Below are 57,671 nucleotides of genomic sequence, written 5' to 3' on the forward strand. Positions count from 1 at the left end.
GTTGGCGCCGGTGACGTAGGCCTGGTGGTGCTTGGAGTGGTGCAGCTCCATGATCCGCCCGGAGATGTGCGGCTCGAGCGCACCGTAGTCGTAGGACAGCTCGGGCAGCGTGTAGACAGGCATCCGGTTCGTACCTCCTGATCGGGCCGCACGCCGTGCTGTGCACGGAGCGGCAGGTGGTGCAGCAAGGGAAGGCGCGTCCGGGTCACGCTCGGGACCGGCGCACCCCTCGAACGACGATGACCCGCGACCTTCCCTCGGACGTCCGAGGAAGATGGTCGCGGGTCACCGTTCTACTGTGCAGGAACCTCAGGGTCGACGCTCGTCGACGCCACCCTCCGGCTCGGCGAGCTCCCGGCGGCCACCGGCGGCGCCGGTCCCCGCCTCGACGGCGGCGTGCGAGCCACCCTCGAGCGCGTCGTGCTCGCCGTGCGAGTGCGCGGCCGCCAGCTCGGCGGGCGTCACCGGCTCGACGCGGTCCTCGTAGAAGAACCGGGAGAGACGCTGCATGCGCTTGTCGCTCTTGTAACCCTTGCGGCGCACGCCTCGGGAGTCCGTCGCCGGCTCGATCTCCAGGGGAGCGTGGGCCGGGTAGTTGACCCGTAGCCAGCGCTCCTGCTCGTCGAGCGGGCGGTGCACCTCGATGTACTCGCCGTGGGCGAAGCGCACGATGCGTCCGGTCTCGTGCCCGTGCAGCACGAGCTCGCGGTCCTTGCGCTGCAGCCCGAGGCAGATCCGCTTGGTGATCCAGAACGCGAACCACGGTCCGAGGAAGAACAGGACGCGGAACACCCAGGTGATCGTGTTGATCGACATCGAGAAGTGCGTCGCGATGAGGTCGTTCGAGCCGGCGAGCGCCAGGATGATGAACGCCGTCAGGAACGCGACACCGAGACCGGTCCGGACCGGGACGTTGCGGGGGCGGTCGAGGACGTGGTGCTCGCGCTTGTCCTTCGTCACCGCGGCCTCGAGGAACGGGTAGACGAAGAGGAACGTGAACAGCAGGCCGGGGATCACCACGGCCGGGATGAGGACGTTCAGGGACAGCGTGTACCCGCCGATGACGAACTCGGTCTGTCCTGGCATGAGTCGTAGCGACCCTTCCAGGAACAGCATGTACCAGTCGGGTTGAGCTCCGGCGGAGACCGGTGACGGGTCGTACGGCCCGTAGTTCCACACGTTGTTGATCGCCATCGTGGCGCCCATGAGGGCGAGGATGCCGAAGACCACGAAGAAGAAGCCGCCGGCCTTGGCCACGTACACGGGGAACAGCGGGAACCCGACGACGTTCGTGTCCGTGCGGCCGCCACCCGGGTACTGCGTGTGCTTGTGCAGCACGACGAAGAACAGGTGGAGCGCGACGAGCGCGAGGATCAGGCCCGGGACGAGCAGGATGTGCACCGTGAACAGGCGCGGGATGATGTGCTCGCCCGGGAACTCGCCACCGAAGATGAAGTACGACAGGTACGACCCGATGAGCGGGATCGCCTTGACGACGCCGTCGGTGATGCGCAGGCCGTTGCCCGACAGGACGTCGTCGGGGAGCGAGTAGCCCGAGAAGCCGGCGGCGAGGCCCATGATCATGAGCAGCATGCCGACGAGCCAGTTGATCTCGCGGGGCTTGCGGAACGCGCCGGTGAAGAACACGCGCATCATGTGCGTGACGATCGCGGCCATGAAGACCAGCGCCGCCCAGTGGTGGATCTGCCGCATGAGCAGACCGCCGCGCACCTCGAAGGACATGTGCAGGGTCGACGCGAAGGCGTCGGACATGAGCACGCCGTCCATCGACGCGGGCTCGCCGTGGTACGTCACCAGGGACATGCTCGGCACGAAGAACATCGTGAGGAAGATGCCCGTGATGATGAGCACGACGAACGAGTAGAGCGCGATCTCGCCGAGCAGGAAGGACCAGTGGTCCGGGAAGACCTTGCGGGCGAACTCCTTGACCGCCGAGCCGATGCTCGTGCGCTGGTCGAGGTAGTCGGCCGCCTTGCCCGCGGGGGTGGTGGGCTTGCCGCTGCCCGCGCGGGACTGGGGTGCGGCGGTGCCGGTGCTGGTGGTCACTTGAGACGCTCCCAGAAGCTCGGGCCGACGGGCTCGTGGAAGTCGCTCTGCGCCACCAGGTAGCCCTCGTCGTCAACGGAGATCGGCAGCTGCGGCAGAGGCCGCTTCGCGGGCCCGAAGACCACCTTGCAGCTGTCGGCCACGTCGAACGTCGACTGGTGGCACGGGCACAGCAGGTGGTGGGTCTGCTGCTCGTACAGCGCCACGGGGCAGCCGACGTGCGTGCAGATCTTCGAGTAGGCGACGATGCCGTCGTAGGACCAGGTCTCACCCTCGGGCGACTGGTCGGACTTGAGGTCGCGCGGGTCGAGGCGGACGAGGAGGACGACGGCCTTGGCCTTCTCCGTGATCCACTCGTGCGACTCGCGCTCCTCCGCGGGGACGTCGGGGATGACGTGCACCACGGAACCGATCGTCACGTCGGCGGCCTTGATCGGGCGGCCGTTCGGGTCGATCGCGAGGCGGGTGCCGCGCTTCCACAGCGTGTGCTTGAACTTGGACACGTTCCAGTCGCCGCCGACGCTGCCGACCAGGGGCACGGCGATCGTCAGCGGGAAGAGGGCGAGGGCCGAGATGACCGCGCCCTTGAGGACGCCGCGGCGGGCGATCCCGGAGTCCTTGACACCGGCGTCGAGCTCGGCGAGGGCCGCGACGCGGGTCTCCTCGTCGCTCGCGACGGGGTGGCGCTCGTCGACCTTCTCGTGGTCGGACATGAGGACCTTGGCCCAGTGGACGGCGCCGAGCCCGATGCCCAGGAGCGCGAACGCGATCGTCAGGCCGAGGGCGAGCGTCGACAGACGCACGCCGGCGGTGGTGCCGTCCGGCGGCAGTGCGAAGTACGCGACCATCGCGCCGATGGTGCCGATGACGGAGATGCCGAAGAGGGCGGCAACCTGACGCTCGGCGCGCTTGGCGGCCTTCGGGTCGCGGTCGGCCTGGCGGCTCTTGTGCTCCGGCAGGCCGGGGTCCGGGAAGGTCTCCAGGGTGCCGTGCTCCTCGCGGTGCCCGACCTCGCGGTGCGAGGACTCGGGCGAACGGGGGTTCTTGTAGTCGCTCACGAGGACTTCGCTCCGATCCACACTGCGGCCCCGATGAGGAGGCCCATGCCCACGATCCATGCCCACAGGCCCTCGCTGACGGGGCCGAGCGAGCCGAGCGAGATCCCGCCGGCGGAACCTTCGCGCTGGTCGACGAGGAACGTGATGATGTCGCGCTTCTCCTCAGGCGTCACGGTGGCGTCGTTGAACACCGGCATCGACTGCGGGCCGGTGAGCATGGCCTGGTAGATGTTGCGCTCCGAGGTCTCCCACAGCGGCGGGGCGAACTTGCCCTCGGAGAGCGCACCGCCCGCGCCGACGGCGTTGTGGCACATCGCGCAGTTGGTGCGGAAGAGCGCTGCGCCGTTCGCGGCGTCGCCGAGCTCGGCGTCGACCTGCTCGTCCGTCGGGATCGCGGGGCCGGCGCCGAGGGAGGCGACGTAGGCGGCGAGCTGGGCCGTCTGCTCCTCGTCGAACTGGCGCGGCTTCTGGATCGCCTGGGGGCCCTCCATCTGCATCGGCATGCGGCCGGTGGACACCTGGAAGTCGACCGACGCGGCGCCGACGCCGACGAGCGACGGAGCCGTGTCCGAGCCCTCGGCGTTCGGGCCGTGGCACGTGGCGCAGTTGGCCTGGAACAGCTTCTGGCCGGTCTCGATGTCCTCGGTGCTGGCCGTCTCGGCGTTCGCCGGTGTCGGGGCAAAGGCGGCGTAGACGCCGCCGGTGACCAGCAGCGCCAGCAGCAGCAGCACGACCGGCGCGAGGCGGTGGTGTCTGCGGGCGGCGAGTGCCTTCACGAAATGATCCTCGTCTCGCAGGTGGGGGAGCAGGGGGCGGTGGGCGTCCCGGGAGGACCCGGGGGTGTCAGCGCAAGATGTAGATCACGAAGAAGAGCGCGATCCACACGACGTCGACGAAGTGCCAGTAGTAGGACGTCACGATGGCCGTCGTGGCCTCGTGGTGCCCGAAGTTCTTGGCCGAGAAGGACCGGCCGAGAAGGAAGAGGAAGGCGATCAGGCCGCCGACCACGTGCAGGCCGTGGAAGCCCGTCGTGAGGTAGAAGACCGAGCCGTACGGCGTCGAGGAGATCGAGACGCCGTGCTCGACGAGCTCCGCGTACTCGAAGACCTGGCCGCCGATGAAGAACGCGCCCATGAGGAACGTGAGCGTCATCCACTCGTTCATGCCCCAGCGGTTCACCTGCCAGATCGAGCCTGTGCGCACGGGCTGGAAGCGCTCCGCGGCCCAGACGCCCATCTGGCACGTCACCGACGACAGCACCAGGACGGTCGTGTTGATCGCCGCGAAGGTGAGGTTGAGCTTGTCGGCCTCGGCGGCCCACTCCTCGGCGGGCATCACCGACCTGACGGTGAAGTACATGGCGAACAGGCCGGCGAAGAACATGAGCTCGCTGGCCAGCCACACGATCGTCCCGACCGAGACGGGGTTCGGTCGGTTGACGCTCACGTGCTGATGGGCGTGGGGGGCAGCCGTTGCGGTCGACACAGCAGCCATTATGGCCGACGCCGAGCCGGTTCGGGGCATCGGGGCCCGCACCTCGGGGCGGCGAATCTCACAATGTCTCCAGATCTTCCCACGCAGACCTGCACTTGGTGACGGATCGGTGGGAAGTGCCATGAAATCCGCGGGTCGAACGACCCGGCCCGGCGAGCCCTCCGGGGGTGTCCGGACGGCCGCGGACGTGCCAAGATGCCAGCGTGAGCCGCGCCCGCGACGGGCAGGCCACGGCCCGCGACGACGAAGGTGACGGTGACGACGATGACGACGACCGTGACGGCCCACGGGGACGCCGCCGAGACGCCGGTGCGTGCGCCGCGCATCCTGCTCTACAGCGACGACGTGACGGTGCGCGAGCAGGTGCTGCTCGCCGTCGGGCGCCGGGTGCGCGCGGGGGCGCCCGAGATCGAGTGGCACGAGGTCGCGACGCCCGACGCGGTGGTCGCGGCGGCCGACGCGGGCGGGTGGGACCTGCTCGTGCTCGACGGCGAGGCCGACAAGGCGGGCGGCATGGGGCTCTGCCGCCAGCTGAAGAACGAGATCTACCGCTGCCCGCCGGTCCTGGTCCTCACCGGCAGGCCGCAGGACGGTTGGCTAGCATCGTGGTCGCTCGCCGACGACGCGGTGCCGAGGCCGTTCGACGCGGTCGAGCTGCAGCGCTCCGTCGTCGGGCTCCTGGGTGCCGCCGGCGCCCCGTGACCGACCAGCCGAAGGGCAGGACCTCGTGACCGCCACCCCCCACGCCGTCAGCACGACCCCGGGTCCGACGGGCGGCGCGCGGACCTGGCCCGCCCTGCTCGCCGACCTCGTGGCGGGGCGCGACCTCGGCGTCGAGGACGCGACGTGGGCGATGGACCAGGTGATGTCCGGGGAGGTGTCCCCGCTGCGCCTGGCGAGCTTCCTCGTGGCCCTGCGCGCGAAGGGCGAGACGGTCGACGAGCTCACCGGCCTGGCCGACGCCATGCTCGCGCACGCGAGCCGGTTCACGGTGGACGGCCCGAGCGTCGACATCGTCGGGACGGGCGGCGACCAGGCGCACACGGTCAACGTCTCCACGATGGCCTCCCTCGTCGTCGCCGGTGCGGGGCTCCGTGTCGTCAAGCACGGGAACCGGGCCGCGACGTCCTCGTCCGGTGCCGCCGACGTGCTCGAGGCGCTCGGGCTCCGGCTCGACCACGGCCCGGAGCGGGTCGCGCGGATCGCGGACGAGGCGGGCATCACGTTCTGCTTCGCGATGGTGTTCCATCCCTCGATGCGTCACGCGGGCGTCGCGCGCAAGGAGCTCGGCATCCCGACCGCGTTCAACGTGCTCGGGCCCCTGACCAACCCGGCCCAGCCCCAGGCGGCCGCGATCGGCGTCGCCGACCGGCGCATGGCCCCGCTCATCGCGGGCGTCCTCGCGGCGCGCGGCACCTCCGCCCTGGTGTTCCGGGGCGACGACGGCCTCGACGAGCTCGCGGCCACGGGTACCGCCACGGTGTGGGAGGTGCGGGACGGCGTCGTCACGGAGCACCACCTCGACCCGGTCGCCGACCTGGGGCTCGCCCCGATCACGATCGCCGACCTGCGCGGCGGGGACGCCGCGCACAACGCGGAGGTCGCCCGGCGCTTCCTCGACGGGGAGCAGGGGCCCGTGCGGGAGACGGTGCTGCTCAACGCGGCGGCCGCGCTCGTCGCGGACGCGACGCTCCCGGGCACGGCCGACGGATCGCTGGTCGAGCGGCTGCGCACCGCGTACGCGCTCGCCGCGGCGAGCGTCGACAGCGGGTCCGCGCGCGACGTGCTGGCCCGGTGGGCGGAGGCGGCCGCGCGCGACTGAGGGCGCCCCGCCGCGCGCGACCGGCCGCGGTCAGTGGTCCTGCCTCGGTCAGTCGTCGAGGCCCAGGGCGAACGCCTGCTCGAGGTCGACGTTCGAGTAGGCACGGAACGCGATGAACGTCTCCGTGCGCACGACGCCCTCCACCTTGCTGATGCGGTCGGCGATCACGTCGGCGAGCTGGTCGTGCTCCTGCACCCGCACCATCGCGACGAGGTCCGCCTTCCCGGTCACCGAGTAGACCTCGCTGACGCCCCGCAGGTCGGCGACCGCGGACGCGACCTCCGGGATGCGGGCGGGGTCCGTGTCGATCAGGACGATGGCGGTGAGCATGGTTCCTCCGGGGACGGTGCGGCGTCGTGCGCCCACTCTAGGCCGACGTCGTCGCCGGTCGCCGTGCCGCGCAGCCCGTGCCGGGCCACCTGCGCCGCCGTCACCGACGGGTCGGCGTGCGAGCGGGCGGAGCGCACGGGGCTCGTCCAGGGGTCGGTGACGTCGACGAGGCGTACACCGGGCTGCTCCAGCCACGCGAGGACGAGGTCGGCCTCGTGCGGGTGGCACGCCGGGGCGGGGGCGACCGGGGCGGGCACGTGCTCGGCGGTCGCGACGAGCGACGTGACGAGCGGCCAGGGGTCCGCGCCCGGCGGGCTCACGCCGGTCGCCGCGAGGCGCGCGTGCCGGACGACGACCACCTCCCAGCCGCCGTCGTCGGTCTCGCGCGCGGCGACGAGCTCGGCGCAGCGGGCGAGCGGCGCGAGACGCTGCGCGCGGCTCGCGCCGGCGAGGAACGCCCGCAGCCGACGCGTCACGTCGCCCGCCTGCTCGTACCGCTCGTCGCGCGCGAGGGCTGCGATGTGCTCGCCGAGCGCGGAGACGACGGGGGACGGGTCGCCCTCGAACGCGGCGCGCACCGCGTCGGCGACCTCCGCGTACCCGGTGTCGGGAGCGGTGGCGGTGCAGGGCGCGGAGCACCGGCCCATCTCGGCGAGCACGCACGCGCCGGCGCCGTCGCGCGCGACGAGCGGCAGGCGGCGGGTGCACTGCCGCAGGCGGAACGCGTCGTGCAGCGCGTCGACGGCGGACTGGGCCTGGCGTGCCGAGCCGAACGGCCCGATGTGGGCGGCGGGTGAGCGGACGTCGCGGACCACCGACAGCCGGGGGTAGGGCTCGTGGGTCAGCCGGACCCAGGTCATGCGCTCGGGGTGGCGCGAGCGTCGGTTGTACCGGGGGGAGTGCTCGGCGATGAGCCGGAGCTCGCGCACCTGCGCCTCGAGCGGCGTGGCGCACACGACCGGCGTGACGGCGTGCGCGACGCGCACCATCTCCGTGATGCGGCCACGCTTCTCGGACCGGGTGAAGTAGGAGCGGACCCGGCGACGGATCGAGGTCGACGTGCCGACGTACAGGACCTCGTCCCCCGGCCCTCGGAAGAGGTAGACGCCGGGGGCGTCGGGCAGACCGTCGGCGAGGTGGCGCTTGCGGCGCACGTCGGAGGGCACGGGGTCGGTGGCGCTCGCCAGGTCCTCGAGGTGCGTGACGCCGAGCGGGCCGAGCCGTCCGAGGAGCGCGTGGAGCACGTCGACCGTGGCTCGCGCGTCGGCCAGCGCGCGGTGGTCCGGCGTGACGGACGCGCGGAACAGCGCAGCCAGGGTCGCGAGCTTGTGGTTGGGAGCCTCGTCCCGCGTGACGACGCGACGCGCGAGCGCCACGGTGTCGAGCACCTGGTTGCCCGGCCAGTCGTAGCCGTGCGCACGGCACGCGGCCTTGAGGAACGACACGTCGTAGGACGCGTTGTGCGCGACGAGCACGGCGTCGCGCAGGAACTCGAGGAAGCTCGGGAGCACGGCGTCGAGGCGCGGCGCTCCCGCGACCATGGCCGAGGTGATCCCGGTGAGCCGGGCCACGAACGCGGGGACCGGCACCCCGGCGTCGACCAGGGTCTGGAACTCGCCGAGGACCTCGCCGCCGCGCACCTTCACGGCGCCGATCTCGGTGATCCCGGCGTCGGCGGGGGAGCCGCCGGTGGTCTCGAGGTCGACGACGACGAACGTCACCTCGCGCAGCGGTGTCCCGAGGTCGTCGAAGGCGGGCTGCACCGGCGGGCCGCCGGGCGTCGTGCCGAGGGCCGTGCCGGGCGGGAGGCCCGTCCCGGGCAGTCGCGTGGGGCTCGGGACGGGCGTGCTCGGCATGCCGGGGACGCTATCCGCGGCCACCCACAGCGGGCCGCGACCACGCAGCGGTGGTCGCGGCCCGCCAGGTCAGCGCACCGGCGCGGGACCGTCCGCGTAGAGCGCGTCGACGTCGGACGAGTAGTCCTTGAGCACCTCGCCGCGCTTCACCTTCAGCGACGGCGTGAGGTAGCCGTTCTCGACCGTGAAGTCGGACGTGAGGACGGTGAACTTGCGGATGGACTCCGCGCGGGAGACGGCCTGGTTGGCGCGCGTCACCGCGGCGTCGAGCGCTGCGAGGACGTCGGGGTCCTTCGCGGCGTCCTCGACGCTCAGGGCCTCCTTGCCGTGCATGCTCGCCCAGCCCGGGATGCCCTCCGGGTCGAGCGTGATGAGCGCGCCGATGAACGGCTTCTGGTCGCCGACGACGACGCACTGGGAGACGAGCGCGTGCGCGCGGATCCGGTCCTCGAGGACGGCGGGCGCCACGTTCTTGCCGCCCGCGGTGACGATGATCTCCTTCTTGCGGCCGGTGATGCGCAGGAAGCCGTCGTCGTCGAGGGAGCCGAGGTCGCCCGTGCGGAACCACCCGTCGACGAACGCGTCCTGCGTCGCCTGCGCGTTGTCGTGGTAGCCGCGGAAGACGTGGTGGCCCTTGAGCAGGATCTCCCCGTCCTCGGCGATGCGGACCGCGCAGCCGGGCAGCTGGGTGCCGACCGAGCCGATGCGGGTGTTCGTCGGCCGGTTGACCGACGTCGGCGCGGTCGTCTCCGTGAGGCCGTAGCCCTCGAGGATGCGCACGCCGATGCCCCGGTAGAAGTGGCCGAGGCGCTCGCCGAGCGGTGCGCCGCCCGAGACGGCGTACTTCGCGCGGCCGCCGAGGGCGTGCCGCAGCTTCTTGAAGACGAGGACGTCGGCGACCTTGTGCTGGAGCGTGAGGCCGAGCCCGGGGCCCTTCGGCTCGTCGAGGGCGCGGGAGTACGCGATCGCGGTCGCGACCGCCCAGTGGAAGATCTTCAGCTTCCCGCCGGCCGCGGCCTTCTGCTCCGAGGAGTTGTAGACCTTCTCGAAGACGCGCGGCACCGAGAGCAGGTACGTCGGCTTGAAGGTGCCGAGGTCCTCGAGGAGCGTCTTCGTGTCCGGGGTGTGGCCCAGCACGGTCCCGCCCGCCACGACGAGCACGCCGATGAACCGCGCGAACACGTGGGCGAGCGGCATGAAGAGCAGCGTGCGGCCCCCGGGCTCGGCGAACACCTCGGGCACCGCGGCGACGGCGTTGACCGTCAGGGAGTAGAAGTTCTCGTGGGTGAGCTCCGCGCCCTTCGGGCGGCCCGTCGTGCCCGAGGTGTAGATGATCGTGGCGACGTCGGCCAGCTCGGCCAGGCCGCGGCGTCGGGCGATCTCCGCGTCCTCGACGTCCGCGCCGTCGGCGACGAGCGAGGCGACCCCGCCCTCGTCGAGGACGAGGACGTCGGTCAGCGCGGGAGCCTGGTCGCGCACCTGCGCGACGGTCTCGGCGTGCGCCGACGTCTCGACGACGAGGAGCCGCACGTCGGCGTCGGAGAGGATCCACTGCACCTGCTCCGCGCTCGACGTCTCGTAGAGCGGCACGGGGACGGCGCCCGCAGCCCACGTCGCCCAGTCGAGCAGCGTCCACTCGTAGCGCGTGCGGGACATGATGCCGACGTGGTCGCCGGGCTGGATGCCGCGCGCCACGAGCCCCTTGGCGACGGCGACGACCTCCGCGTCGAACGCGCGTGCGCTGAGCGCCTCCCAGGCGCCGTCCGCCCCCGTGCGGCGCTCGACCATCGGCGCCGACGGGTCGGCGGCGACGCGCTCGGCGAGGAGGTCGTTGAGGTTCTTCGACGGATCGACTTCGACGATCCGTGGGGCGCTGATCTCGTCCATGCTGGCTCCAGTGGCAGTAGTCGACGGTGGGAGAACACTACGACAGCGGACGGGCGTGCCGGGCACCCGCGGGAGTCGGTAGGCTGCGACTGCCGTGCGCTGCCTGCGCAACGTCTCGCGCGGGCGCGGAGTTCCGGTCCGTCGTCGTCCGTGGTGCGGTGCCCCGCCGCGCGCTCGGCGGCCGGGACCGGCCGCGGCACTCCGACGACGGACGAGCGAGTGAGGACGGGACATGCACGCGATCGGTGTGGACATCGGTGGGACGAAGATCGCGGCGGGCGTCGTCGACGAGGCGGGGACCATCCTCGCGCAGACGCGCCGCGACACCGAGCCCGACGACGTCGCGAGCATCGACCGCGCGATCGCGGACGTGTACGCCGAGCTGTCGGCGGAGCACGAGGTCGGCGCGATCGGCCTCGCCGCCGCGGGCTTCGTCAGCCCCGACCGGACGTCGGTCCTGTTCGCCCCGAACATCGCCTGGCGCGAGTACCCGCTGGCGCGCAACGTCCGCGAGCTCGTCGGGGACGACGACCTGACGATCGTCGTCGAGAACGACGCCAACGCCGCGGGGTGGGCGGAGTTCCAGTTCGGCGTCGCCCACGCCGCGACGGACATGCTCATGCTCACCGTGGGCACCGGCCTCGGCGGGGCGATCGTGGTCGACCGCGAGCTGGTGCGCGGGAAGTGGGGCGTCGCCGCCGAGGTGGGCCACATGCGCGTCGTGCCCGGCGGCCACTACTGCGGCTGCGGGCACGAGGGCTGCTGGGAGCAGTACGCGTCCGGCACCGCCCTGGTGCGCGACGGGCAGGCCGCGCTCGTCGCCCAGCCCGACCGGGCGGCACGCCTGCTCGAGCTCTGCGGCCAGAAGCCGGCCAAGCTCACCGGCCCGCAGATCACGCAGGCGGCGCAGGAGGGTGACGAGCTCGCCGTCGAGCTGCTCGCCACGCTGGGCCGGTGGATCGGGGAGGGCGCGGCGTCGGTCACGGCGCTGCTCGACCCCGAGCTCATCGTCATCGGCGGCGGCGTGGGCGCCGCGGGCGACCTGCTGCTGCAGCCGATCCGCAAGGCCTTCGCCGACCAGCTCTCCGCGCGGGGCCACCGCCCCGAGGCGCAGATCGAGCTGGCCCAGCACGGCAACGAGGCCGGCATCGTCGGCGCGGCCGATCTCGCGCGCCGCTGAGGCACGGGCGGCCGAGGCGGCCGCTCGTCCTCACACGACCGCGCCCGGGTCCTGGTCCTCCTCGTCCCGCCGGTGCGGCATGCGCCAGAGCAGCACGGCGAGCGCCGCGAGGAACGCCCCCGCGCCGACCTGCGCCGCGACGACCGGGAACGGGCGCGCGACCACGAGGAGCACGAGCAGCACGACGGGGACGCCCACCACGGCCGACCACGCCATGGTGAGGAGCGGGTCGCGCCCCAGCACGAGCGGCGGGTCCGGCGGGACGAAGTGGCTCTCCGCCTCCTCGATCGCCTCGACCTCGGGCGTCGTGGGCCAGTCGCGCGGCCCCGGCGCGCGGACCCACGGGGCGACGGGCACCGACCCCAGGAGGTCCCGCGGCCCCGCGGCGCCCGACGCCGCGTCGTCGCCCGGCCCGGGGCCGTCCCGCCCCGGTGCGGTCGCGTCCAGGTCGCCGAGCTCGGCGACGATCCCGGCCCACCGGGCCTCGACGTCCAGGTCCTCGCGCGCGTCCTCGTCCCGGCCCTCGGCGGGCGCGGGCGCGGCGTCGGCGGGGTCGCGTTCGTCGTCGGCAGGTCGTCCGCCGCCCGGCCGTGCGGGCGCGGGGTCGTCGGAGGTGTCGGAGCCGAGGTCGTCCGCGCCGCGGTGCGCGGGAGGCTCGGGGGCGTCGTCGGGCTGCGGGGAGTCCGGCTGGGCATTCGGTGCGGCCATGACAATCACTCTAGAGTCGGATGCACGTCCCGTGCCGGGACCCCGCGAGGAGGAACGTTGTTCTACTGGTTCATGAAGCAGGTGATGGTCGGCCCGCTGCTGCGGGTGCTGTACCGTCCCTGGACCCGGGGCGTCGAGAACGTGCCCGACTCGGGTGGCGCGATCCTCGCGAGCAACCACCTGGCGGTCATCGACTCGTTCATCCTCCCGCTGGTCCTGGGCCGCAAGGTGCAGTTCCTCGGCAAGTCGGACTACTTCACCGGCACCGGGGTGAAGGGGAGGCTGACGGCGGGCTTCATGCGCGGGGTGGGGACGATCCCCGTGGACCGCTCGGGCGGCAAGGCGAGCGAGGCAGCCCTCGACACGGGCCTGCGGGTCCTGCGCGAGGGCGAGCTGTTCGGCATCTACCCCGAGGGGACGCGCAGCCCCGACGGTCGCCTGTACCGCGGCAAGACCGGCGTCGCCCGGCTCGCGCTCGAGTCCGGCGCCCCCGTGGTGCCGGTCGCGATGGTGGGCACGAACATCGCGCAGCCGATCGGCAAGGTGATCCCCACGCCGATGCGCATCGGCGTCGTCATCGGCGAGCCGCTCGACTTCTCGCGCTACCGCGGCATGGAGAACGACCGCTTCATCCTCCGCTCGGTCACCGACGAGATCCAGTACGCGATCATGCGGCTGTCCGGGCAGGAGTACGTCGACGTCTACGCGGCGACCGCCAAGGCGCGGCTCGCGGCGGGCCACCGCGAGCCCGAGCACGGCGGGGGAGCGCCCGGCGGCCGCCCCGCCCCCGACGTCCAGGTCCCGGAACCGCCGCCGGAGCCCGGGACGACGTCAGTAGACTGACGAGCGCCGCCGCGCGGACCGGGTCCCTGCCCCTCCCGCGCTCCGGCCAGGCCGGGTCCGCCCCGAGCCGAAGCCCCCGACCGTCCCCAGCGCGGGAGCGGTCCGGGTGCCCGCAGGTCCCGACCCACGAGAGGTTCTGAGTTCACATGTCGGTTCGTCGCGTCGCCCTCCTCACCGCGGGTGGTTTCGCACCCTGCCTGTCGTCCGCCGTCGGCGGGCTCATCGAGCGCTACACCGAGCTCGACCCGCAGATCGAGATCATCGCGTACCAGTACGGCTACCACGGCCTGCTCACGGGCACGAAGATCGTCGTGGACGACGAGGGACGCAAGCAGGCCGGCGTGCTGCACCGCTTCGGGGGCTCGCCGATCGGCAACTCGCGCGTCAAGCTCACCAACGCGAAGGACTGCGTCAAGCGCGGTCTCGTCCAGGAGGGCGAGGACCCGCTGAAGGTCGCGGCGGAGCAGCTCAAGGCCGACGGCGTCGACGTGCTCCACACGATCGGCGGCGACGACACCAACACGACGGCGGCCGACCTCGCGGCGTACCTGCACGAGAACGACTACGAGCTCACCGTCGTGGGCCTGCCGAAGACCATCGACAACGACGTGGTGCCGATCCGCCAGTCGCTCGGCGCGTGGACCGCGGCCGAGGAGGCCGCCGGGTTCGCCGCGAACGTCATCGGCGAGCACCGCTCGGGCCCGCGCATGCTCATCGTCCACGAGGTCATGGGCCGGCACTGCGGCTGGCTCACGGCGGCGGCGGCGTCGGAGTACCGCAAGTGGCTCGACGCGCAGGAGTGGGCTCCCGCCCTCGGGCTCACGCGCGAGCGCTGGGACGTGCACGCGGTGTTCCTGCCCGAGCTGGCGCTCGACATCGATGCCGAGGCCGAGCGTCTCAAGGCGATCATGGACGACCAGGGCAACGTCAACATCTTCCTGTCCGAGGGTGCGGGCATGCACGAGATCGTGGCCCAGCTCGAGGCGTCGGGGGAGACCGTGGAGCGCGACCCGTTCGGCCACGTCAAGCTCGACACGATCAACCCGGGCCAGTGGTTCGCGAAGCAGTTCGCGGAGAAGCTCGGCGCGGAGAAGGTCATGGTCCAGAAGTCCGGCTACTTCTCGCGCGCCGCGGCCGCGAACGCCGAGGACCTGCGCCTCATCAAGTCGATGACGGACCTCGCGGTCGAGTGCGCCCTGCGCGGCGAGTCCGGCGTCATCGGCCACGACGAGGAGGACGGCGACCGTCTGCGCGCGATCGAGTTCCCGCGCATCGCCGGCGGCAAGGCGTTCGACGTCACGCAGCCGTGGTTCGGCGCGCTGCTCGAGGGCATCGGTCAGCCGCTGGTCGCGGCCGCGCCGGCCGCCCACTGACGACCGGGGGACGACGATGACCACCACGAGCGAGCCGGAGGTCGCCGGGCTCGACCGCTTCCGCGACCTCGTCGCGCTCCAGCAGCCGACGTGGCCGGACGAGGCGGCGCTCGCCGCCGCCCGGCAGACCCTGGCGGCCTCCGCGCCGCTCGTGGTGCCCGCCGCCGCCGACACGCTGCGCTCCCGTCTCGCCCAGGCGAGCCGGGGCGAGGCGTTCCTCCTCCAGGGCGGGGACTGCGCCGAGACGTTCGCCGAGGCGAACGCCGACCGGATCCGCAACAAGATCCGCACCATCCTCCAGATGGCTGTCATCCTCACGCACGGCGCGAGCATGCCCGTCGTGAAGATGGGCCGCATGGCCGGGCAGTACGCCAAGCCCCGCAGCTCCGACACCGAGACGCGCGGCGACGTGACCCTGCCCGCCTACCGCGGGGACATGATCAACGGGCACGCGTTCACGGCCGAGTCGCGCGTGCCCGACCCGCAGCGGCTCGTCGACGCCTACCGGATCTCCGCGGCGACGTGGAACGTCGTGCGGGCGTTCACGACCGGCGGCTTCGCCGACCTGCGCCAGGTGCACGAGTGGAACCGCGGGTTCATGCGCAACCCCGCCTACGCGCGCTACGAGCGCACCGCGTCGGAGATCGACCGCGCGATCCGGTTCATGGACGCGTGCGGCGCGGACTTCGACGCGCTGCGCACCGTGGAGATGTTCGTCTCCCACGAGGCGCTCGTCCTCGACTACGAGCGCGCGCTCACCCGGGTGGACTCGCGGACGGGGGAGGCGTACGACACGTCGGCCCACTTCCTGTGGATCGGCGAGCGGACGCGCCAGCTCGACGGCGCGCACGTCGACTTCCTCTCCCGCGTCGCCAACCCCGTCGGGGTCAAGCTCGGCCCGACGACCTCCCCGGACGACGCGCTGGCTCTCGCGGAGCGTCTCAACCCCGGTCGCGTCGCCGGCCGGCTCACGTTCATCACCCGCATGGGTGCCGGGCGGATCCGCGAGGCGCTGCCGCCCCTCGTCGAGGCCGTGGCGCGCGAGCAGGTCCCCGTCACCTGGGTCACGGACCCCATGCACGGGAACACGATCACCTCGGCGAGCGGGTACAAGACGCGCCGCTTCGACGACGTGCTCGACGAGGTGCGCGGGTTCTTCGAGGTGCACCGCGCCGCCGGCACGGTCCCGGGCGGCCTGCACGTCGAGCTCACGGGCGACGACGTGACGGAGGTGCTCGGCGGGTCGGAGGAGATCGACGACGCCGGGCTCGCGCTGCGCTACGAGACGCTCGTCGACCCGCGCCTCAACCACCAGCAGTCGCTGGAGATGGCGTTCCAGGTCGCGGAGATGCTGCGCGCCTGACGGGCGACGTGGCCCCGGGGGCGCGCGCGGCCGTCGGAGAGGACGTCTCAGAAGACGTTGATGACGACCGTCGACCCCTTCGGGGCGGTGTTCCCGTCGCCGCCCGCCGGGTCCTGGGCGTAGACGATGTTGAGCGGGCTGATGCCCTGCGGGTGACGCACCTCGACCTCGAACCCGGCGTCGGTGAGGAGCTTCTCGGCGTCCTTGACGTTGCGCCCGTACGTGTTCGGCACCTCCACGAGGGGCGGGCCGAGGGACACCACGACGGTCACGGTGTCGGTCCGGTGGGCGTCGGTGCCCTGCTCGGGGTCCTGCCGCACGACGCGCCCGGCCGCCACGGTCTCCGAGTGCTCCTCCGCGACGTCGACGACGAGGCCCTCGTCCTCCAGCGCGCGGACCGCCGCGTCCTTCTCCGTCCCGGTCACCTGGGGGACGACGACCGGTGCCGGACCGGCGGAGACGGTGAGCACGACGGGGACGTCGTGCCGGATGGTGGCGCCCTCCTCGATCGGCTCGCCCTCGGGGTCGGTGACGGCCATGACCTGCCCGGCGGGCACCTTGTCGTCGTGGGTGGACACGGGCTCGCCGAGGGTGAGGTCGGCGCCCTCGACGGCCGCGGCGGCCTCGACCTGGGTGGAGCCGACGAGTCCGGACGGGACGGTGAGCATGCGCACGCCCCGGGACACGACGAGCTGGACGGACCCGTCCTTGCGCACCGCGTCGCCGGACGCGGGGTCGCTCGACACGACCGCGCCCTGCGGCACGTCGTCGTCGTAGCGCTCCTCGACGGTCACGGCCAGCCCGGCGCCGTCGAGCACGCCCGCGGCCTCGGCCTGCGAGACGCCCGTGAGCCCGCCGGGCACCGTCGTGTACGCGCCCGGCCCGGAGCTGTACCACCAGGCGGCGCCCCCGCCGCCGACGGCGAGCACGAGGAGCAGGACGAGGGTCCACGCGAGGACGCGCCCCCGGCGCGGCCGGCGCGGCGGCGCGGGTGGCGGGGGACCCGGGAGCGTGGTGGGCGGCGCCACGTGCCCGACGGCGAGCGGCTCGGTGAGGCCGGCGGCCTCCCGGTCCTGCAGGCTCAGGGCGGCGAGGCTCGCGGTCGGCGCCGTCCCCGCGTCGTCGTCCGGGGCGCCGGGGACGGGCGCGGTCGCGTCGACCGTCGCGCTGCCCGGGGGCGGGTCCGCGCGGCGCTCGAGGTCGTCCGTGCCGAGGGCCGCCCGCACCGAGCGGACGAGCGCGAGCGCGGCACCGGCGTCGGCCGGGCGGTCCGCCGGGTCGCGCGCCGCGAGGGCGCACAGCAGGTCGTCGACCTCCGGCGGGACCCACGGCGCGACGTCCGACGGCGGCGGGACGTCGTTGTTCACGTGCTGGAACGCGACCTGGATCGGCGTGGACCCGGTGTGCGGCACGGTGCCGAGCAGCATCTCGTAGGCGAGGATCCCGACGGCGTACACGTCGGTGCGGGCGTCGCACGCGCCGATGGAGATGAGCTCGGGGGAGAGGTAGGCGACGGTGCCGAGCACGGTGCCCGTGGTCGTGGACGTCACCTCGTTCACGGCCCGCGCCAGCCCGAAGTCCGTGACCTTGATGCGCCCCTCGGTGTCGAGCAGGACGTTCTCCGGCTTGACGTCGCGGTGCACGAGCCCGCCGCGGTGCGCGGCGGCGAGGGCGTCGAGGACGTCGTCGAGCACGTCGAGGGTCCGGCCGAGGGTGAGCGTGCGCTCGGTGAGCAGCAGGCGCCGCAGGTTCGACCCGGCGACGTACTCCATGGTGAGGTAGCTGGTCTCGCCGTCGAGGCCCTGGTCGTACACGGCGACGAGGCCGGGGTGGGTGAGCCGCGCGGCGGCGCGCGCCTCCCGGCGGAAGCGGGAGACGAAGTCCGCGCCGGACGCGCCCTCCGCGAGGTGCGGGTGCATCACCTTGAGCGCGACGTCGCGGTCGAGCCGGCGGTCCACCGCGAGGTAGACGGTCGCCATGCCGCCGCGCGCGATGCGGGACACGACCTCGTAGCGCCCGTCGACCAGGCGGCCTACGAGGGGATCGGTCGTCACGGTGGCCACGCACGAAGTCTAGGCGGCGTCGTGCGGGGATCCGGTGAGCGGCGTCGGCCGGGTCGCGGTGTCGTGCGGGGCACGCCGTAGGCTGGGCCGGTGAACGATCGCGCCGCCGCCCCCGACCCCGCCGCCGAGCTCGACGCCCTCGTGGGCGAGTGGCTCACCCTGCCCGACCTCGCGGAGGCCCTCGGGACCGACGTGGGCAAGGCGCGCCGCCTCGTGCAGGAGCGCCGCGTCGTCGGGGTGCGGCGCGGCGAGCGCACGACCTTCCAGGTGCCGGCGCGGTTCCTCGTCCCGCTCCACCTCGTCGACCCGGCGAACGTGGGGACGCCCACCGGGGACGACCGCCGGGGCGTGCTCGCCAGCCTGCAGGGCACGATCGTGGTGCTCACCGACGCGGGGTTCTCGGACGCGGAGATCCTCGCGTGGCTCTTCGCCCCGCAGGACGAGCTGGGCGAGGCGCCCCTCGACGCGCTCCTCGCGGGGCGCAAGGCTCACGTGCGCCGCGTGGCGCAGTCGCTCGGCTGAGCCGTCCCGCGGGTCACGCCGCCCGTCGGGTGGCGGCGTGCGCGAGCAGGTGCAGCATCCGTGCGCCGGGCTCGGCGAGCGGCGCGCTGCGCAGGGCCCGCTCCGCCTGCTCGCCCAGGTCGTCGATGAGCGACTCGACGGACGCGAGCGCACCCGTGCGCACGAGCACGTCCCGCAGCCGGTCGACGGTCGCGACGTCGAGGTCCGGGTCGCCGAGCGCGGACAGCAGCAGCTCTCGGTCGGCCGGTCCGGCCGCGGCGAGGGCCCGGACCACGAGGACCGTGCGCTTGCCCTCGCGCAGGTCGTCGCCCGCGGGCTTGCCCGTGACGCGGGCGTCCCCGAACACGCCCAGGACGTCGTCGCGCAGCTGGAAGGCCTCGCCCACGGGCAGGCCGAACGCGCTCGTCGCGCGGACGGCGGCGTCGTCGGCCCCGGCGAGCGCGGCACCGAGCGCGACGGGGTGCTCGACGGAGTAGCGGGCCGACTTGGAGCGCACGACGGCGCGCGACCGGGCCTCGTCCGCCTCCGGGTCCTCGCCCCACGGCAGCACCTGCGCGTGGACGTCGAGGTACTGGCCGACGGTCACCTCGGTCTGCATGCGGCCGAAGACGTCCCGTGCACGCGCCGCGACGTCGGCCGGGACGCCGGCGGCGACGTCGGCCAGGGCGTCTCCGAGCTCCCGGTGGCTCGCGATGAGGGCGAGGTCGCCGAGCAGGATGGCCGTGTTCTCGCCGTAGCGGTCGGGGTCGCCCGTCCACGTCTCGGCACGGTGCCGTGCGGCGAACGCGCGGTGGGCCGTCGGGTTCCCGCGTCGCGTGTCGGACGCGTCCATCACGTCGTCGTGGAAGAGCGCGGCCGCCTGGAACAGCTCGAGCGCGGCGCCGGCGCGCAGGACGACGGCGCGGCGCGGGTCGTCCGGCTCGCCCCCGTGCGCGCGCCACGACCAGTAGCAGAAGGCGGCACGCAGCCGCTTGCCGCCGGCGAGCAGCTGCTCCGTCGCGCCGACGAGGGGCCGGGCGTCGGGGTGCGTGGCGTCCAGCTCCGCGGCGAGCCCGGCGCAGGCGTCCCGCAGGGCGGCGTCCACGCCCGCGCGGACGTCCTCCCGGTCCACGAGGCGCTGCGGCGCCTCGTCGGGGTCGGCGGGGGCGCCGGGCGCACCGGCGGCGTGAGGAGCGGTCCCGTTGAGCACGGCGCCAGCCTAGGGGAGTCAGCCGGCCGCGACCTGCCCGCTGACCGTCACGAGGCGTTCGGTCTCGTCGTCGAAGACGCCGACGGCGACGGACTCCGGCGTGTCACCGGACTCGCGCACGAAGGTGGAGAGGGACGTGAGCGCGCTGGGCACGCTCGACGGGGAGAGGGCGAACCCGGCGTCGTCGAGGACCTGTGCGTAGTACGCGCTGAGCGCGTCGACGGCCTCGGGGGAGCGCAGGTTCAGGGTGATCAGGACGAGAGCGCCGTCGTCGGACGGCCGGGCGGAGCTCGCCAGGACCTCGGCGCCGGGCGGGACGGGCAGGAGGTCGGCGGGGAAGCCCGCCGCGAGGTCGCCCACCGCGGAGGTCGCGTCGTAGTCGGGCAGGGGGGTGCCGGGCGCCGCGGCGTCCGTGCTCGCCGGGGCCGACGCGGGCCCGGCGGCCGGGTCGTCCCCGCCCTGGCCGTCGCGGCACGCGGCGAGCGCGAGGAGGACGACGGCCGCGGCGAGCACGGCACGGCCCCGCGGCGCCGGTCGCGTGGCGCGAGGGCGCGTCGCGGTCGCGCGCGGGGGAACGCGCAGGGGGACGCGAGGGGGGAGTGGCACGCGCACACGGTAGCCACACGGGCCGACCCGGGCCAGCACGCACCCGGGCGCTCGCCTGGCTCCAGGCTCGACCACAGGCGGCCCGGCGTCTCGTCCGGGGGCGGCGGCGTCCACAGCCGAGGAGGTGCGGGCAGGCGCCTTCCGGCCGTGGGCCGGTGGGATGGGTCCATGACGACGACGATCCGCGCGCAGGGCCCGCGCGACCTCCTGGCCTACGTCCCCTACCGGCTCGGGTACCGTCCGCGCGACAGCGTCGTGCTCGTCGGGCTGCGCGGCGACCGGGCGCGCGTCGGGCTCGTCGTGCGGGTCGACACGGCCGACCTCGCCGACCTCGAGCACGGCCCCCAGGTCGCGCGGACCGTCCTCGGCCACCTCGTCGCGGACGGGGCGCGCGACGTCGTCGTCGTGGCGTACACGGACGAGCCCGACGTGTGCACGGCGCGGGACCGCGCGGCCGTCGAGCACTGCCTGGAGGTCGTGGAGCCGGCGTTCGGCCCCACGCACGCATGGGTCGTGGCACCGTCGGGGTGGCGCGGGCTGGACTGCACCGACGACGGGTGCTGCCCGCCGGGCGGACGACCGCTGCGCGAGCTGGAGTCGAGCGTCGTGGGCGCCCACATGGTCCTCGCCGGGGCGCGGGTGGCCGACTCGCGCGAGAGCGCGCTGCGCATCGCCGCCGCGGGTCCCGAGGACCGCCGCCGCGCGGCGCGCGCCGCCCGGAGGTCCCGGGCCCGCCGGGCGGAGCAGCACGCGTGCTCCTGGCGGGAGGACGGGCTCGCCGCCTGGCGCCTCGCGGTGACGACGGCGACCACCGCACCGCCGGGGACGCCTCCCGTCCCGGCGGCGCTCGTCGGGCGCGTCGAGGCGGCGCTGGAGGCGGTCCCGGTCCGGGACGCGGTGCTCCTCTCGCTCGTCCCGGGCGCTCCCGGGCTCCCGGACCTCGTGGTGCAGGGCGCCGACGCGGACACGGCCACTGCCGAGGCGATCCGCCGGATCGTCGACCCCGCCGTGGCGCTCGCGCCCGACCCGGACGTGACCGACCCGGCGCGGACCGTGCTCGAGGCGGTCGTCGCGCACGCGGTGCGCGGGCGACGCGCGCCGGCTCTCACCCTGCTCGCGCTCGTCGCGTGGTGGCACGGGGACGGGGCGCGTGCCGCGGAGCGCGTGCGGGAGGCGCTCGGCGAGGACCCCGCGTACCGGTTGGCGCTGCTCCTGTCGAGCGCGGTCGAGGCCGGTGTCCCGCCGGGCTGGGTGCGCCAGGCGTGAGGGGTGCGGAGGGTTCGGGTACGGTCGGCAGCAGCAGGTGGTGAGTCTCGCACCGCCGTCCCTTCCCACGATCCGCCCGCGGAGGACACATGACCGTCGTCGTCACCCACCTGAGCACGCCGGAGGGTCGTGAGGCCCTCGACACCGCGGCGCGGGAGGCCGTGCGACGGGCGACGACGCTCGTGGTCGTGACGTCGGAGGGGGGCGCCTCGCCCGAGGCGCGGACGGCCCGTGCGGAGGACCTGCGGCGCGTCGAGGCCGCGCTGGAGGGGACGGGCGCCCGCCTCGAGGTCGAGCCGTGCGGCGACGACCTCGCGGACGCCCTGGTCGCCGCGGCGGAGCGGACGTCCGCGGAGCTCATCGTCATCGGGCTGCGCCGTCGCAGCCCGGTCGGCAAGCTCATCCTCGGGTCGAACGCACAGCGGATCCTGCTCGACGCGCCCTGCCCCGTGCTGGCCGTGAAGCCGGTGCGCGACCCCGCGTCCTGAGGGGTCCCCGGCGGGAATGGTCGGCGGTCCGCGGGCGTTGTGAGGGGCAGGTCCGTCGCACGGGCCGCCTGATGTGAGGAGTGCGTGACCGTCCCGGCGGGATCGGCGGCGTCTCTCCGTGTCGCGGCGCCGGGCGTGCGGATCGCCGGTACAATATAGGTGTCCGCCTGAGCCCGATGGCCCGCCGTGGAGGTCGGTGCGATCACCGGTTCGCACCGGTCACGGTCCCCGTCCCCCGCCCCGGCGGCCCCACCGCCCCCCATGATTGCCGAAAGGTCGGTTTGTGGCGCCCTCCACCCAGATCCCCGCACTTCCGCGCGAGTTCGAGCACCCCGCCCTGCAGGAGCTCCTGCGGCGCGGCAGCGCGAACGGCCGTGTCGACGCCGAGAGCTTCCGCACCGCGTGCGAGCAGGCTTCCGTCAACGACGCCAAGCGCCTGAAGGCGGTGTTCCGCGCGCTCGCCGGCGCCGGGGTCGAGGTCGACATCCCGACCGCGGTCGCGGCGGCCGCGAGCCCGCGCAGCACGACGACCACGGCCCGCGCGAAGGCCCCCGCCAAGACGCGGACCACCGCCGCGCGCAGCACCGCCGCCGAGCCCGCGTCCACCGACGACGCGGACGACGCGACGTCGGGCACGCCTGCCCCGAGCGCCCCGAAGGCGGGCGCGAAGGCGGCCACGAAGACCACCCGCACCAAGGCCGCCTCGACGCGCGCCGCCAAGGCCACCGCGAAGGGCGCGAAGGCGGGCGCCGCCGACGCCGACCTCGAGGCCGACGCCGTCGAGGACGAGACCGGGGACGACGCGGCCGCGACCGCCGAGGCGACGTCCGCGACCGCCGCACCCGAGAGCGCCGACGAGGAGCGCGGGTTCGTCGTGTCCGACGCGGACGACGACGACGCCCCGGCGCAGCAGGTCGTGACGGCGGGTGCGACCGCGGACCCGGTGAAGGACTACCTCAAGCAGATCGGCAAGGTCGCGCTGCTGAACGCCGAGCAGGAGGTCGAGCTCGCGAAGCGGATCGAGGCCGGTCTGTTCGCGGAGGAGAAGCTCGCGGCCGAGGGTGAGGACATCGAGCGCAAGCTCAAGCGTGAGCTGCAGTGGATCGCGCACGACGGCAAGCGGGCGAAGAACCACCTGCTGGAGGCGAACCTGCGTCTGGTGGTGTCGCTGGCCAAGCGGTACACGGGCCGCGGGATGCTGTTCCTGGACCTGATCCAGGAGGGCAACCTGGGTCTGATCCGTGCGGTGGAGAAGTTCGACTACACCAAGGGCTACAAGTTCTCGACGTACGCGACGTGGTGGATCCGGCAGGCGATCACCCGCGCGATGGCCGACCAGGCGCGCACCATCCGTATCCCGGTGCACATGGTCGAGGTGATCAACAAGCTCGCGCGCGTGCAGCGGCAGATGCTGCAGGACCTGGGTCGTGAGCCCACGCCCGAGGAGCTCGCCAAGGAGCTCGACATGACCCCGGAGAAGGTCGTCGAGGTCCAGAAGTACGGCCGCGAGCCCATCTCCCTGCACACCCCGCTGGGCGAGGACGGCGACTCCGAGTTCGGCGACCTCATCGAGGACTCCGAGGCGATCGTCCCGGCGGACGCCGTGAGCTTCACCCTCCTGCAGGAGCAGCTCCACCAGGTGCTCGACACGCTCTCCGAGCGTGAGGCGGGCGTCGTGTCGATGCGGTTCGGCCTGTCCGACGGGCAGCCCAAGACGCTCGACGAGATCGGCAAGGTCTACGGCGTGACGCGCGAGCGCATCCGCCAGATCGAGTCCAAGACAATGTCGAAGCTGCGCCACCCCAGCCGTTCCCAGGTGCTGCGCGACTACCTCGACTGACGAGCGATGCACGAACGCCCCGGAGGCCTCACGGCCGCCGGGGCGTTCGTCGTTCGTCGGGGTGCGCGCGCCTCGTCGAGGCGTGCGCCTCAGCGCGTGGCGCCCGCGCCGTGCTCGGCGTGCAGGCGGTCGGTCTCGTCCTGGACGTGGGTCGCGAGGCCGGTGTAGGCGTCGGCGTGCGCCCGGGCGTGGTGGCCGCAGAACAGCAGGTCGCCGCTCGGCAGGACCACGCGGACGTACGCCTGCGCGCCGCAGCGGTCGCAGCGGTCGGCCGCGGTCAGGGGCTCGGTGGTGGTCGTCGTAGCAGTCACGATCACATCAAACCATCCGAGTCTGTGGTTTCGTCCCGGAACGGGCCCGGTTCGCTACCCGCGAAGCACGGCGGGGCACCCGCGGACCGTCGGTGGGCTCGTCTAGGCTGTCCGCCGTGACGACCACCTCCGCTGAGTCCAGCTACACCGCTCGGCACCTGTCCGTGCTCGAGGGTCTCGAGGCCGTGCGCAAGCGCCCCGGGATGTACATCGGGACCACCGACTCGCGCGGGCTCATGCACTGCCTGTGGGAGATCATCGACAACTCCGTCGACGAGGCGCTCGCGGGCAACTGCTCCACCATCCGCGTCGTGCTGCACGCCGACTCGTCCGTCACCGTCGAGGACGACGGCCGCGGCATCCCCGTGGACATCGAGCCCAAGACCGGGCTGTCGGGCGTCGAGGTCGTCTTCACCAAGCTTCACGCGGGCGGCAAGTTCGGCGGCGGGTCGTACACCGCGTCCGGCGGCCTGCACGGCGTCGGGGCGTCCGTCGTCAACGCGCTCTCCTCCCGGCTCGACGTCGAGGTCGACCGGGGCGGCCGGACGCACCGCATGACGTTCCACCGGGGAGAGCCGGGGGTGTTCTCCGACCCGAAGAGCGGGCCGACGCCGGACGCCCCCTTCGAGCCGTTCGTCTCGCGCTCCGAGCTCGCCGTGGTCGGCAAGACGCGTCGCGGCATCACCGGGACGCGCGTGCGCTACTGGGCCGACCGGCAGATCTTCCTCAAGACGGCCGTGTTCTCCTACGACGAGCTCGTCACGCGCGTGCGCCAGACGACGTTCCTCGTCCCCGGCCTACAGATCACGGTCCGGGACGAGCGCGGCGTGCCGGGCACGCCCGGCGAGGCCGGGCCGCACGAGGAGACCTTCGTCCACCAGGGCGGCTCCGTCGACTTCGTCGAGTTCCTCGCCCCCGACACCCCCGTCACGGCGACGTGGCACCTCACCGGGTCCGGGTCGTTCACGGAGACCGTGCCCGTGCTCGACGACCGCGGTCACATGACACCCCAGGCGGTCCAGCGCGACTGCGAGGTCGACGTCGCGCTGCGCTGGGGGAGCGGGTACGAGACCGAGGTGCGCAGCTTCGTCAACATCATCGCCACGCCCAAGGGCGGCACCCACCTCGGCGGGTTCGAGCAGGGACTGCTCAAGGTGCTGCGCAAGGCGGTCGAGACGAACGCGCGCCGGCTCAAGGTCTCGACGAAGGACGCCTCGGAGCGCATCGAGAAGGACGACGTGCTCGCCGGCCTCACCGCCGTGGTCACCGTGCGCCTCGCCGAGCCGCAGTTCGAGGGCCAGACCAAGGAGGTCCTCGGGACCGCGCCGGTCCGCGCGATCGTCTCGCGCGTGGTGGAGAAGGAGCTCACCGCGCTCCTCACGTCGACCAAGCGCGACGAGAAGACCCAGGCGTCGCTCCTGCTCGACAAGGTCGTCGCCGAGATGCGGGCGCGCATCACCGCGCGCAAGCAGAAGGAGATCTCGCGGCGCAAGAACGCGCTCGAGACGTCGTCCCTGCCGGCGAAGCTGGTCGACTGCCGCAGCGACGACGTCGACCGCAGCGAGCTGTTCATCGTCGAGGGCGACAGCGCGCTCGGCACCGCGCGGCTCGCGCGCAGCTCGGACTTCCAGGCGCTCCTGCCGATCCGCGGCAAGATCCTCAACGTGCAGAAGGCGTCGGTGAGCGACATGCTCCGCAACGCCGAGTGCACGGCGATCATCCAGGTCCTCGGCGCGGGATCCGGTCGGTCGTTCGACCTGGAGGCCGCTCGTTACGGCAAGATCGTGCTCATGACGGACGCCGACGTCGACGGCGCCCACATCCGCACGCTCCTGCTGACGCTCTTCTACCGGTACATGAAGCCGCTCGTCGAGGCCGGTCGCGTGTTCGCCGCCGTGCCGCCGCTGCACCGGATCGAGGTCATCGGGTCCGGCCGCCGCAAGAACGAGTACATCTACACGTACTCCGAGGCCGAGCTGTCGGCGACGCTGAAGAAGCTCGACCGCGCCGGGCGCCGCTACAAGGAGGACATCCAGCGGTACAAGGGCCTCGGCGAGATGGACGCCGACCAGCTCGCGGAGACCACGATGGACCCCCGCCACCGCACGCTGCGCCGGGTCACCGCCGAGCACGCGGAGGCCGCCGAGCGGGTGTTCGAGCTGCTCATGGGCAGCGAGGTCGCCCCGCGCAAGGACTTCATCGTCCAGGGCGCCGCGGAGCTCGACCGGGCGCGCATCGACGTCTGAGGTTCCTGGCGGTCCCCACGTCCGCCAGTCGGGCGGCGGGAGCGCACGGCCCCGCCGGGTCCGTACCCTGGTGCCGTGACCCTGCGAACCTTCCGCGAGGCGCCCGCGCGCCCGCTCACCGTCCTCACGTCCCTTGCGCTCGCCGCGGGTCTGCTCGCCGGCTGCGCCACGGCGGACGACGACGCCGGTGCGTCCGCGTCCCCGACCGCCGCCGAGTCCACGGCGAGCGACGAGACGTCCTCGACGGACGACGCGGCGGAGCAGGACGACGACGCGGGCGAGGGCGACGACGCCGACGAGGCGCCTGAGCTCTCCTACGACGGCGAGGACGGCCGCACCGCGCTCGACCTGCTGCTCGAGGCCGACCCGTCCGCCCAGGTGACCGGCGAGGGCGAGAACGCCTTCGTCACCGCGATCGACGGTGTCGAGGCCGACCCCGACAGCGAGTTCTGGGCCCTGTACGTCAACGGCGAGATGGCCTCCGTGGGCGCGGGGTCCCTCGACACGACCGACGAGGACGAGATCACGTGGAAGCTCGAGACGTTCACCTCGTGAGCCGGCCGCTCGAGCGCTGGTGGCGCCCGGCGCTCGTCGTCGCGCTCGCCGGCCTCGCCGTGGTCTGGCGGCTCGTCCGCCAGGACCTGGGCGCACCGCCGAACCTCGAGCTCGTCACGGCCGCGACGTTCGCCGCGACGATCCTGCTGCGCTCGCGGTGGGCCTTCGTCGTCCCGCTCGCGGTGACCGTCGTGTCCGACCTCGTGCTCGGCAACACCGCGATCGCGCTGTTCACGTGGAGCGCGTGGCTCGTCGTCGGGCTCGGGTCGCTGCTCGCCCGCACCACGGACGGCTGGCGTCGGGTCGGGGCAGGTGCCGCGTTCGGCGTCGCCGGCTCCCTGTGGTTCTTCGCGTGGACCAACTTCGGCGTGTGGCTGCAGGGTCGTGGCACCTGGTACCCCGCGGGCGTGGACGGGCTCGTCGCGAGCTACGTCGCCGGGCTGCCATTCCTGCGCACCATGCTGCTCGGGAACCTCGTGCTCGTGCCGCTCGTCGCCGCGGGCACCCTGCTCGTGGACCGCCTCGAGGCCGCCGCGCACCTCGCGCCGCGAGCTCGACCGGCTCGGTAGCGCCGACGGGGGCGACGTCCCCGGGGTGGCGGCCCGCCGCCGCACCACGCAGATCCGGATCTGCGTGGTGCGCGTCCGCGCAGGTCAGCCGCCCGGCACTACGTACGGAGGGCTACTGCGTGCCCTCGGGCGGGTCCAACCTGGTCAGGACGCGGGGCGAGAACGTCCCGCACCGCAGCCCGACCGGAAGAGGGACCCATGAGCACCGCACCCACCACGCCGCCCACCAGCCCCACCACCCGCAAGGGCGCCGCCAAGGGCGCCGTCGCCGCCGCAGCCGGCGTCACCGTCCTCCTCGGCGGCATGGGCACCTTCGCCCTGTGGAACCAGGACGTCGACCTCGCGGCCGGCGAGGTGAGCACCGGCAACCTCAGCGCGACCGCCGAGGACTTCACGTGGCAGGACACGACGCCGGGCCACGCGAACGCCGTGGCGGACGTCTCCTCGTTCACGATGGTGCCCGGTGACGTGCTCGTCGGGACGTCGACGATCGACGTCGAGGTCACCGGTGAGAACCTCGTGGTCGAGCCGACGCTCTCCGGCGGCGAGGACCTCGTCGGCACGGTCGACGGGCTGACCGTCGACACCGAGCTCACGGAGGACGCCGCCGCCGTCGGGCAGCTCACCGCCGGGACCCACGAGCTCACCGCCACGGTGACCGTCACGTACGCCGAGAGCGGCTCGAACGACGGGATGAACGCGACCGTCGACCTGACCGACGTGGGCGTCGCCCTGCAGCAGGTCGCTCCCAGCGCGTCCTGACCCCACCCGGGTGGTCCTGGACCACCCCCACGGCCCCGACGGCCGCGGTCGCCCCGCCCCCCTCTCGCGCGACCGCGGTCGTCGGCTCTCTCTTGCCGCCAGCCACGCACCGCACCTGTCGAGGTCCCATGTCCCGCACCCGTCGTCCGCACCGCGCACGCACCGGCCTGCTCGTGGCCGGCCTCGCGAGCGCGCTCGCCGTCGTCGTCCCCGCGCTGCCCGCGCAGGCCGCGGGCTGGGGCGCGTCGGTGTCGCTCGGCACGAGCACGGCGACCGGTGCGCTCGCGATCGACGCCGACACGCTCGCCACGACGACGTGGACGGACGAGGGGGGTGCCGTCGTCGACCCGACCACGGTCCCGCTCACGGCCGGGAGCACCGTCACCACCACGGTCGCCGTCCCCGTGACGGCAGCGGGGGAGAACCTCGAGGCGACGTTCGTCACCTCCGGCGGCGTGCAGGTCCCGGCCGACGTCGCCGACCACGTGAGCGTGGACGTGACCGCCGACCCGGTGCTCGGCGCGAGCTCCGCGCCGGACGGGACGCAGACCGTCGACCTCGCCGTCACGGTCGCGGCGGACGCCGCGCTCCCGGCGGGGGAGCACGTCGTCGACCTCTCGTCCCTCGCGGTGACCCTGACGAACGGTCACGGCTGGTCGGACACGGCCGTCGTCGACGCCGGCACCGTCCTGGTCGGCGAGCCCGAGCCGGAGCCCGACCGCGAACCCGGCGTCCTGCGGATGAACGTCGACACCTCGAAGACCGCGGACGACACGGTGACGATCTACCTGACGTCTCCCGACGCGACGATCGACTGGGGCGACGGCACGGTCGAGGACGCCGTCGACGGCGCCAACACCCACACGTACACGCAGACGAGCTCGACCCTGTCGGTGAAGGTCACCGGCACGTTCGCCGCCCTCGGGTCGCCCGAGCAGTCCGTCGCGGACGTCGAGGAGATCGCGCAGATCACCGAGTGGACCGCGACGGGCGCCGAGTCGGCCGCGCACGCGCTCCAGAACGCCGTCAACGTCCTGAGCGTGAACGAGATCCCCGAGACCGTCACGGACCTGTCCTTCATGTTCGCGGGCGCGACCTCCTTCAACGGCTGGTCCATCGCCGAGCTCGACCTGTCGCACGTCACGACCACGGCCCACATGTTCGACGGCGCGACGTCGTTCAACGTCGGGCTGCAGGACTGGGACGTGTCGACCGTGCAGGACATGACCTCGATGTTCGAGGGAGCGACGGCGTTCAACCAGGACCTGTCCGGCTGGGACGTGTCCTCCGCGACCACGATGGACCGGATGTTCGCCGGCGCGAGCCGGTTCGGCCAGGACCTGTCCGGCTGGGACGTCGCGCACGTGACGAGCCACACCGACTTCGACACCGGGTCCGCGCTCACGGCCGACCAGCTCCCCGCGTGGCCCGACGCCGCGCGCGACGCCCAGGACGACGCCGCGACGGAGCCCGAGCCCCAGCCGGACGGCACCGACGGCACCGACGGCGCCACGGAGGAACCGGGCGACGCCGTCGATCCCGAGGGCGACGGCGGGACGGACACGGGCGTCGGGACCGAGCCCGACGGCACGGACCCGGGGGGCACGGACCCCGACGGCACGGACCCCGACGGCACGATCCTGGACGGCACGAACCCCGACGGCACGGACCCGGACGAGCAGTGCACCGCGCCCGACGAGACCGAGGCGCCCGAGGCAGAGATCGACGACACGACCGACGGGTCGGGCACGGCGGACGGCACGCCGTGCGCGGCGCTCGCGGCGACGAAGGAGGACGAGCGATGAGCACGGACCTGCTGCCTGCCCCGGTCGCGCCGGAGGCGACGACGACGCCCGAGGTGCCCGCGCGGCGTCGGGCACGACCGGTGCTCCGCGCGGTGTGGAACGGCGTCACGTACGGGATCCTCGCGCTGGTGCTCTTCGTCGCGGCGGTGACGATCGTGGTCCCGCGCGTCGAGGGCGCGGTGCCGGTCACGGTGGTGTCGAGCTCGATGGAGCCCACGCTCCCCGTCGGGACGCTCGCCGTCGTCCGCCCGGTGGACCCGGCCGACATCGCGATCGGCGACGTCGTGACGTACCTGCCCAACCCGGACGACCTGACCGCGGTGACGCACCGGGTGACCGAGATCCGGCACGAGGCGGACGGGACCCGCTCGTTCGTCCTGCAGGGCGATGCGAACTCCGCACCCGACCCGCTCGTGGACGAGGAGCAGGTCCGCGGCGAGCTCTGGTACTCCGTCCCGTACCTCGGGTACGTCAACACCGCCGTCAACGGGGAGCGCGGGGTCGCCGTGGTCGTCGTGGCGGCCGGGTTCTTCCTCTGGGCGGGCGTGCTGTGGTGGAAGGCCTGGCGGGACCGCCGTCGCGACCCTGCTCAGCCCCGCAGCTGACGACGGTCCGTCACACCGAGCTTGCGCATCGCCCGGTACAGGTGCGACTCGACCGTGCGCACCGAGAGGAAGAGGCGGCTGGCGATCTGCCGGTTGGTGAGGCCCTCGCGGACGAGATCCGCGATCTCCGTCTCCCGCTCGGTGAGGCCGACCGGGAGCGTGCCCGGTGACGCGGCGTCGTCGGAGGCCGACGGCGCGGCGCTCGTCTCGTCGAAGCGGTCCGCAGAGACCGGGGCGCCTTCCTCCGCGGCGCGTCGCCGGACCGTCTCGCGGACCGCGTCCAGGCGCGCGCCCCGGGCGCGCAGGACCCGCGCGGCCGCGAGGACCTGGCGGCTGGTCCCGTGCACGAGCGCACGGTGCATCCGCACCATCGGCCGCAGCGCCGGGAGCCGGACCTCGTTCACCAGGCCCTCGAGCCGCGCGAGCCGCGCGGCGTCGAGGACCCCCGGTGCAGCCGACCAGCACAGCGCCGCCGACGTCAGCCGACCCGCCGCGAGGTGCGCCTCCCCGGCCTCCCACAGGCGCTCGCCGTCGACGTCGCCCGTGACGACGGCCGCGACCTCGGTGTGCGCCCAGGGGCGGACGACGTCGAGCGCGGGCGGGTACGGCCGGGGGGTGGCGTCGAGCTCGTCGAGCATGGCCGCGGCGAGCTCGTGGTGCCCCTGCCGGGCGTCGAGCACGGCCGCAAGCCCGAACACGCGCTCGTCGTACGGGCTCTGCACCGGGCCGCAGCGGCCCAGCCGCAGGACGACGCGCAGCACGTCCCGCGCGCCGACCCCGTCCCCGTGCACGAGCAGCGCGGTGGCGAGGCCCCGCGCCGCGAGCCGCACGCCGAAGACGCTCTGCCGGTCGAGCGCGTCCGCGAGCCGTGACCTGCTCCACGCGACGGCGTCGTCGGTCTGCCCCACCAGGAGCAGGGCGTCCGTGCGCAGCGCGTCGAGCTGGTCCGCGAACGGCTGGTGCATCTGGGTGTCGTGCCACGCGCCGAGGACCTCCAGCGCCGCGTCCGGGGCACCGCGCTCCAGCGCGGCCTGGGCGTGCAGGATGGTGAGGAACCCGGCGAGGTCGGCCGGCGGGTCGACGCCGTCGAGCGCGTCCGGCCGGCGCCCCTCGTCGGCGTAGGCGGAGGCGAGCACGCCCGCGAGGTGCTCGTCGAGCCCGGGGACCACGAGCTCGCCGGAGGGCCCGGGGTCGCGCACGAGCGCGTCGCGCATCGACCGTCCGTTCGCCGCGGCCCACTCGCCGCGCAGGAGCACGTACGACGCGACGGCCCGCGGGTCGTCGCCGTCCGCGCGCGTGCCCGCGAACACCTCGTCCACGTCGATGCCGCGCACGCCGTCCTGCAGGGCCAGACGCAGCAGGGGCAGGGCGGCCGTGACGCGGGGCCGACGCCGCCACGTGTCCTGGTGCACCGCGACCTGGGCGCGGGCGGACTCGAGGAGCACCGCCACCGCCTCGTCGACGTCCGGGAGGGCCCGTTCTGCCGGGTGCAGCTCGTGCCGCCGCTCGCCCTCCTCCGCCGGCCCCCGCCCGGCGACGTCGGCCCGGGCGGCGAGGAGCTCTGCGTCGACCGGGGGGACCGTCTGGCGGAGCGCGTGCGCGAGCGCCGGCGGGCTCACCACCACGGACAGGACGCCGTCGCGCTCGTGCAGCACGAGGCGGCCGGAGCGGCTCAGCGCCGTCACGGCGTCCGCCCCGACGAGCTCGCCCGCCTGGTCGGCGTCCACCACGCCGAACCACGCCAGGGTGGCGAGCGCGCGCCGCAGCGTGTCCGGCGTGTCGTGCAGCAGGGCGTGCACCACCGGTTCGGACGGTCCCGCGGTGAGCGCGTCGGCCAGGTGCCAGCGGCCGTCGACCTGGACGACGGCGCCCGCCCGCACCGCGTCGCCGGCCAGCAGCGCCGCGACCCGCGGGTTGCCCGCCGAGCGGCCCACCGCGACCGCCGCGAGCCCGGCCTCCGCGGGGCCGCCCAGCACGTCCGCCAGCACCGAGGCGACCCGCGCGACGTCGAGCACCGGGACACGCACCACTGCCGCGTCGCGCACCAGCGCCCCCGCAGGCCCCAGGTGGCACCCCGTCGGCCCGGACGCCACCACGCGCACCCGCCCGTGGGCGTGCGCGACGACGCCCGCCACCACCGCGACCGACGTCGCGTCGAGCAGGTGGGCGTCGTCGAGGAGCACCGCGCCGTGGCGCGTGCCCAGCAGGCGGCTCAGCGCCTCCGCCGCAGGGCCGACACCGCCGTCGTCCGGGAGCACCGGGTGGGCGTGGAACGCCGCCAGCGGGACGTCGTGCCCGCCCGGCAGACCGGTCACCGCGACGACGTGCGCGCCCTGCTCCCGCAGGGACCGGTGCACCGCGTCGAGGACCGTGGTCCGCCCGGAGCCCGTGTCGCCGCGCACGAGGACGTCCCGGCCGTCCCGCCACCAGCGGACCGTCGCGTCCAGCGTCGCCTCGTGGACGAACCCCACGTCGCCTCCCGCACTCGTGCCGCGCGCTCCCACCGTACGGGCGTCGACGCAGGTCCGCCCGGGGGAGTGGCACGTCGCGCGCGGTCAGGCGCCGCGGTCCGGGGCTCCCATGTCGCCCGTGCGGGGAGTGCCCTCGGCCAGCCCGTACCGCAGGAGGACCGTGCCCGCCGGGCTGGTGGCCGGGGCGTCGAGGAGGGTGAGGTTCGTCGGCACCGCCCCGCCGGCGAACACGGTCTTGCCCTGGCCGAGCACGATCGGGTGCACCCACAGGTCCAGGCGGTCGAACAGCCGCTCCCGCAGCAGCGTCTGCACCAGGTCGAGACTGCCGACGACCTTCACGTGCTCGTGCCGGTCGCGGACCTCCCGCACCGCCGCGGGCAGGTCCGGCCCGAGCAGGGTCGACCCGTCCCACGGCAGGTCCGGCCCGCCCCGCGACGCCACGTACTTCGGGATCCGGTTGAACAGCGCCGCGAAGTCGTCGTCCGCACCGCCCTCCTGGTGCGGCCAGTACGCCGCGAAGATGTCGTACGTGCGCCGCCCCAGCAGCAGCGCGTCCGTGCCGTCGTACGCCGCCGCGATCTGCGCCCCCGTGACGTCGTCGATCAGGGGCGCCTGCCAGCCGCCGAACGCGAACCCCTCCGGGTCCTCGTCCGGCCCGCCCGGCGCCTGCCCGACGAGGTCCAGGGTCGTGAACAGCTCGATCTCGATGAGTCCCACGGTCGTCTCCAAGTCGGCTCGTCGTCTCGATCACGGGGTAGACCGCGCGGCGACCGGGAAGTCATCGAGCACGGAGGCCGCGCCTGCCTTCGGCGGCGAGGACGGACGTCGCGTGCTCGACGTGGAGCATCCCACAGCGCCCGGTTGGAACGGCGGGTTCCCGCCGAGCGTCCTACGCTCGAGGACGCGGGAGTGGACGGCACCAGCCGTCGCCCCCCGCCCGGCGCGGTCGCGCGGCCGCACCGGCGGTCACGCGCCCCCGGCCGTCTCGTCGCTGAGCCGGGCGCGCGTGCGCCCGGCCGTCTGGAGCTCGTGTGTCAGGTAACGCCACCGCCAGGTTCACCAACGTCGCGCTGCTGTCCGTCACCAGCCGGCTGCCCGCCGGGGTGCGGACGTCCGCCGAGGTGCAGGAGCGTCTCGCTCCCGCGCTGCGTCGGCTGCGTCTGCCGTCCACGCTGCTGGAACGCGTCGCGGGCGTGCGCGAGCGGCGCGCCTGGACCGCCGAGGAGGACGTCGACGACGCGACGGTCGCCGCGGGGCACGAGGCGCTCCGCGCTGCCGGGGTGGACCCGAGCGACGTCGGGCTCCTCATCAACACGTCGGTGACGCGCAAGCACCTCGAGCCGTCGGTCGCGGTGCGGCTGCACCACGGCCTCGGCCTGCCGTCGTCCGCCACCAACTTCGACGTCGCCAACGCGTGCCTCGGCTTCATCAACGGCATGAGCCTCGCCGCGAGCATGATCGAGTCCGGTCAGATCCGCTACGCCGTCGTCGTGGACGGCGAGGACGCCGACCTCATCCACGACCGCACGATCGAGCGGCTGCTGCGCGAGGACCGGGACCGCGACGACTTCATGCAGGAGTTCGCCTCGCTCACGCTCGGCTCCGGCTCGGCGGCAGCCGTGCTGGGCCGCGCGGACGAGAACCCGCACGCCCACCGCGTGCTCGGCGGCGTCACCCGCGCCGCCACCCGGTTCCACGACCTGTGCGTGGGCAGCACCGACGGCATGTTCACCGACGCCCAGGCGCTGCTCGAGGGCGGCCTCGAGCTCGTCGTGGACGCCTGGAAGGACGCCGTCGCCGACTGGGACTGGTCCTCCATGGACCGGTACGTCACGCACCAGGTCTCGCGCGTGCACACCGACGCGATCGTCGAGGCGGTGGGTCTGGACCGGTCCCGCGTGCCCACCACCTACGAGCGGCTCGGCAACGTGGGGCCGGCGTCCGTGCCGATCACGCTCGCCGAGGAGCAGAGCACGCTCAGCGCCGGCGACCGCGTGCTGCTCATGGGCGTGGGCTCCGGCATCAACACGGCGATGCTGGAGCTGGCTTGGTGACCGGGCCCGCCACCACGCCCGCGACCACCTCCCTCCTCCGCCCCGCCGCCACCGTCCCGACCGGGCTGCCCGGCCTGGACCCGCGGTACAGCCACATGCTGCGCGACGCCCGGGGCGCGACCTGGCACTACCTGGACACGGGCCCCGAGCTCGAGCGACGCGGTCTCGCGCCCGTCGGCACCGTGCTCGCCGTGCACGGCAACCCCACGTGGTCCTACCTGTGGCGGCGGCTCGTGACCGACTCCGTCGCCGCCGCGCACGGCGGCGCCGCGGCGTGGCGCGTCGTCGCCGTCGACCAGCTCGAGATGGGGCTGTCCGCCCGCACCGGCGAGCCCCGCCCCCTCGCGCGCCGCGTCGCCGACCTGGGCGCGTTCACCGACGCCCTCGGCCTCGCCGGGCCCGTCGTCACCCTCGGCCACGACTGGGGAGGCGTCGTCTCCCTCGGCTGGGCCGTCGACCACCCCGACCTGCTGGCCGGCGTCGCGCTGCTCAACACGGCCGTGCACCAGCCCGACGGTGCCGCGCTGCCCGCGCCGCTGCGCCTCGCGCTCGCCGGGCCGGTGCACCGGTTCGGCACCCGGACGACGTCCGCCTTCCTCGACACGACGCTCGCCCTGGCACGCCCGCGCCTGGCCGACGACGTCGCGGACGCCTACCGGCTGCCCTACCGCACCGCGCAGGACCGCGACGGGATCGAGGGGTTCGTCGCCGACATCCCCGTGGACGCCGCCCACCCCAGCGCGCCCGAGCTCGACCGCGTCGCCGCCGGCGTCGCGCGGCTCCGCGTGCCCGCCGTGCTGCTGTGGGGACCGCACGACCCGGTGTTCTCCGACCGCTACCTCGACGACCTCGTGCGCCGGCTGCCGCACGCGCACGTGCACCGGTTCGCCGACGCCGGTCATCTCGTCGCCGAGGACGCGGACTGGACGCCCGCCGTCCTCGGGTGGCTCGGGGACGAGGTGCTCGCGCCGACCGGCACCCCCGTCAGCAGTGCCGGGTCCGCGGTGGCCGACGCCGTGACCACGGGTGCCGACGGGGGTGCGGCCTCGCCTTTCGTGCCGCTGTGGGCAGGGCTCGACGCGCGGGCGGAGGACGACGCACCCGCCGTCCTGGACATGACGGCGACCGGTGCCGACGAGTCCGCCCAGGCCGTGAGCTGGCGGGCGCTGCACCGGCAGGTGCGACGGGTGGCCGCGGGTCTGCACGCGATCGGGGTGCGCCGGGGCGACCGGGTGTCGCTGCTCGTGGAGCCGGGGCCCACGCTGACCGCGCTGGTGTACGCGTGCCTGCGGATCGGGGCCGTCGTGGTGGTCGCCGACGCCGGGCTCGGGGTCCGCGGGCTCACCCGCGCCCAGCGGGGGGCGTGGCCGCAGTTCGTCGTCGCGCAGACCAAGGGCCTGGCCGCGGCGCGCGCGCTCGGCTGGCCCGGCGTGCGGATCTCCGCCGAGCCGCTCGCGCCCGCGCTCCGGCGGGCGCTGGGCGTGGCGCACGAGCTCGTCGACGTCGCCCGGGCGGGGGAGGGCGCCTCCCTGCCGCCCGAGCCCGGCCCCGACGAGGAGGCCGCCGTGCTCTTCACGTCCGGGTCGACGGGCCCGGCCAAGGGTGTCGCCTACTCGCACGCCCGCCTCTCCGCGCTGCGGGACACGCTCGCCGAGCACTTCGACGTCGGCCCCGACACCGGGCTCGTCACGGGCTTCGCCCCGTTCGCGCTGCTCGGGCCCGCGCTCGGCACCCGGTCGGTGACGCCGCGCATGGACGTCTCCTCGCCGCGCACGCTCACCGCCCGCGCCGTCGCGGACGCCGTGCGGGCGTCGGACGCACGCATCGTGTTCCTCTCGCCCGCCGCGATCCTCAACGTGGTCGCGACGGCCGACGCGCTCGACGCCGCCGACCGCGACGCCCTGGTGCGCGTGCGCACGTTCCTCTCCACGGGCGCGCCGATCTCCGCCGGGCTGCTCGGCTCGGCCGCCGAGCTCATGCCCGCGGCGACCGCGCACACCCCGTACGGGATGACGGAGTGCCTGCTCGTCACGGACGTCACGCTCGACGGCATCCGCGACGCCGCCGCGGCCCCGGACGCGGGCGTGTGCGTGGGTCGCCCCGTGCCCGGGGCGGAGGTGCTCGTCAGCGCGCTCGACGACGACGGCGCCGCGACCGGTGCGCCGTCCGCGGACCCGGGCGTGCTCGGCGAGGTCCTCGTGCGGGCCGGGCACCTCAAGGAGCGCTACGACCGGCTGTGGCTCACCGACCTGGCCGCCGAGCGCGACACCCCGCCCGGGCGCTGGCACCGCACCGGCGACGTCGGGCACCTCGACGCGCAGGGTCGCCTGTGGATCGAGGGGCGGCTCGCGCACGTGCTCCGCACCGCCGACGGCCCCCTGGCCCCCGTGGGGCCGGAGCAGCACGTGGAGCGCGTGGCGCAGGTGCGACGGGCCGCCGTCGTCGGCGTCGGGCCCGCGGGCGTGCAGCAGGCGGTCTCGGTGGTCGAGACCGTGCCCGACGCCCGGCGTCCCGGGCTGGCGACCGAGGCGCTGACCGCCGCCGTGCGCGCCGCGTCGCCCGTGCCCCTCGCGGCGGTGCTCGTCGTGCCGCGCATGCCCACCGACGTGCGGCACAACTCGAAGATCGACCGGGCGCGTCTCGCCGCCTGGGCCGACGGCGTCCTCGCCGGCGGGCGGGTGGGTCGGCCGTGACCGTGCTCGTGACCGGAGCGTCGGGTCTGCTCGGAGGCGCCGTCGCCCGCGCGCTCGTGGCCCGCGGCGACGACGTCCGCACGCTCCAGCGCCGCCCCTCCGGGGTGCCCGGCGTGGAGGACGTCCTGGGGTCCGTGACCGACCCGGCGGCCGTCGCGCGCGCCGTCGAGGGCGTCGACGCGGTCGTGCACCTCGCGGCCAAGGTGTCGCTCGCGGGCGAGCCCGCGGAGTTCCACGCCGTGAACGTCGACGGCACCCGCGCGCTCCTCGACGCGGCCGAACGCGCCGGGGTCGAGCGGTTCGTGCAGGTGTCCTCACCGTCCGTCGCCCACCTCGGCTCGTCCCTGGTCGGGGCGGGCACGACGCCGGCCGACCCCCGCCACGCGCGCGGCGACTACGCGCGCACCAAGGCGGCGGCCGAGCTGCTCGCCCTGGGCCGCGACCGGCGTCGGCGGCCGGGCGGGGCTGAGTTGTCGGACGGGTCGGGCGGGACCGGGCCGAGCGTCGTCGCCGTGCGCCCGCACATCGTGTGGGGGCCCGGCGACACCCAGCTCGTCGAGCGCGTGCTCGAAAGGGCGGCAAGCGGGCGCCTTCCCCTGCTGGGACACGGCGCCGCGCTCATCGACACGCTCTACGTCGACAACGCCGCCGACGGCATCCTCGCCGCGCTCGACCGCGCCCACGACGTGCACGGCCGCGCGTACGTGCTGACCAACGGCGAGCCCCGCACCGTCGCCGACCTGCTCACCGGCATCTGCCGCGCGGGCGGCGTCGAGCCGCCGCGGTGGCGCGTGCCGGCCGGTGTCGCGCGCGCCGCGGGCAGCCTCGTCGAAGCCGTCTGGCGCGTCCGCCCGGGCACCGACGAGCCGCCGATGACGCGCTTCCTCGCCGAACAGCTGTCCACCGCGCACTGGTTCGACCAGCGGGCCACGCGCCGCGACCTGCGCTGGCAGCCCGCCGTGAGCGTCGACGAGGGGCTGCGGCGTCTGGCCGCGCACTACGGCGGTACGGCGGCCTGACGTTGGTGGGTCTTCGCGGCCAGGTACGACTCCCTGACCAGGATTGACGCGACTCCTAGCCTCGGGAGGCCACGCCTCTCGACGAACCTTGCACCGAGTTCTGCAATCTGGCCTTCGTCATCGACACGTTCGCGCGGATGATCGTCGGTTGGAAGGCGAGACGAAACCGAGAGGGGGCCCGGCCGCCGAGACCTGGCGACGCGCCGGAACTCGGACCTGGGCGGCTCATCCATTACAGCGATCCCGACGCTGGGTACGTCAGCCTGGCGCTCACCGAGCGGCTGGCCGCACTGGGGATGCGCGCCTCGATGCCGTTAAGGACGCGCGTCAACGACTCGGAGAACCAGAGAATAGATCCTCGAACTGGCCTGTTGTGCTCCGCACCGCTCGAGAAAGAACGTGTGGGTGAGGGCGCGGCGGCGCCAACACCGTTTGCCTACGGGACACGGTTCAAATGCTAGGACGTGATTTGGTCCGGCGAGTCCGAGGACTTCGCCATCCACCCAAGCAAGATCTCGCCCCTCAGTGCAGGTGACAAATCTCTGGCAACCGATTCCCAGATTCCGTCGCTAGACTCTCCTGAGCGCACCAATGCCCACAGTGCGGCCATGCGGGTCAGCGGACGTGCTGAAATGGCAGCATCTGTGAGTACGGTACGTAGCGCTGGCCGCATTGCGGTCGAGCCGCTTTCGGCGGCGTAAGCCATCCAGGCAGTTACCCAGTCGCTCCCGCCAACATCACCGCTAATCCAGGCCTTCAACTCTTGCGCGACTTCTGTAGGACGCGAATCTGACATCGCAGCGAAGTATAGCGCGGCCTGCTCAGCCAGGCGTGGGAACCAAGTGACGGCGCGAGAGACATCGGGCAGATCGACTATACCCTTGCCTACGACGAGGAATGATAGGCACTCCTGAAAGGCCCGTTCCGCTGCTGCAAAATCACCACCTGCTGCGTCCTTCTTGAGTGCCATTGATAGTTCTCGGAAGTACTCGACGTAACTATCGACAAGTGGTGGAAGAAGCTGCTCTTCGCGACCCGCGAGGGCGTCCTCTATGCTCACTGTTCCGCGATAAAAGATGTCCCACAAGATTTCCTCGTCAAAGCCGAGTTCGGCCAGGATGGTAGCTACAGTGTCTTCGTCCTCAGTCTGCAGAAGGGCCTGCTTCAACGCCTCCCGTTGCCGCTCGCGAAGTTGCCCGACGCGGGGGAAGGGCTCCGATGAGACGTTGCGCAAGTACGTCTCTCGGCGCATAAGTCTGGTCTTCGTCGAGTTGAGACGCAGGCCGAACTGCGCGAGCGCCCCCTCAAGTTGTTCAAGAATGCGTCGCGATTCTGGGATCGAACCCGCTGCGATCAGATAGTCGTCCGCATAGCGGACAAAGGCTCTGCCCGCACTCTGAAGTTCCCCATCAACGAGGGCGAGCATCGCTGTGGCGAATATATCACTGGCGCGCGGACCTTGTGGCAGGCCGTCGACTTGACCCATCACTGAATCCAAAAACTGCCTGAGTGCGCGCGAGTATGTGAGGCTGACGCCAAACTTGCTGCGCAGTGCACTGGCGAGAAGTTCGTGATCCACGCTTTCATAGAAGCTCTCAACGTCTGCGATAATGAGGTAGTTGGCACCCCACGATCGCGGGGTATCTACAAAACGCGTGTGAGCTGCGGCTGGCTCGTTGACCCCATGGGCACGCCCGCGTGGCCAGAGCACCTCGCATGGCAGAACGTCGTCCAACCTCTGAGCGATGCTGTCTGCGAGTGCCTCTAGAATCACTCGATCGAATGGAGCAAGTAGTGCCGCCGGCCTGGTGGTCACGCGCGACTTAGGCACACGGATGCTGTCGGCTCGTTGGGGAATGTAGGAATGCTCGGCAAACTGGCCGGCGATTGTGGAGACAACGCGTCGTTCAAAATGTGGGCCGACAGTCTGGGTCGGTCGCGGTGGCAGAAGGTCGCTTGGCTCAAAGGCGTGAGAAATTGACTGTGCCAACTGCTCCCAGGTCAGGATCTGGCCAAGGTAAACCTGTGCCATGCGATCCGAAGCCCAGCTTAGCGAAAGTGATCCAGCGATCCCGTCGATCATATCGAGGGCTAGGATGCAAGCGTCCTCAACATCATCGCGAGCCTCATTGGCATCGTTTGCGGCGCGTGCGCGTTCGATGTGGACACGCAAATCCGTCGCCGATAGTCCGGCCATCTGTAGTTCTTGAAGCGCTCGAAAGAGCGCGGGCTCATCTTCGGTTCCGCTGCGCAAGAGTTGCGCTAGTGTCTGAAGCGCCGAGGCGACGTCAGCTTGAACCAGTGTCGCGTCGCTGCCGTCACTGGAGTGTTCCAGGGTTGACATTAGTGCTCCCACAGTTTCCATTGGGGCGCTGTGGCCTCCACGAGACTGACGTATCCGCCTCGTGACATTGCTTCAACGGGTTCCACAAGGTGGTGCACCTCGGAGTCTTCGCGACACGTCAGCAAGGCGTTGCACGGGCCCACATCTAACGCCCAGATTGGATGACGACCGGTGCCGCCGAGACTCTCGGGGCGGCGATGGATCGGTAGGAAGCGTGGATGCTCCGGCGTCACCGAGAGCCCACCTGTATTTGGGTTGACATCCCCGGACTCGGTGGTTGGGATGTCTCGCTCGCGCACGCCGAGGGTTGCGCCACCTTGTCCAACCTCCGGCGCGGCTCCGTCCTGCCGCATGGCTCGATACACTGAAGACGAATAGCTGGCGCTCACTTGTCCGTCGTTGGTCACGGTCAGAACACTACCGGGTGGCCGTGACAAGTCGCCCCGCGTGTGAGTCACCCGACCGAGTCGGGGCCGTCAGCCTCGAGCGGACAAGCCTTGTGAAGGCACGAGACCAGTCGTTCGAAGGGTCACGCTCAAGACCACCGATCCACCGCCCAGCACCATCAGGGTGTGAACGTGATCCTCACAGTCAGTCGAGAGCTACGTGTTGATGATCGCCTGGCCTCTCCCAGAACGGGCACAGGGTCGACGTTGCTTGGTGCAGTCATCGTGATGCTTCGTCTGGGAGTGTTCGGAAGGTTCACTCGAAGGATCACGCGGTGACCACTTCACGTATCGGCGACGGCGCTCTACCACCATCAGGGACTCAACTCGCCAGTACATCCACCAGTCGACCCAGGCACTCGTGACTATCTCGACACCGGTTAGACTCCTCAGCGGCCCCGGGCGCGAAGGGTCCGCTCCTAATGCACGAGCCACGCTGGCGACACGATCACCACCCGCATTGGTACTGGTAGGTACGTCCAGCGACTACTAAACCGAGACGAGCGAGCACCGCCGCAGGTCTCGGCCGCGGAGAGTCGCGTCGTCCAGCCCGGACCCACCTGGGAGAACGTCAGACGGAGTAGTACTTGGCCTCGGGATGATGCAGGACGAACGCGTCGGTGGACTGCTCCGGGTGGAGCTGGAGCTCCGCGGAGAGCTCGACCCCCACGCGCTCCGGCTTCAGGAGCTCGACGACCTTGGTCCGATCCTCCATGTCCGGGCACGCGGGGTAGCCGAGCGAGAAGCGGGCGCCGCGGTACTCGAGCTTGAACATGCCGTCGACCTCGGTGGGGTCCTCGTCGGCGAACCCGAGCTCTGACCGCACGCGTGCGTGCCACATCTCGGCGAGCGCCTCGGTGAGCTGGACGGAGAGCCCGTGGAGCTCCATGTACTCGCGGTAGTGGTTCCCGGCGAAGAGCTTCGCGGTGTGCTCGTCCACCGACGCGCCCATCGTCACGAGCTGGACGGGCAGCACGTCGTACCGGCCTGTCTCCTCGACCCACGACCGCGGCTTCACGAAGTCGGCGAGGCACAGGTGCCGGTCGCGGCGCTGGCGCGGGAACGTGAACCGCAGTCGCTCCTCGCCCAGAGGCCCGCCCGACCCGCCGTCGGGCGCCCCGATGCCCGCGAGCCCGGCGCCGTGGTGCGCGACCACGACGTCGTCGCCCTCGGACCACACGGGGAAGTACCCGTAGACGACGGACGGGTCCACCATGCCCTCGGTGCGGATCCGGTCGAGCCACGCGTTGAGGCGCGGGCGTCCCTCGGTCTCGACGAGCTCCTCGTACGACGCCCCGTCGTCGCCGCGCCCCGGCTTCAGTCCCCATTGACCCATGAACGTCGCGCGCTCGTCGAGGAAGGCCGCGTAGTCGGCGAGCCGCACGCCCTTGACGAGCCGCGTGCCCCAGAACGGGGGCTCGGGCACGGGGTTGTCCGCCGCGACGTCGGACCGCGCGGGCAGGTCCTCGGGAGCGGTCTCCGTGACGGTGACCACGGCGTGGCGGCGCTTCTTCAGCGCGGGCAGGCCCACGGCGTCGGGCGACTCGCCGCGCGCGACGCGCACGAGCGGTTCCATGAGCCGCAGCCCCTCGAACGCGTCGCGCGCGTACCGGACCACGCCGGGGAACTGGCCGGCGAGGTCGTCCTCGACGTAGGTGCGCGTGAGCGCGGCGCCGCCGAGCAGCACGGGCCAGCGCCCGGCGAGCCCGCGGGAGACGAGCTCCTCCAGGTTCTCCTTCATGACGACGGTCGACTTCACGAGCAGCCCGGACATGCCGATGACGTCGGCGTCGTGCTCCTCGGCGGCGTCGATCATCGCGGAGATCGGCTGCTTGATGCCGATGTTGACGACCGTGTAGCCGTTGTTCGTGAGGATGATGTCGACGAGGTTCTTGCCGATGTCGTGCACGTCGCCGCGCACGGTCGCGAGCACGATCGTGCCCTTCGACCCCGACGCGCCCTCGATCTTCTCCATGTGCGGCTCGAGGTGCGCGACCGCGGTCTTCATCACCTCGGCCGACTGGAGGACGAACGGGAGCTGCATCTCGCCGCGCCCGAACAGGTCGCCCACGACCTTCATGCCTTCGAGGAGGTGGTCGTTGACGATGTCGAGCGCCTTCATGCCGTCGGCGAGCGCGGTGTCGAGGTCGTCCTCCAGGCCCTTGCGCGCGCCGTCGACGATCCGGCGCTCCAGCCGCTCGCCCACCGGCAGTGCGGCGAGCTCCGCCGCGCGCTGGTCCTTGAGCGCCGCGGAGTCCACGCCCTCGAACAGCTCCAGCAACCGGGCGAGCGGGTCGTGCACGAGGTTCCCCTCGTCGTCGTACCGGCGCCGGTCCCAGACGAGGTCGAGCGCGGCCTCGCGCTGCTCGTCCGGGATCTGGGCGAGCGGGAGGATCTTCGCGGCGTGCACGATCGCCGAGTCCAGCCCGGCCTCGACGGCCTCGTGGAGGAACACCGAGTTGAGCACCGTGCGCGCCGCCGGGTTGAGCCCGAACGACACGTTGGAGACACCGAGCGTCGTGTGGATGCCGGGGTAGCGGCGGTTGATCTCCCGGATCGCGTCGATCGTCTCGATCGCGTCGCGCCGCGTCTCCTCCTGCCCGGTCGCGATGGGGAACGTCAGCGCGTCGACGATGATGTCGTCGACGCGCATGCCCCACTCGCGCGTGAGCGTCTCGACGAGCCGCGTCGCGATCTCCACCTTGCCCGCCGCGGTGCGCGCCTGCCCCTCCTCGTCGATGGTCAGGGCGACCACGGCGGCACCGTGCTCCACCACCGCCGGCATGATCCGGGCGAAGCGCGACGTCGGGCCGTCGCCGTCCTCGAAGTTCACCGAGTTGACGACCGCGCGCCCGCCCACGAGCTCGAGCCCCGCGCGGATGACCTCCGGCTCCGTCGAGTCGATCACCAGCGGCAGCGTCGACGCGCTCGCGAGGCGCGACACGACCTCGCGCACGTCGGCGACGCCGTCGCGCCCCACGTAGTCGACGCACACGTCGAGCAGGTGCGCGCCGTCGCGCGTCTGCGCGCGCGCGATCTCGACGCACTCCTCCCAGTTCTCCGCGAGCATCGCCTCGCGGAACGCCTTCGACCCGTTCGCGTTGGTGCGCTCGCCGATCGCGAGGACCGACGCGTCCTGGTGCAGGTCGGTGTGCGAGTACAGGCTCGCGACGCCGTTCTCCCGCTCCGGGCGCCGCTCCGCGACCGTGCGGCCGCGGACCGCCTCGACGACCTGGCGCATGTGCTCGGGCGTCGTGCCGCAGCAGCCGCCCACCAGGCCCAGGCCGAACTCCTCGACGAACTGCGTGTGGGCCGCCGCGAGCTCCGCCGGCGTCAGGGGGTACGAGGCGCCGTCCGGTCCCAGGACGGGCAGCCCCGCGTTCGGCATGCACGTCACCGGCATCTCCGCGTGACGCGACAGGTGTCGCAGGTGCTCGCTCATCTCCGCCGGACCGGTCGCGCAGTTCAGCCCGATCGCGTCGACCCCGAGCGCCTGCAGCGTCGTCAGGGCCGCGCCGATCTCCGAGCCCATGAGCATCGTGCCCGTGGTCTCCACCGTCACCTGCGCGATCACGGGGACCGACCGGCCCACCGCCCGCATCGCCGCGCGCGACCCGTTGACCGCCGCCTTCGTCTGCAGCAGGTCCTGGCTCGTCTCGACCAGGAGGGCGTCCACGCCTCCTTCGAGGAGCCCGGCCGCCTGCTCGGCGAACGTGTCCCGCAGGTGCGCGTACGTCGTGTGCCCGAGGCTCGGCAGCTTCGTCCCCGGGCCCATCGAGCCGAGCACCCAGCGCGGGTGGTCGTCGGTCGTGAACGCGTCGGCGCGCTCGCGCGCGATGCGCGCCCCCGCCGCGGCGAGCTCGCGGATCCGGTCGTCGATCCCGTAGTCCGACAGGTTCGACCAGTTCGCCCCGAACGTGTTCGTCTCGATCGCGTCGACCCCGACCGCCAGGTACTCGTCGTGCACCTGCCCGATGAGGTCCGGCCGCGACACGTTGAGGATCTCGTTGCAGCCCTCGAGCTGCTCGTAGTCCTCCATCGACGGGTTGCGGTCCTGGATCATCGTGCCCATCGCGCCGTCCGCGACGACGACGCGCGTGCGCAGCGCCTCGGCGAAGGCACGGGAGCGGGCGTCGGCGAGGTCGGGGGAGACGGTCGGCATGGTGGCAGCGTATGCCGCGCATGCCCGGACACGGACCGTCGTCTCAGCCGGCCGTCGTCGGACGCGACCGAGCGATGCACGACGGCTCGGGAGATGCACGCGGACGTGCAGCGCTCGACCCGGAGCGCATCCCTCGCGCCTCGGCGCGAGGCGGCGGGAAATGCGCGTGCCCGACGACGCGGGCGCACCTACCGTGGACCCATGCCCTCCTCCCTCCCCGCCCCGGCCACGACGCTCGCCCCCATCGCCGAGCGGGCCGCCGCGCCGTCGGACCTCCCGCCCGTCACCGCGGGAGACCTCACCTGGCGACCGGCCGTGGCCGCCGACGCTCCCGCGCTCCTCACCCTGAAGAACGAGATCGCCGCCGCAGACTCCGAGCCCTACCGGGAGACGCTCGAGGAGGTCGCCGACCTCTTCACGGCCTCGTGGCGCGACCTCGCGACCGACTCGCTCGTCGGCGTCGACGCGGACGGCGTCCTGCGCGCGTGGGCCCTCGTCGACACCGCCCCCGGCGACGCCACGACCGTGCGCACGTTCCTGGGAGGGGGCGTCCACCCGACGCACCGCGGACGCGGGATCGGGCGTCAGCTCCTCGCCTGGGAGATCGCGCGCGGTCGTCAGCTCCTCGCCGCCAGCGGCAAGGAGATCCCGGCACGCATCGCGCTGTACGCCGAGGACACCGACCCGCCCGGCAAGATCCGCCTCTACGAGCGCTTCGGGTTCGCGCCCCGCCGCTTCTACTCCGACCTGCGCCGCGACCTCGCGGACCCCGTGCCCGACGTCGCGCTCGACGGCCCCCTGCGCGTCGTCCCGTGGACCGCGGAGCTCGACGAGGCGACGCGCCTCGCGCACAACGACGCGTTCCGCGACCACTGGGGGAGCGAGCCCCGCTCGCCCGAGTCGTGGACCCACGGGCGCAGCGAGTTCGCCCCGCAGTGGTCGTTCCTCGTCGTCGACGACGCCCCGGACCTCGACGCGCTCCTCGCGGGCACGACGACCACGGCACCGGTCGACGAGGAGACCGCGGCGAGCCTGCGCGCGGGCGCCCCGCTCGTCGTCGGGTACGAGATGGCGGGCCGCTACGACGAGGACTTCGGCGTGCGCGGCTATACGTTCGGGTACACCGAGCTGCTCGGCGTGCGCCGCGCCTACCGCGGCCGCAAGGTCGCCGTCGCGGCGCTCGCGGCCGCCATGCGGGCGATGGCGGCGGACGGCATGCAGTACGCGTCCCTCGACGTCGACACCGAGAACCCGTCCGGGGCGCACGGCCTCTACGCGAGCCTCGGCTACGAGAAGGTCACCGGCTCGCGGATGTACTCGATCGAGCTCTGAGACCGTCGCACGGCGCCGGTGCGGTCACAGCGTCGCGGCGCTCAGCGCGTCGCAGTCGGCGAGCGTGCCGCCGTCGTAGCCGGTCATGAACCAGCGCTGCCGCTGCTCGCTCGACCCGTGCGTCCAGGCCTCGGGGTTGACCCGGCCGGTCGCGGCCTCCTGGATGCGGTCGTCCCCGACGGCGGACGCCGCCGACAGCGCGTCGGCGAGCTGCTGCTCCGTGATCGGCTCGAGGAACGTCACGCCCGTGTCCGGGTCGACCGTGCTCGCCGCGTCTCCCGCCCACATGCCGGCGAGGCAGTCGGCCATGAGCTCGATGCGCACGGCGTCGGAATCGGGCCCCGTGCCCTGGCGGTCGGCGGCGTCCATCGCGCCGACGAGCTGCTCGACGTGGTGCCCGAACTCGTGCGCCACGACGTACATCCGGGCGAGACCGCCGTCGTTCGCCCCGAACCGGGAGGTGAGGTCGTCGTAGAAGCCCACGTCGATGTACACCGTCCGGTCGCCCGGGCAGTAGAACGGGCCGACGGCGCTCGTCGCGGCGCCGCAGCCCGTCGACACCTGGCCGGAGAAGCTCACGACGTCCGGGAGCTCGTACGCGACGCCTGCCTGCGCGGGCAGCGCCTCGTCCCAGTACGCGTCGAGGGCCTGCGCGGTCGCGCTCAGCTCGCACTCCAGCTCCGTGTTGGCCTGCTCGGCGCTGCAGTCGTCGACGTACTGCGCCTGGCCCTCGCCGAGCGCGTCCGACGACGTGCCCCCGCCGTCCCCCGTGAGGGCGCCCAGGTCGACGTCCGACCGCCCGGAGAGGAGCACGACCGCGAGCACCACCAGCACCGCGCCGATCCCGCCGCCGGCGATCACCGGCCCGCGCCGCCCGCGGCCTGCACCCTTGCGGACCCGCCCGCCCTCGAACGAGCCACCCTCCTGGAACGTCACAGGTTCAACCTAGACCCGTAGAATCGTCCAGGCCCGCCGTCGGGCACCACCCACCCCTGCGAGAGGACCCTCCCGTGATCACCGCCCACGGCGTCGAGCTGCGCGTCGGCGCCCGTGTCCTGCTCCACGAGGCCACCTTCCAGATCGCCTCGGGCGACCGGATCGGCCTCGTCGGCCGCAACGGTGCCGGCAAGACGACCCTGACCAAGACGCTCGCGGGGGAGACCCAGCCGACGGCGGGGAAGATCACGCGCGGGAACGAGATCGGCTACCTCCCGCAGGACCCGCGCACGGGCGACCTCGAGGTCATCGCGATGGACCGGGTGCTGTCCGCCCGCAGCCTCGACGTGATCGTGCGGCAGATGCGCGAGACCGAGGGCGCGATGGCGAGCGCCGACGTCGAGACCCACGAGGCGGCCATGGAGCGCTACCCGAGGCTGGAGTCCCGGTTCCTCGCCGCGGGCGGGTACGCCGCAGAGAGCGAGGCGCACCGGATCACGAGCAACCTCGGTCTCGACGACCGCGTGCTCGCCCAGCCGCTGAGCACGCTGTCGGGCGGTCAGCGCCGCCGCATCGAGCTCGCGCGCATCCTCTTCTCCGGCGTCGAGACGCTGCTGCTCGACGAACCCACCAACCACCTCGACGCCGACTCGATCATCTGGCTGCGCGACTACCTCAAGGCGTACTCCGGCGGCTTCGTCGTCATCTCCCACGACGTCGACCTGCTGCGCGCGACCGTGAACAAGGTGTTCCACCTCGACGCCAACCGCGGCGAGCTCGACCAGTACAACCTCGGCTGGGACGGCTACCTCGCGCAGCGCGAGCAGGACGAGCGCCGCCGGCGGCGCGAGCGCCAGAACGCCGAGAAGAAGGCGGGCGCCCTGCTCGCCCAGGGCGAGAAGATGCGCGCGAAGGCCACGAAGGCCGTCGCCGCGCAGCAGATGATGCGTCGCGCCGAGAAGATGCTCGCGGGTGTCGAGGGCGAGCGTCAGAGCGACAAGGTCGCCAAGCTGCGGTTCCCCAAGCCCGCCCCGTGCGGCCGCACGCCCCTCACCGCGAGCGGGCTGTCCAAGGCGTACGGGTCGCAGGAGGTCTTCGCGGGCGTCGACCTCGCGATCGACCGCGGCAGCCGCGTCGTCGTGCTCGGCCTCAACGGCGCGGGCAAGACGACGCTCCTGCGCATCCTCGGCGGCGTGGAGAAGCCCGACACGGGCGAGGTGCACCCGGGCCACGGCCTGAAGATCGGCTACTACGCCCAGGAGCACGACACGCTCGACATGGACGCGACCGTCGTGGAGAACCTGCGCCACGCCGCGCCCGACCTCACCGACACCCAGGTGCGCTCGGTCCTCGGGTCGTTCCTGTTCTCCGGCGACGACGCGGACAAGCCGACGCACGTGCTCTCGGGCGGGGAGAAGACACGGCTGGCGCTCGCGACCCTCGTCGTGTCGGCCGCGAACGTGCTGCTGCTCGACGAGCCGACGAACAACCTCGACCCCGCGTCGCGCGCCGAGATCCTCGGCGCGCTCAAGACGTACGAGGGCGCCGTCGTCATGGTCACGCACGACGACGGCGCGGTCGAGGCCCTCGAGCCCGAGCGGGTCCTGCTCCTGCCGGACGGCGACGAGGACCTGTGGAGCGACGACTACGCGGAGCTCGTCTCGCTCGCGTGACGGCCCCGCACCTGCGGGGTCTACCGCGTGGTGGGGTCCACCCCGTGCGTGGCTCTACCGCGTGCGCGGGTCGAGCTGGGCGTCGATGAGCGCGTCCTCCTCGTCCTCCGCCGTCGGGCGGCGGGTGCGCGGGTCGCGGCGAGGTCGTGCCGAGCCGGGGTCCTCGGCGGCGAGGAGGTCGCCCGCCGTGAGCGTCACGTCCTCGCCGCGGCGGTCCCGGCGGTCGCGCCGCACGAGGAGCCAGAACCCTGCCACCGCGCCCAGGGCGAACACGCCCCACTGGAACGCGTAGGACAGGTGGGAGCCCGGGTCCGTGTCGGGCTTGGGCAGGGCCTCGAGCACGACGTCCGGCGCGGGCACCTCGTCACGGAGCTGGCCGTAGGCGCCGACCGTGCGGCCCGCGGCCCAGTCGCCGCCCTCCGCGCCCGCCGCGAGCACCTGGTCGGTCGAGATGGCCTGCACCTGCCCGGCCGGCGCGTCGCGGTCGGAGGCCGGCTCGTCGGCCCGCAGGGTCACGGTCGCCTCGACCGTCCCCGTGGGCGGGTCCGGCACGTCCCCGGGCGTCACCGCGTCGGTCCCGAGGGGCACGAACCCGCGGTCCACGACGACGACCAGCCCGTCCGGCGCGCCGGGCGTCGGGTCCGTGACGAACGGCACGAGGACGTGGAACCCGGGGGAGCCGCCCACGGGCCGGTTGCGCAGCAGCACCGTGCCGTCCGGCTCGTACCGGCCCTCCAGCGTCACCGGCAGCCACACCTGCGCGGGGTCGAGGTCGCTGCCGGGGGCCGGGAGCACCTGGGACACGGGGGCCGGGGCCGCCGTGTAGTTCGCCTCGATCTGCGCGATCTCCGCCTCACGGTCGACGTAGCGGTTCCACTGCCACCGGCCGGCGACCAGGCACAGCGCCACCAGCACGACGACGCCCACGGCGAGCGTGGCCCACTGGCGCGGTGTGCGGGGCTCGTAGGTCGGGTTCGCGGCGCGCGGGCCGACCGGGGCGTCGGCGGCGTCCGTCACGGGGCGGGCCGACGCTCGAGGTCGTCGACCGGCACGGTGGTGCGCCAGAACGACCGCGCGCCGAGGAACGTCTCCAGGTGCTCGCGGTGCGCGTCGCACGCGAGCCACACCTTGCGCCGCTCCGGCGTGTGGATCTTCGGGTTGTTCCACAGCAGGCCCCACGCGGCGCCCTCGCGGCAGCCCTTCGCGCTGCAGACGAGCTCCTCGTCGCCGACCGGGTCCGCGAGACCCAGCACGTCCGTCATCCGTTCCCTCCGGGTCGCTCCCCGGGGCCGATCCCGTGGCCGTCGGGCGTCGTGCCCGGCGGCAGGGCCCGGTGCTCCATCGGGGAGGTGTCGTAGTGCACCTGGTCGCGGCCCGCGTTGGCGCCGAGCACCGCCACGTAGGGCAGCACCACCGCGGCCGCCGCGAGCACGAACGTGAGCCACGGGAGCGTGCTCCACACGGCGATCGCCGCGACGAAGCACACGAGCCGGATCCCCATCTGGACGAGGTACCGGCGCGTGCGACGGGCCTGGTCCTCGGCCAGGGGCTGCTGGGCGGACGTGATGCTCGGCACCACCTCGACGGGGCGCCCACCCGTGCGTCGTGTGCTCACCCGTCCAGTCTACGTTTGTGGCGACCCCACAAACGGTCCGTCGGACGTGTGACGTACCGCGCGCGCACGGCCCGGACCGCTCGGGGTAGGTTCGCACCGTCCCTGTCGTCGCCCCGAGGAGAGACCTCTGTGTCCGAGCCCACCGCACCCGCACCGCGCACCGTCGTCGTCACCGGCGCGAACCGAGGCATCGGCCGGGCCGTCGCCGAGCGGTTCGTCGCGAACGGCGACCGGGTCGCCACGGTGTACCGCGGCGGCGACCTGCCCGAGGGCGTCTTCGGGGCCGTGGCCGACATCACCGACACCGCCGCGGTCGACGCCGCGTTCACGCAGATCGAGGCCGAGCTCGGCCCCGTCGAGGTGCTCGTCGCCAACGCGGGCGTCACGCGCGACCAGCTCCTGCTGCGCATGACCGACGAGGACTTCGAGTCCGTGGTCGACGTCAACCTCACCGGCACGTTCCGCTGCGTGCGCCGTGTGACGAAGGGCATGATCCGCCTGCGCCGCGGGCGCATCGTCCTCGTGTCGTCGGTCGTCGGGCTGTACGGCGGCGCGGGCCAGGTGAACTACGCGTCGTCGAAGTCCGCGCTCGTCGGCATGGCACGCTCGATCACGCGCGAGCTCGGCGCGCGCGGCATCACGGCCAACGTGGTCGCCCCGGGGTTCATCGACACCGCGATGACGGCCGAGCTCCCCGAGGAGCGCCAGGCCGCCTACAAGGCCGCGATCCCCGCGGGCCGGTTCGCGCAGCCCGAGGAGGTCGCGGGCGTGGTCCAGTTCCTCGCGTCCGACGCCGCGTCGTACGTCTCCGGGGCCGTGATCCCGGTCGACGGCGGCCTCGGCATGGGGCACTGACGGGCCACCGAACCGGCCACCGGCGGGCCGCTGACGGGTCACCGGCACCCGCCCGCGCCCGACCGCGCGGCGTCCCGCGACGCCCGCACCCTGCTCTCTTTCAGTACGCTCGCCTCAGCGCGCCCGCGACCGGGTGCACGACGGAAGGACATCGATGGGTCTGCTCGACGGCAAGAAGCTCCTGGTGACGGGGGTCCTCACGGACTCCTCGATCGCGTTCCACGCGGCACGGCTCGCCCAGGAGGAGGGTGCGCAGGTCGTGCTCTCGTCGTTCGGCCGCCAGATGAAGCTCACGCAGGCGTTCGCGAAGCGCCTGCCCTCGGCCGCCCCCGTGGTCGAGCTCGACGTCACGGACCCGGCCCACCTCGACGGTCTGGCCGCGGCGGTCCGCGAGCACGTCGACGTCCTCGACGGCGTCGTGCACTCCATCGGGTTCGCCCCGCAGTCGGTCATGGGGGGCAACTTCCTCTCGGCGACCTGGGAGGACGTCGCGACGGCGCTCCAGGTGTCGACGTTCTCCTACAAGTCGCTCGCCACGGCGGCCAAGCCGCTCATGACGAACGGCGGCGCGCTCGTCGGCCTGACGTTCGACGCGCAGTTCGCCTGGCCGGTCTACGACTGGATGGGCGTGGCGAAGGCGGGCCTGGAGTCCGCGAACCGCTACCTCGCGCGCGACCTCGGTCCCGACGGCATCCGGGCGAACCTCGTGTCGGCGGGCCCGATCCGCACCACGGCGGCCAAGTCCATCCCGGGCTTCGAGCAGATGGAGGACGGCTGGCCGAAGCGCGCCCCCCTCGGCTGGGACCAGACCACGGCCGAGCCGGCCGCACGTGCGGTCGTCGCCCTGCTGTCCGACTGGTTCCCGGCCACCACCGGTGAGATCGTGCACGTCGACGGCGGCGTGCACGCGATGGGTCAGTGAGGCAGGTGGCGCAGGTGACCGGGAGCACCGGGGGCGACGGCGGGCGGCGACTGGTCCTCCTGCGCCACGCCAAGGCGGAGCGTGCGGGCGCGGTGGACGACGTGCTCCGCCCGCTGCGCCTCGACGGGCGGAGGCAAGCGAGCCGGGTGGGGTCCGCCCTGCGGGACTCGGGCCTCGTGCCCGAGCGCGTGCTGTGCTCGTCCGCGCTGCGCACGCGCCAGACGTGGGAGCTGCTGTCGGCACACCTGGGTGACGTCGCGCCCGAGGTCCTCGTCGACGACACGCTCTACTCCGCCGACGTGGCGGACGTGCTCGCGCTCGTCGCGGCGACGGACCCGCGGGTGCGCACGCTCCTCGTCGTCGGGCACGAGCCGACGATGGCGGCCACCGCGTCGCACCTCGCGGACCCGGCGTCCGACGGCGGCGCGCTCGCCCAGGTGCAGGTGGGCGTGCCCACCGCCACCTACAGCGTCCTGGAGTCCGACGCCGCGTGGGACGCCTGGCGTCCGCGCGGGGCTCTCCTCACGTACGTCGGGCGCCCCGCCGTCTGACGGTCGGTCCGACGGTCCCGCGTCGCGGTCCGACGGCCGCGGCTCAGGGGCGGCGGCGGGCGGCGTCGACCCGGTCGACGACGTCCAGCACCGCGTCGAGCCGCGGCCCGTCCACGCCGTACGGCGCCTGCGCGCGCACCATTGGCTTCGCGGCGAAGGCGATGCCGATGCCCGCGGCGGCGATCATGTCGAGATCGTTCGCGCCGTCGCCCACCGCGATCGTGTCCGCGAGGGCCACGCCCGTGCGGGCCGCGAGGTCGCGCAGCGTCTCGGCCTTGGCGGCGCGGTCGACGACGGGTCCCACGGTGCGGCCCGTGAGCCGTCCGTCCGCGACCTCGAGGCGGTTGGCACGGAAGAGCGTGATGCCGAGGTCCGCGGCGAGGTGCGCGACGATCTCCTCGAAGCCTCCCGAGACCAGGCCGACCTCCCACCCGCGGCGCCGCGCCTCGGCGACGAGCTCGCGGGCGCCGGGAGTGAACGTGGCGCGGTCCCGGACGTCCTCGAACGCCGTCACGGGCACGCCCGCGAGGGTCGCCACGCGCTCGCGCAGCGACGCGGCGAAGTCGAGCTCGCCGCGCATGGCGCGCTCCGTCACCTCGGCGACCTCCGCCCGGGTCCCCGCGTGGTCGGCCAGCAGCTCGATGACCTCCTGGGTGATGAGCGTCGAGTCGACGTCCATGACGAGCAGGCGGGTGGGACGGGTGCCGGCCACGGCGGGGTCCTCCAGGTCGGCGGGTGCGGTCGCGCTCACTCGACGACCGTCCCCTTGGGCACGACCGTGATGCCGGACTCGGTGACGGTGAAGCCGCGCGCCCGGTCCCGCTCGGGGTCGAGGCCGATGCGCGCCTGCTCCTTGATGACGACGTTCTTGTCGATGATCGCGCGGTGCACCTGCGCGTGGCGGTGCACCTGCACGCCGTCCATGAGCACCGAGTCCGAGACGGACGACCACGAGTGCAGGTACGTGCCGGGGGAGAGCACCGAGCCGACGGCGGTCGCGCCGGAGATGATGACGCCGGGGGAGACGATCGAGTCGGCCGCGTGGCCGAGGCGTCCGCGCCCCGCGTGCACGAACTTCGCCGGCGGCAGGCCCGTGTAGCCGGTGTGCAGCGGCCACTCCTCGTTGTAGAGGTTGAACACGGGGGTGACGGCGATGAGGTCCTTGTTCGCGTCGTAGTAGGAGTCGATCGTCCCGACGTCGCGCCAGTAGTCGCGGTCCCGGTCCGTGGAGCCGGGCACGTCGTTGCGGATGAAGTCGTAGACCGCGGCGGTGCCCTTCTCGACGAACGCGGGGACGATGTCGCCGCCCATGTCGTGGCGCGAGGCCGCGTCCGCGGCGTCGGCCGTCACGGCCTCCACGAGGGCGTCGGTGTCGATGACGTAGTTGCCCATCGACGCCAGGACCTCCTTCGGGGAGTCCGGCAGGCCCACGGGGTCCTTCGGCTTCTCGCGGAACGCCGCGATCCTCGTCGGGTCCTTCGGGTCGGTCTCGATGACGCCGAACTGGTCCGCCATGGAGATGGGCTGGCGGATCCCGGCGACGGTGAGCCGCGCGCCCGACTCGACGTGCGCGTCGACCATCTGGGAGAAGTCCATGCGGTAGACGTGGTCGGCGCCGACCACGACCACGATGTCGGGCCGCTCGTCGTCGATGATGTTGAGGCACTGGTAGATCGCGTCCGCGCTGCCGAGGTACCAGTGCTTGCCGACGCGCTGCTGCGCGGGCACCGGCGCCACGTAGTTGCCGAGCAGCGCGGACATGCGCCACGTCTTCGTGATGTGGCGGTCGAGGCTGTGCGACTTGTACTGCGTGAGCACGACGACCTTGAGGTAGTGCGAGTTCACGAGGTTCGACAGGGCGAAGTCGACGAGGCGGTAGATGCCGCCGAACGGGACGGCCGGCTTGGCCCGGGACCCCGTGAGCGGCATGAGGCGCTTGCCCTCGCCCCCGGCGAGGACGATGGCGAGGACTCGGGGTGCGGCGGCCATGCCCAGACGGTAGCCCCTCGGCCCGGGGCCTCGCAGCACGACCCGCATGATGGGCGCCGCGCGTTCCCTGCCGCGCGCGGGCCGGTGTCGGCTAGCGTGTGCCGCGTGAGAGTCGACCTGCTGACCCGTGAGTACCCGCCCCACGTCTACGGCGGCGCGGGCGTGCACGTCGCGGAGCTGTCCGCGGTGCTGCGCCGCCACGTCGACGTGCGCGTGCGCTGCTTCGACGGGCCGCGCTCCGCCGACGGCGTGACCGGGTACGCGGTGCCGGGCGTGCTGTCGTCCGCCAACGCCGCGCTCGGGACGTTCGGTGTCGACCTGGAGATGGCGGGCGACGTCGCCGGCGCCGACCTCGTCCACTCCCACACCTGGTACGCCAACCTCGGCGGGCACCTCGCCGGGCTGCTGCACGGCGTGCCCCACGTCGTCTCGGCGCACTCGCTCGAGCCCCTGCGCCCGTGGAAGGCCGAGCAGCTCGGCGGCGGGTACGCGCTGTCGTCCTGGGCGGAGCGGACGGCGTACGAGGGCGCGGCGGGGATCGTCGCGGTCTCCGCGGGCATGCGCGAGGACATCCTGCGCGTGTACCCGCAGGTGGACCCCGCGAAGGTCCACGTGGTGCACAACGGCATCGACCTCGACGGCTGGCGGCGGCCCGAGGGCGAGGCGGGCCTCGCGGCGGCCGACCGGGTCGTGCGCGACCTCGGGATCGACCCCGGACGCCCCGCGGTGGTGTTCGTCGGGCGCATCACGCGCCAGAAGGGCCTGCCGTACCTCCTGCGCGCGGCCCGCTCGCTCCCGCCCGAGGTACAGCTCGTGCTGTGCGCCGGGGCTCCGGACACGCCCGAGATCGCCGCGGAGGTGAGCAGCGCGGTCGCGGTGCTGCAGGCCGAGCGCACCGGCGTCGTGTGGATCGAGCAGATGCTGCCCCGCCCGGAGCTCGTCGCCGTGCTCGCCGCGTCCACGGTCTTCGTGTGCCCGTCCGTGTACGAGCCGCTCGGCATCGTCAACCTCGAGGCCATGGCCGTCGGGCTGCCCGTGGTCGGGACGGCGACGGGCGGCATCCCGGAGGTCGTCGACGACGGCGTCACGGGCGTGCTCGTGCCGATCGAGCAGGCGGACGACGGCACCGGCACCCCGCTCGACCCGGACCGGTTCGTCGCGGACCTCGCCGACGCCCTCACGCGGGTCGTCGCGGACCCGGAGCGCGCCGCGCGGATGGGCCGGGCGGCGCGGACCCGGGTCGAGGAGCACTTCGCGTGGGACGCGATCGGCGAACGCACGCTCGACGTGTACCGGACGGTCCTCGCGGCCTCCTGAGGGGCGCTCGGAAAGGGCGCACGGGCCGGGGGCTCAGCGCAGGGGGACGTCGTCCCCCACCCAGAGCGTGGCCGCGCCGACGGCGCGCCGCGACGCGCGGTCGATCTCGCGCAGCGCGGTCGAGCGCTGGTCGGCCTGCCAGAGGTTGACGGCGCCGCCGTCGTCGACCGTCGCGAGGTCGACGATCGCGCGCAGGCGCACGGCCTGCTCGAGGACCCGCACGGCACGCCCGTCGAGCGACGGCGGGACCTGCCACGCCGGCGCCCCGCCGCCGCGCAGGCCGGCGATCGCGCCCGCCGCGTCCTCGCGCCACCGGGCGACGTCGAGCGTGTCGAGCGCCTGGGTGGCCACCAGCAGCGCGGTGCGCAGCTCGCGCTCGGCCTCGGGGAGCGTGCCCGCCGTGCCGAGGACGCCCCGGTGCCACGCCGGGACGGCGGTCACGTGCCAGGTCACGAGGTGTCCCGGCTCCAGCTCCGAGCCGAAC

General features: G+C 73.4%; 48 protein-coding genes and 1 pseudogene (1 of these 49 running past the window's edge). 25 read left to right on the forward strand and 24 right to left on the reverse strand.

The window, feature by feature from the left end; genetic code table 11:
• The 5 genes and pseudogenes from LGQ04_RS11875 to ctaE all read right to left on the reverse strand — a co-directional run.
• Positions 1-123, reverse strand: a pseudogene (locus LGQ04_RS11875) (superoxide dismutase); the annotation flags it as partial.
• A 186-nt stretch (positions 124-309) separates the two neighbouring features.
• On the reverse strand, positions 310-2,067 hold the full coding sequence (qcrB, locus tag LGQ04_RS11880) for a cytochrome bc1 complex cytochrome b subunit (RefSeq protein ID WP_372470055.1): 1,758 nt from the start codon (positions 2,065-2,067) through the stop codon (positions 310-312).
• Positions 2,064-3,125, reverse strand: a complete 1,062-nt coding sequence (qcrA, locus tag LGQ04_RS11885) for a cytochrome bc1 complex Rieske iron-sulfur subunit (protein ID WP_372470056.1) — start codon at positions 3,123-3,125, stop codon at positions 2,064-2,066. Before qcrA ends, qcrB begins: the two co-directional genes overlap by 4 nt.
• Positions 3,122-3,901 carry a cytochrome bc1 complex diheme cytochrome c subunit gene (qcrC, locus tag LGQ04_RS11890; protein WP_229243932.1) on the reverse strand — a complete coding sequence of 260 codons (780 nt, stop codon included), beginning with the start codon at positions 3,899-3,901 and terminating at the stop codon, positions 3,122-3,124. The genes qcrA and qcrC overlap by 4 nt, the downstream gene beginning before the upstream one ends.
• 67 nt (positions 3,902-3,968) lie before the next feature.
• The gene (gene ctaE, locus LGQ04_RS11895; protein WP_229243933.1) at positions 3,969-4,619 is read right to left on the reverse strand and encodes an aa3-type cytochrome oxidase subunit III; all 651 of its coding nucleotides are present in this window, start codon (positions 4,617-4,619) and stop codon (positions 3,969-3,971) included.
• A gap of 264 nt (positions 4,620-4,883) precedes the next feature.
• On the opposite strand from ctaE, the gene LGQ04_RS11900 reads away from it, so the two are divergent.
• Complete coding sequence (locus LGQ04_RS11900; RefSeq protein WP_229243934.1) at positions 4,884-5,321, forward strand: response regulator; 438 nt, start codon at positions 4,884-4,886, stop codon at positions 5,319-5,321.
• Between the two features lie 25 nt (positions 5,322-5,346).
• Positions 5,347-6,441 carry an anthranilate phosphoribosyltransferase gene (gene trpD / locus LGQ04_RS11905; RefSeq protein ID WP_229243935.1) on the forward strand — a complete coding sequence of 365 codons (1,095 nt, stop codon included), beginning with the start codon at positions 5,347-5,349 and terminating at the stop codon, positions 6,439-6,441.
• Between the two features lie 48 nt (positions 6,442-6,489).
• On the opposite strand, the gene LGQ04_RS11910 is transcribed toward trpD, so the two are convergent.
• From LGQ04_RS11910 to LGQ04_RS11920, 3 genes are all read right to left on the reverse strand, one after another.
• Positions 6,490-6,771, reverse strand: coding sequence for an Lrp/AsnC family transcriptional regulator (locus tag LGQ04_RS11910; RefSeq protein WP_229243936.1), 282 nt, complete (start codon positions 6,769-6,771; stop codon positions 6,490-6,492).
• Positions 6,750-8,627 carry a DEDD exonuclease domain-containing protein gene (locus LGQ04_RS11915; protein ID WP_229243937.1) on the reverse strand — a complete coding sequence of 626 codons (1,878 nt, stop codon included), beginning with the start codon at positions 8,625-8,627 and terminating at the stop codon, positions 6,750-6,752. Before LGQ04_RS11915 ends, LGQ04_RS11910 begins: the two co-directional genes overlap by 22 nt.
• Before the next feature lie 69 nt (positions 8,628-8,696).
• Positions 8,697-10,514: an AMP-dependent synthetase/ligase gene (locus tag LGQ04_RS11920; protein WP_229243938.1), complete on the reverse strand. Its 1,818-nt coding sequence runs from the start codon at positions 10,512-10,514 to the stop codon at positions 8,697-8,699.
• 232 nt (positions 10,515-10,746) lie between these two features.
• On the opposite strand from LGQ04_RS11920, the gene LGQ04_RS11925 reads away from it, so the two are divergent.
• A complete protein-coding gene (locus LGQ04_RS11925) occupies positions 10,747-11,694 on the forward strand; it encodes an ROK family glucokinase (RefSeq protein ID WP_229243939.1) in 948 nt (315 codons plus the stop codon).
• Between the two features lie 30 nt (positions 11,695-11,724).
• On the opposite strand, the gene LGQ04_RS11930 is transcribed toward LGQ04_RS11925, so the two are convergent.
• Positions 11,725-12,402, reverse strand: coding sequence for a hypothetical protein (locus tag LGQ04_RS11930; RefSeq protein WP_229243940.1), 678 nt, complete (start codon positions 12,400-12,402; stop codon positions 11,725-11,727).
• Between the two features lie 57 nt (positions 12,403-12,459).
• Between LGQ04_RS11930 and LGQ04_RS11935 the strand changes: the two genes are divergently transcribed.
• From LGQ04_RS11935 to LGQ04_RS11945, 3 genes are all read left to right on the forward strand, one after another.
• Positions 12,460-13,245, forward strand: a complete 786-nt coding sequence (locus LGQ04_RS11935; protein WP_229243941.1) for a lysophospholipid acyltransferase family protein — start codon at positions 12,460-12,462, stop codon at positions 13,243-13,245.
• A gap of 146 nt (positions 13,246-13,391) precedes the next feature.
• The gene (locus tag LGQ04_RS11940; RefSeq protein WP_229243942.1) at positions 13,392-14,618 is read left to right on the forward strand and encodes a pyrophosphate--fructose-6-phosphate 1-phosphotransferase; all 1,227 of its coding nucleotides are present in this window, start codon (positions 13,392-13,394) and stop codon (positions 14,616-14,618) included.
• A gap of 16 nt (positions 14,619-14,634) precedes the next feature.
• Positions 14,635-15,981, forward strand: a complete 1,347-nt coding sequence (locus LGQ04_RS11945; RefSeq protein WP_229243943.1) for a class II 3-deoxy-7-phosphoheptulonate synthase — start codon at positions 14,635-14,637, stop codon at positions 15,979-15,981.
• 47 nt (positions 15,982-16,028) lie between these two features.
• On the opposite strand, the gene pknB is transcribed toward LGQ04_RS11945, so the two are convergent.
• On the reverse strand, positions 16,029-18,044 hold the full coding sequence (pknB, locus tag LGQ04_RS11950; protein WP_229243944.1) for a Stk1 family PASTA domain-containing Ser/Thr kinase: 2,016 nt from the start codon (positions 18,042-18,044) through the stop codon (positions 16,029-16,031).
• 90 nt (positions 18,045-18,134) lie between these two features.
• Between pknB and LGQ04_RS11955 the strand changes: the two genes are divergently transcribed.
• The gene (locus tag LGQ04_RS11955) at positions 18,135-18,566 is read left to right on the forward strand and encodes an Rv2175c family DNA-binding protein (RefSeq protein WP_229243945.1); all 432 of its coding nucleotides are present in this window, start codon (positions 18,135-18,137) and stop codon (positions 18,564-18,566) included.
• 13 nt (positions 18,567-18,579) lie between these two features.
• On the opposite strand, the gene LGQ04_RS11960 is transcribed toward LGQ04_RS11955, so the two are convergent.
• Together LGQ04_RS11960 and LGQ04_RS11965 are read right to left on the reverse strand one after the other, a co-directional pair.
• Positions 18,580-19,755, reverse strand: coding sequence for a polyprenyl synthetase family protein (locus LGQ04_RS11960; RefSeq protein ID WP_308016398.1), 1,176 nt, complete (start codon positions 19,753-19,755; stop codon positions 18,580-18,582).
• An 18-nt stretch (positions 19,756-19,773) separates the two neighbouring features.
• Positions 19,774-20,361, reverse strand: a complete 588-nt coding sequence (locus tag LGQ04_RS11965; protein ID WP_229243946.1) for a hypothetical protein — start codon at positions 20,359-20,361, stop codon at positions 19,774-19,776.
• A 168-nt stretch (positions 20,362-20,529) separates the two neighbouring features.
• On the opposite strand from LGQ04_RS11965, the gene LGQ04_RS11970 reads away from it, so the two are divergent.
• The 3 genes from LGQ04_RS11970 (at position 20,530) to LGQ04_RS11980 (ending at position 23,955) form a co-directional block, all read left to right on the forward strand.
• Positions 20,530-21,627 carry a DUF4192 domain-containing protein gene (locus tag LGQ04_RS11970; RefSeq protein ID WP_229243947.1) on the forward strand — a complete coding sequence of 366 codons (1,098 nt, stop codon included), beginning with the start codon at positions 20,530-20,532 and terminating at the stop codon, positions 21,625-21,627.
• Positions 21,628-21,716: 89 nt separating this feature from the next.
• Positions 21,717-22,115 (forward strand): universal stress protein, encoded by a 399-nt coding sequence (locus LGQ04_RS11975; RefSeq protein WP_229243948.1) that lies wholly within the window; start codon positions 21,717-21,719, stop codon positions 22,113-22,115.
• Between the two features lie 283 nt (positions 22,116-22,398).
• Entirely contained in the window at positions 22,399-23,955 is a 1,557-nt protein-coding gene (locus LGQ04_RS11980) for an RNA polymerase sigma factor (protein ID WP_229243949.1), read from the forward strand.
• Between the two features lie 89 nt (positions 23,956-24,044).
• Here the strand turns inward: LGQ04_RS11980 and LGQ04_RS11985 are convergent, their stop codons facing one another.
• On the reverse strand, positions 24,045-24,266 hold the full coding sequence (locus LGQ04_RS11985) for a DUF7455 domain-containing protein (protein WP_229243950.1): 222 nt from the start codon (positions 24,264-24,266) through the stop codon (positions 24,045-24,047).
• Positions 24,267-24,382: 116 nt separating this feature from the next.
• On the opposite strand from LGQ04_RS11985, the gene LGQ04_RS11990 reads away from it, so the two are divergent.
• The 6 genes from LGQ04_RS11990 to LGQ04_RS12015 all read left to right on the forward strand — a co-directional run bounded on the left by LGQ04_RS11990 (position 24,383) and on the right by LGQ04_RS12015 (position 30,808).
• Entirely contained in the window at positions 24,383-26,512 is a 2,130-nt protein-coding gene (locus LGQ04_RS11990) for a DNA gyrase/topoisomerase IV subunit B (protein WP_229243951.1), read from the forward strand.
• 75 nt (positions 26,513-26,587) lie between these two features.
• Positions 26,588-27,067, forward strand: a complete 480-nt coding sequence (locus tag LGQ04_RS11995; protein ID WP_229243952.1) for a DUF4430 domain-containing protein — start codon at positions 26,588-26,590, stop codon at positions 27,065-27,067.
• A complete protein-coding gene (locus LGQ04_RS12000; RefSeq protein WP_229243953.1) occupies positions 27,064-27,636 on the forward strand; it encodes a DUF6580 family putative transport protein in 573 nt (190 codons plus the stop codon). Before LGQ04_RS11995 ends, LGQ04_RS12000 begins: the two co-directional genes overlap by 4 nt.
• Before the next feature lie 198 nt (positions 27,637-27,834).
• Complete coding sequence (locus LGQ04_RS12005; protein ID WP_229243954.1) at positions 27,835-28,398, forward strand: alternate-type signal peptide domain-containing protein; 564 nt, start codon at positions 27,835-27,837, stop codon at positions 28,396-28,398.
• A gap of 128 nt (positions 28,399-28,526) precedes the next feature.
• Positions 28,527-30,203: a BspA family leucine-rich repeat surface protein gene (locus LGQ04_RS12010; protein WP_229243955.1), complete on the forward strand. Its 1,677-nt coding sequence runs from the start codon at positions 28,527-28,529 to the stop codon at positions 30,201-30,203.
• A complete protein-coding gene (locus LGQ04_RS12015; protein ID WP_229243956.1) occupies positions 30,200-30,808 on the forward strand; it encodes a signal peptidase I in 609 nt (202 codons plus the stop codon). Before LGQ04_RS12010 ends, LGQ04_RS12015 begins: the two co-directional genes overlap by 4 nt.
• Here the strand turns inward: LGQ04_RS12015 and LGQ04_RS17800 are convergent.
• Positions 30,793-33,279 carry a helix-turn-helix transcriptional regulator gene (locus tag LGQ04_RS17800; RefSeq protein WP_229243957.1) on the reverse strand — a complete coding sequence of 829 codons (2,487 nt, stop codon included), beginning with the start codon at positions 33,277-33,279 and terminating at the stop codon, positions 30,793-30,795. The genes LGQ04_RS12015 and LGQ04_RS17800 overlap by 16 nt on opposite strands.
• Positions 33,280-33,363: 84 nt before the next feature.
• Positions 33,364-33,996 carry a dihydrofolate reductase family protein gene (locus LGQ04_RS12025; RefSeq protein ID WP_229244500.1) on the reverse strand — a complete coding sequence of 211 codons (633 nt, stop codon included), beginning with the start codon at positions 33,994-33,996 and terminating at the stop codon, positions 33,364-33,366.
• Positions 33,997-34,310: 314 nt separating this feature from the next.
• Between LGQ04_RS12025 and LGQ04_RS12030 the strand changes: the two genes are divergently transcribed.
• The 3 genes from LGQ04_RS12030 (at position 34,311) to LGQ04_RS12040 (ending at position 39,045) form a co-directional block, all read left to right on the forward strand.
• Entirely contained in the window at positions 34,311-35,333 is a 1,023-nt protein-coding gene (locus LGQ04_RS12030) for a 3-oxoacyl-ACP synthase III (protein ID WP_229243958.1), read from the forward strand.
• 95 nt (positions 35,334-35,428) lie between these two features.
• Positions 35,429-38,026: an alpha/beta fold hydrolase gene (locus LGQ04_RS12035; RefSeq protein WP_229244501.1), complete on the forward strand. Its 2,598-nt coding sequence runs from the start codon at positions 35,429-35,431 to the stop codon at positions 38,024-38,026.
• On the forward strand, positions 38,023-39,045 hold the full coding sequence (locus LGQ04_RS12040) for an NAD-dependent epimerase/dehydratase family protein (RefSeq protein ID WP_229243959.1): 1,023 nt from the start codon (positions 38,023-38,025) through the stop codon (positions 39,043-39,045). The genes LGQ04_RS12035 and LGQ04_RS12040 overlap by 4 nt, the downstream gene beginning before the upstream one ends.
• A gap of 457 nt (positions 39,046-39,502) precedes the next feature.
• On the opposite strand, the gene LGQ04_RS12045 is transcribed toward LGQ04_RS12040, so the two are convergent.
• Both LGQ04_RS12045 and metH read right to left on the reverse strand, forming a co-directional pair.
• Positions 39,503-41,389 (reverse strand): RNA-directed DNA polymerase, encoded by a 1,887-nt coding sequence (locus LGQ04_RS12045; protein WP_229243960.1) that lies wholly within the window; start codon positions 41,387-41,389, stop codon positions 39,503-39,505.
• Positions 41,390-42,406: 1,017 nt separating this feature from the next.
• Positions 42,407-45,997, reverse strand: a complete 3,591-nt coding sequence (metH, locus tag LGQ04_RS12050) for a methionine synthase (protein WP_229243961.1) — start codon at positions 45,995-45,997, stop codon at positions 42,407-42,409.
• Between the two features lie 201 nt (positions 45,998-46,198).
• On the opposite strand from metH, the gene LGQ04_RS12055 reads away from it, so the two are divergent.
• The gene (locus tag LGQ04_RS12055; protein ID WP_229243962.1) at positions 46,199-47,329 is read left to right on the forward strand and encodes a GNAT family N-acetyltransferase; all 1,131 of its coding nucleotides are present in this window, start codon (positions 46,199-46,201) and stop codon (positions 47,327-47,329) included.
• A gap of 24 nt (positions 47,330-47,353) precedes the next feature.
• Here the strand turns inward: LGQ04_RS12055 and ypfJ are convergent, their stop codons facing one another.
• On the reverse strand, positions 47,354-48,265 hold the full coding sequence (gene ypfJ / locus LGQ04_RS12060) for a KPN_02809 family neutral zinc metallopeptidase (protein WP_229243963.1): 912 nt from the start codon (positions 48,263-48,265) through the stop codon (positions 47,354-47,356).
• A 74-nt stretch (positions 48,266-48,339) separates the two neighbouring features.
• Here ypfJ and LGQ04_RS12065 point away from each other — a divergent pair, with 74 nt between their 5' ends.
• Positions 48,340-49,938 carry an ABC-F family ATP-binding cassette domain-containing protein gene (locus LGQ04_RS12065; protein ID WP_229243964.1) on the forward strand — a complete coding sequence of 533 codons (1,599 nt, stop codon included), beginning with the start codon at positions 48,340-48,342 and terminating at the stop codon, positions 49,936-49,938.
• Between the two features lie 54 nt (positions 49,939-49,992).
• Here the strand turns inward: LGQ04_RS12065 and LGQ04_RS12070 are convergent, their stop codons facing one another.
• From LGQ04_RS12070 to LGQ04_RS12080, 3 genes are read right to left on the reverse strand one after another with little or no spacing between them, the layout of a single operon-like run.
• Entirely contained in the window at positions 49,993-50,955 is a 963-nt protein-coding gene (locus tag LGQ04_RS12070) for an SURF1 family cytochrome oxidase biogenesis protein (protein WP_229243965.1), read from the reverse strand.
• Positions 50,952-51,200: a hypothetical protein gene (locus tag LGQ04_RS12075; RefSeq protein ID WP_229243966.1), complete on the reverse strand. Its 249-nt coding sequence runs from the start codon at positions 51,198-51,200 to the stop codon at positions 50,952-50,954. Before LGQ04_RS12075 ends, LGQ04_RS12070 begins: the two co-directional genes overlap by 4 nt.
• Entirely contained in the window at positions 51,197-51,553 is a 357-nt protein-coding gene (locus LGQ04_RS12080) for a DUF3099 domain-containing protein (RefSeq protein ID WP_229243967.1), read from the reverse strand. The genes LGQ04_RS12075 and LGQ04_RS12080 overlap by 4 nt, the downstream gene beginning before the upstream one ends.
• A gap of 129 nt (positions 51,554-51,682) precedes the next feature.
• On the opposite strand from LGQ04_RS12080, the gene fabG reads away from it, so the two are divergent.
• The 3 genes from fabG (at position 51,683) to LGQ04_RS12095 (ending at position 53,881) form a co-directional block, all read left to right on the forward strand.
• Complete coding sequence (gene fabG / locus LGQ04_RS12085) at positions 51,683-52,408, forward strand: 3-oxoacyl-ACP reductase FabG (protein WP_229243968.1); 726 nt, start codon at positions 51,683-51,685, stop codon at positions 52,406-52,408.
• A 154-nt stretch (positions 52,409-52,562) separates the two neighbouring features.
• Entirely contained in the window at positions 52,563-53,330 is a 768-nt protein-coding gene (gene fabI, locus LGQ04_RS12090) for an enoyl-ACP reductase FabI (protein ID WP_229243969.1), read from the forward strand.
• 14 nt (positions 53,331-53,344) lie between these two features.
• Positions 53,345-53,881: a SixA phosphatase family protein gene (locus LGQ04_RS12095; protein ID WP_229243970.1), complete on the forward strand. Its 537-nt coding sequence runs from the start codon at positions 53,345-53,347 to the stop codon at positions 53,879-53,881.
• A 43-nt stretch (positions 53,882-53,924) separates the two neighbouring features.
• On the opposite strand, the gene serB is transcribed toward LGQ04_RS12095, so the two are convergent.
• Both serB and glgC read right to left on the reverse strand, forming a co-directional pair.
• Complete coding sequence (gene serB / locus LGQ04_RS12100) at positions 53,925-54,632, reverse strand: phosphoserine phosphatase SerB (protein ID WP_308016399.1); 708 nt, start codon at positions 54,630-54,632, stop codon at positions 53,925-53,927.
• Positions 54,629-55,870, reverse strand: coding sequence for a glucose-1-phosphate adenylyltransferase (gene glgC / locus LGQ04_RS12105; protein WP_229243971.1), 1,242 nt, complete (start codon positions 55,868-55,870; stop codon positions 54,629-54,631). The genes serB and glgC overlap by 4 nt, the downstream gene beginning before the upstream one ends.
• Positions 55,871-55,975: 105 nt before the next feature.
• Between glgC and glgA the strand changes: the two genes are divergently transcribed.
• Positions 55,976-57,187, forward strand: a complete 1,212-nt coding sequence (gene glgA, locus LGQ04_RS12110; RefSeq protein WP_229243972.1) for a glycogen synthase — start codon at positions 55,976-55,978, stop codon at positions 57,185-57,187.
• Between the two features lie 33 nt (positions 57,188-57,220).
• On the opposite strand, the gene LGQ04_RS12115 is transcribed toward glgA, so the two are convergent.
• On the reverse strand, positions 57,221-57,671 hold the 3' portion of the coding sequence (locus LGQ04_RS12115; RefSeq protein WP_229243973.1) for an Rv1486c family protein. The gene runs 380 nt beyond the window's last position; 451 of the gene's 831 nt are visible here — the last part of the coding sequence; its start codon lies beyond the right edge, outside the window; it ends in the stop codon at positions 57,221-57,223.

The sequence above is a fragment of the Cellulosimicrobium marinum genome (genome assembly GCF_020551945.1).
GTDB lineage: Bacteria > Actinomycetota > Actinomycetes > Actinomycetales > Cellulomonadaceae > Cellulosimicrobium > Cellulosimicrobium marinum.

Bases quoted from the DNA above. Each gene is read 5' to 3' on its own strand.
- ctaE (WP_229243933.1), bottom strand. From the start codon at position 4,619: ATGGCTGCTGTGTCGACCGCAACGGCTGCCCCCCACGCCCATCAGCAC.
- LGQ04_RS11900 (WP_229243934.1), top strand. From the start codon at position 4,884: ATGACGACGACCGTGACGGCCCACGGGGACGCCGCCGAGACGCCGGTG.
- LGQ04_RS11910 (WP_229243936.1), bottom strand. From the start codon at position 6,771: ATGCTCACCGCCATCGTCCTGATCGACACGGACCCCGCCCGCATCCCG.
- LGQ04_RS11915 (WP_229243937.1), bottom strand. From the start codon at position 8,627: ATGCCGAGCACGCCCGTCCCGAGCCCCACGCGACTGCCCGGGACGGGC.
- LGQ04_RS11920 (WP_229243938.1), bottom strand. From the start codon at position 10,514: ATGGACGAGATCAGCGCCCCACGGATCGTCGAAGTCGATCCGTCGAAG.
- LGQ04_RS11925 (WP_229243939.1), top strand. From the start codon at position 10,747: ATGCACGCGATCGGTGTGGACATCGGTGGGACGAAGATCGCGGCGGGC.
- LGQ04_RS11930 (WP_229243940.1), bottom strand. From the start codon at position 12,402: ATGGCCGCACCGAATGCCCAGCCGGACTCCCCGCAGCCCGACGACGCC.
- LGQ04_RS11940 (WP_229243942.1), top strand. From the start codon at position 13,392: ATGTCGGTTCGTCGCGTCGCCCTCCTCACCGCGGGTGGTTTCGCACCC.
- LGQ04_RS11945 (WP_229243943.1), top strand. From the start codon at position 14,635: ATGACCACCACGAGCGAGCCGGAGGTCGCCGGGCTCGACCGCTTCCGC.
- LGQ04_RS11970 (WP_229243947.1), top strand. From the start codon at position 20,530: ATGACGACGACGATCCGCGCGCAGGGCCCGCGCGACCTCCTGGCCTAC.
- LGQ04_RS11975 (WP_229243948.1), top strand. From the start codon at position 21,717: ATGACCGTCGTCGTCACCCACCTGAGCACGCCGGAGGGTCGTGAGGCC.
- LGQ04_RS12005 (WP_229243954.1), top strand. From the start codon at position 27,835: ATGAGCACCGCACCCACCACGCCGCCCACCAGCCCCACCACCCGCAAG.
- LGQ04_RS12010 (WP_229243955.1), top strand. From the start codon at position 28,527: ATGTCCCGCACCCGTCGTCCGCACCGCGCACGCACCGGCCTGCTCGTG.
- LGQ04_RS12015 (WP_229243956.1), top strand. From the start codon at position 30,200: ATGAGCACGGACCTGCTGCCTGCCCCGGTCGCGCCGGAGGCGACGACG.
- LGQ04_RS12035 (WP_229244501.1), top strand. From the start codon at position 35,429: ATGCTGCGCGACGCCCGGGGCGCGACCTGGCACTACCTGGACACGGGC.
- LGQ04_RS12045 (WP_229243960.1), bottom strand. From the start codon at position 41,389: ATGTCAACCCTGGAACACTCCAGTGACGGCAGCGACGCGACACTGGTT.
- metH (WP_229243961.1), bottom strand. From the start codon at position 45,997: ATGCCGACCGTCTCCCCCGACCTCGCCGACGCCCGCTCCCGTGCCTTC.
- LGQ04_RS12055 (WP_229243962.1), top strand. From the start codon at position 46,199: ATGCCCTCCTCCCTCCCCGCCCCGGCCACGACGCTCGCCCCCATCGCC.
- LGQ04_RS12075 (WP_229243966.1), bottom strand. From the start codon at position 51,200: ATGACGGACGTGCTGGGTCTCGCGGACCCGGTCGGCGACGAGGAGCTC.
- fabI (WP_229243969.1), top strand. From the start codon at position 52,563: ATGGGTCTGCTCGACGGCAAGAAGCTCCTGGTGACGGGGGTCCTCACG.
- glgC (WP_229243971.1), bottom strand. From the start codon at position 55,870: ATGGCCGCCGCACCCCGAGTCCTCGCCATCGTCCTCGCCGGGGGCGAG.